Source organism: Parapedobacter luteus, from assembly GCF_900168055.1.
GTDB classification, from domain to species: domain Bacteria; phylum Bacteroidota; class Bacteroidia; order Sphingobacteriales; family Sphingobacteriaceae; genus Parapedobacter; species Parapedobacter luteus.
In genome coordinates this window covers 230,686-288,356 of the sequence record NZ_FUYS01000005.1, presented here as the reverse complement: position 1 = coordinate 288,356, position 57,671 = coordinate 230,686, and the positions used below count along the sequence as shown (strand labels likewise).

Genomic DNA, 57,671 nt, shown 5'->3' with positions numbered 1-57,671 from the left:
CTTTGCACTCCGTAAACCCATCACCATCCTGGTTATTGTAGCCGGCCTGTTTTTCTTCGGCATCAAAGCAATTAGCTCCATCAAGGTGGATATCTTTCCTAAACTTGACCTGCCGGTCATATACCTTTCCCACCCGTTTTCGGGTTATACACCGGATCAAATGGAAGCGATGTTTGGCAAGCAGTATATCAACATTATGCTGTTTGTCAATGGCATCAAGAGTATTGAGACCAAAAACATACAGGGGCTTACGCTGATGAAAATCAGCTTCTATCCCGGCACGGATATGGCTCAGGCGGCCGCCGAGCTCACCGGTTTCGCCAATCGCATTCAAGCCATCTTCCCGGCAGGCTCGAACCCGCCGTTCATCATCCGGTTTGATGCTTCCACACTCCCCGTGGGCCAGTTAGTGTTGAGCAGCGATATACGCAACAATAATGAACTGGCGAACCTGGCCAACACCTATGTGCGGGCTTCATTCACCCGTATCCCCGGCCTTGTAGCGCCGCCGCCTTTTGGCGGCAATGTGCGCACGGTGGTCATCAAAGTGGATCCCGAACGGCTCCGCTCGCATAATCTTTCACCGGACCAATTGGTTGCCGCGCTACGCTTCAACAATCAAACTTCCCCTTCGGGCAACGTACGTGTTGGAGATAAAAACTACATCACCCCGACAAACACACTCATAAAGGGGATCCGAGATTTCGAAAACATTCCCCTGTTTAAGGGCGGCGTATCTAATCTGTACCTACGCGATGTCGCCTCGGTGGAAGACGGTGCAGACATTGCCGCCGGGTATGCCTTGGTCAATGGCCGCCGTTCGGTATACCTCAATGTCTCGAAAAACGCTGATGCTTCTACCTGGGAAGTGGTACAAAACCTAAAAAAATCACTGCCCGTCATTCAAAGCCAACTTCCCGAGGATGTACAATTGCGTTATGAGTTTGACCAATCCACATATGTCATCAACTCGGTAAAAAGCTTGCTCACCGAAGGCGCTATCGGTGCCATCCTGACGGGGTTAATGGTCATCCTGTTCTTGGGTGACTTGCGGGGTGCACTCATTGTGATACTTACGATTCCTACATCGATCATTTCCGGCGTGCTGTTCCTGAGTCTTTTTGGACAAACGATTAACATCATGACGCTCAGCGGACTTGCCTTGGCGATTGGTATTCTCGTGGATGAAAGTACCGTGACCATCGAAAACATTCATCAACACCTTGACATGGGTAAGCCCAAGGCATTAGCCATCTGGGATGCATGTAAAGAAATTGCTTTCCCCAAATTGCTCATCCTGCTTTGTATATTGGCCGTATTTGCTCCAGCGTTTACAATGGGAGGTATACCGGGATCGCTATTCCTGCCACTGGCACTGGCCATCGGCTTCAGTATGATCATTTCTTACTTTCTGGCACAGACGTTTGTGCCCGTGATGGCCAACTGGATGATGAAGGTCAAGCATCGCAGGAACGAACGCGGACAAGCGATGAGCGACGCGGAAGAATTCGCCGCTTCGGGCCTGGATGCCGAAAGCGAAACGGATACGTGGAGCCAAAAGAAAGTGCTGGTAGAACGCGAAGACAGCAACCGGGACGGCAAAGTAAGCTTCTTTGAACGGATGCGCATGCGATACCTCCGCTTCATCGAGCGGATGATGCCCTATCGCAAACCGATAGTGGCCACTTACCTCGTGGTGGTATGCGGTGTTGCGGCAGTGCTCATGATGAACATCGGCAGGGATGTCCTGCCTAAGGTAAACGGCCGCCAGTTTCAGGTACGTTTACGCGCGGCGGAAGGCACCCGAATCGAGTACACGGAAAAAATTACGCTGGATGCGCTGGCAGCTATTAAAGACATTGTAGGTGCGGAAAACATCGCCATTACTTCTGCCTACGTTGGCAACCACCCGTCGCTGTTTTCCATCAGTCCGATTTTCCTTTGGATGGCCCAGCCGCATGAAGCGGTTGTCCAAGTGTCATTAGCCGAACACTACCACACCGATTTGGATGGGCTGAAGGAACGTATCCGTCAACGGTTAAGGACCGAACTGCCTGACGTAAAGCTTTCTTTTGAACCGATCGAACTTACCGAGAAAATACTCAGCCAGGGATCGCCGACCCCCATCGAAGTGCGGCTATCCGGACGGGACAAGGCACTGAGCCAGCAATATGCCCAACATGTCATCGACAAGCTCTCCGCCGTACCCTATTTGAGGGATGTACAGCTGGGCCAGTCCGTCAATTATCCAGCTATTAACATTGAGGTCGATCGTGTCCGAGCGGCTCAGTTGGGATTGGACATGACCGATATAAGCCGCTCACTTATCGCGGCGACATCGTCTTCCCGGTTTACCGAAAAAAACACGTGGGTAGACGCCGAAGCGGGCCTGAGTTATAGCGTGCAGGTGCAAGTACCCGAAAGCGAAATGGCCAGCATCAATGACATCGCGGAGATACCGCTGCTTAGCAACAGCGCGCGCCCCGTGCTCGGCGATGTGGCAACGATCACGACCGGCACCACCAACGGCGAAAACGACAACCTGGGGGCGTTGCCGATGCTGTCCGTGACGGCCAACCTCAGCGATGTGGATCTAAATACGGCGGCAAAAGACGTGAAGGCGGCAATTGCCTCGCTGGGCGAGCTGCCCCGAGGGCTTAGCATCGAACTGATTGGATTGAGCCAAACCCTGGATGACACGATGAGCAGCCTAGAAAACGGGCTCATGGTGGCCATCGTCGTAATTTTCCTGATGTTGGCTGCTAACTTCCAATCGTTTAAAGTTTCGGGCATCGTACTGGCTACCGTGCCGGCCGTGATTGTAGGTTCATTGCTGCTGCTAATGGCTACCGGCTCCACGTTGAACCTCCAATCGTATATGGGAATGATTATGTCCGTGGGTGTATCCATATCCAATGCGGTGCTGCTGATTACCAACGCCGAGCAGCTCCGCAAGCATAATGGGGATGCCCTATTGGCTGCGCGGGAGGCTGCGGCTTTACGAATGCGCCCTATTTTGATGACAGCCTTGGCAATGATTGTCGGCATGATCCCCATGGCCATTGGTCATGGGGAGGGCGGCGACCAATCTTCACCATTAGGCCGGGCAGTAATTGGCGGGTTGGCGGCCTCTACGGTTGCTGCACTTTTTATCCTACCACTTGTATTTGGCTGGGGCCAAGCGAAAGCCTCTACGCAAAGCGTATCTTTGGATCCAGAAGATGAAGAAAGCATACATTATATCCAATCGAAAACATGATGACTAGAACGATTCTGATGATAGCACTGCTTGCAAGTACTACTGCTTGGCACGCGTGCAGCCCTTCAAATGCAGAAAACGAATCCGGTGGTTCCGCGGCAATTGAAGCCGCAGCGCCAGCCATTGCCGCATTCGAACTGAAGCCTGACCGGTTATCATCAACGCTCAAGATACCGGGCGAGCTGGTCGCCTACCAACAGGTAGACCTGTATGCCAAAGTCAGCAGCTTCATAAAAACGCTGCATGCCGATGTCGGCAGCGAAGTACGCGCCGGGCAGTTGCTGGCCACGTTGGAGGCCCCCGAACTTAATTCACAGCTGCTGGGCGCTGCATCTCGGCTTAAATCACAAGAGGCCACCTACCTGGCCAGCAAAGCCACGTATGAGCGCCTGCTACAGACCAGCAAAACGCCGGGCACGGTGTCGCAGAACGATCTGGACCTCGCCTTGGCGCGTCAAAACGCGGATCTCGCCCAGCTGGAAGCTGCCAAGGCCGCTCATGCCGAGGTGACCGATATGCGCAATTACCTGGAAATACGTGCTCCGTTCAGCGGCGTGATAACTGCGCGCAATGTCAGTCCCGGAGCTTATGTGGGACCTACCGGCCGCGGTTCGGAAGCACCCATTTTTACCCTGCAAGATCATCAGCGGCTCCGGCTGGTCGTCAGCATACCTGAAGCGTACACCGGCTATCTACAAAAAAACGGCGAGGTGACCTTCACGGTCAAGTCGCTCCCCAACCAGCCATTCGAGGCCCATGTGAACCGACTGGCAGGCGCGCTCGACACCCGGCTGCGATCGCAACGTATCGAGATGGATGTGAATAATGCCGAAAAACGATTGCTGCCCGGAATGGTAGCTGAAGTAAACATCCCACTTAATGGACTTGCCAACGGTTTCGCGATCCCATCGTCAGCCGTGTTAAATAGTACACAGGGTGTATATGTCATCAAAGTGGAAGACAACAAGGCCAGCTGGGTGCCGATTACGACGGGGAATATAACACCGGACAAAACCGAGGTATTCGGCGATATTAAGGAAGGCGATAGGCTCGTCCTACGGGCGAACGAGGAAATCAGAAACAACTCAGCCGTGTCCATCACACTGTCCGCGCCCTAATCCCAACGCCTGTATCAGGCGGTCGCGCGAAGACACATTCCTTGCCTTCGGCGTTTAGGATATTTGTTTTCTAAAACAAATACGCCTAAACGCTGTATATTACTTTGTCCAGCATACCTTCAAAACAAACACATACGCAAGCCAGCTATCGGAAGATAATGATCGAACTAATTAGAAGGCTATGAAAAAACGTGTTTGCCCGCGGATGCTTTGGGGCATCAGTTGCTGTTTATTGTTCTTTATCGGCAATTTGAAAGGCTATGCCGCATCCTGCTTGATTTTTGGCCAAGAAACCATTCGCCAGGACACGATAAAAAAAGACGTCGCCCGACAGGACACCGCACAACGGGATACCGCAGCACCCGACACGGCACAACGCGTGGTAAAGGGCAAAGTCACGGACGACAAGGAGATTCCGCTCGCTGGTGTAACCATCGGGATCAAGGGGTCAGAAATAGGGACCCAGTCTGATGAGCAGGGAGGATTCGAGATTCGTTCGCCGACCGACTCGGCGGCCATCCTTACCTTTTCGATGCTCGGTTTCGAGCCGTTCGAAATGCCTCTCAGCGTCGCCGACGGACAGACTGTCGTGCTCATTCCTTCCGAAGCTGAAACGCTGGAGGAAGTGGTCGTGATCGGATACGGCACCGTGCAGCGGGAAAACCTCACGGGTGCGGTCAGCTCACTTGAGGGCCAAGCGTTCCAAAATAACGCTATCACCAACACCGAAGAGGGCATCGCCGGCAAAATCGCAGGCGTACGGGTGAGCCAAAGTACAGGCGGACCGGGGAAGGCAGCAAACATCAAGATACGGGGCATCAATTCCATCACAGCTTCCAGCAACCCCCTATACGTGATTGACGGAATCCAGCAGGATCATATGCGTAATGTAAATCCGCGGGATATCGCATCGATAGAGGTGTTGAAAGATGCGGCTTCAGCAGCGATATATGGTGCACGAGGCGGCAACGGCGTTATCGTTATCACGACCAGAGAGGGCGCCGCAGGCAAGACGAGCGTGGAGTTCAACAGTTATGCCGGCTACCAACAGGTAGACCGGTTTCTGCCCATGATGAACACGCAGGAGTATACCGCGTATATCCGTTACCTACGGGATTCACGGTTCCAGCAGGCCGGCGGCGATCTTTCACTCCCACTTACCAGCCGGCCGGCAGAATTTCAATACCCCGAGAGTTACCTCAACCCCGCATCCTTACCTGACAATAATTGGCAAGATATCGTGTATCATCATGCTCCGATGCAAAACTACGCGTTGACGGTGTCCGGGGGTGGCGAGGTAGGCACCTTTCTGCTCTCGGGGTCATACCTCCGACAGGATGGGGTGATGCGGCATACCGGATTCGAACGCTATAATTTACGGGCAAACACAAGCTTCAATATCGGCGAAAAGATCCGGCTCGGAGCGAACGTGGCCACATCTTTCAATATCATGAATGACCCCGAAACGGATGGCAAGGAGAGCAATGCCCACTATGCCTTAGCTATGCCTCCGGTGGTCGGTATCGACGAAAACACGGTTGCAACCGGCTTTTCGCCGGCGCAGACCTACGTCAATCCCCTGGCACGCCTGCGCGAAATGACCGCTCGCTCCAAAGCCAATGAGATACAACTCAACAGTTTTGCGGAGTACGAGCCCATCGAAACGCTGACCTTGCGCACCCAACTGGGCTACATCTTTACGCATGCCGCCTATAACGAATTTATTCCAGCGAATGTCAACCCTGGCGCACAGGCCGTCGGTTACGGATCGAGCACAGACAACGGCACCTTCAGCATACAGAATACCGCGACTTACCGCCCTTATCTTGGGGATGATCACATGCTGGAAATCCTGGGCGGCCAGCAGTATGAATTTATACGGCAGGATATCCTGGCGGCTTCGGCTGACGGCTATCCCAACGACCTGCTACCGACATTGAACAATGCCAACAATCCGCTGCTTGCCAGCACTACTATCGGCGAAAGCGCTACAGCTTCGTTCTTCGGACGGATACAATATCAATGGCTGGATAGGTATTTGCTCTCGGCCAGCGCCCGCTACGACGGGTCTTCCCGGTTCGGTGCAAACAACAAGTGGGGCCTTTTCCCAGCGGTATCCGCCGGATGGAAGATCAATAGCGAGCCGTTCTTGAGCGACGTAGTATGGCTTTCACTCCTGAAAATACGGGGGTCAATCGGTAAGGCCGGCAACGACCGCATCGGCAACTACGAACACATTTCGCTCCTCGGGCTTCAGGACTACAACCTCAACGGCAAACGCGTGATCGGTTTGGTGCCGAGCAACATTGCCAACGAAAACCTGAGCTGGGAAACAACCCTGTCGCGTGATATCGGCCTGGATTTCTGGCTGCTGGATAACCGTATACAGCTAACTGCCGACGCCTACTTTAATAAGACGTCCGATCTCCTGCTCAATGTGCCGACCAGCCGCATAAGCGGTTTTTCCTTCATGCGGAGTAATATCGGAGAGGTGACAAACAAAGGCATCGAGCTACAACTCACAACCGAAAACATAAAGGGCGAGACGTTCTCTTGGACAACTTCGCTCAACTTCTCCAAAAACAACAACCGTGTCCGCTCCCTTGCTCCGGGAATCGATGAGCTTATCCAGCTGAGCACGCTTAACGACTTCAATGCTTATGCGACAATCGTGGGCCAGCCTATTGGCAGCTTCTTTATGTACCAAACCGATGGGGTGCTCCTGCCGGAACATTTTGACGCCGATGGCAATGCATTGGTACCCATCGTCAATGGGCAGCTGGAGGGCAATATCCGCATCGTAGACCGCAATGGTGACGGCGTAATCAATGAGCAGGATCACACGATCGTGGGTAATGCGCAGCCGGATTTCCTTTGGGGGCTGTCAAGCCGAATGAGCTATAAGGGCTTTGACTTCAGCTTTGACATCCAGGGCCAGCAGGGAGGCGATCTTTTCTACCAGGGGCGACGGGGCTTCAACAACGGATTGGGCGAGGGCACCAACCAATACCGTGATTGGCTGCATGCCTACAAGCCTGCCAGATTTGCGGGCAATATCCCGTCAGGGATAGACATGAGCTGGGACGGTGTGACACCCAGCGTTGTGGGCGTAAACCCGGCGTATAACGACACGTGGGTCTACGATGCGACGTTTGTGCGGATACGCAATATCACATTGGGTTACAACTTCGCCAGTTCGCTGCTCAAGAAGTGGGATATCAGTGCGATACGCCTGTACATCATGGCCGATAACCTGCACACGTTTACCCGATATCCGGGCTCCAACCCCGAAGCCAATAATGCCGGGGGTGGCGGCACATCGGAAAACACCCAACCGGGTACCGACTATGGTGGATACCCGATATCCAAACGCTTTACCATGGGAGTTAATGTTTCTTTTTAAACCGCCAACGCTTAGACAGTCATGAAAACGATACGAATTGTACTATTTGCCTTTACGCTACAAGTAGTCTGGGGGTGTAACAAAGACCTGGAACTGACTCCGGAATCGGATTATAACGCGGCGGACTTTTACCGATCGGTCAATGATTTCCGCCAGGCGCTGTTCGGTGCTTATGGCGGGCTGCGCAGTGTACACGGCTTTGATTATCCGATGCTGGTGGAAAGTCTCAGTGACAATGTCAATACGCAACAGAACACCGCGAATCTCCCCGCAGCGCGGTTTGGCTTTACCGCTGGCGATGATTTGGTGTTGGGTGTATGGGGAGCCTACTGGTCGGTCATCAACCGGACCAATAACATCTTGGACCAGATCGACGAAGGGGAGTTCCCCGACGAAAATGTACGCACCATCATGCGTGGTGAGACGCGTTTCATCCGGGGCTTCTGCTACTTCCAACTCGGCTGGCTATTTGGTGGTGTACCCTTAATCAACCGTGTGATGACAGCCGAGGAGGTAACCGCGATAGCCCGTAGCTCACAGGAGGAGACCTTTGCCTTTGCCGCAGCGGATCTGGAAGCAGCCGGAGAAGTGCTTCCCGAAAGTCAGGGCGGCGATAACCTGGGGCGTGCAACACGTTACGCAGCCAAAGGCATCCTTGCACGCCTGCATCTTTACATGGGCAATCACGAGGCTGCCCGCCCGCTCCTGGAGGAAATACTGGCCTATGAAGGCTTAAGCCCTTACCCCGAGTTCGTCGATTGTTTCCTCAACACCCGGGACAACGGCTCGGAGCATGTCTTCCAAATCCAATATACCGCCGGATTGGTAAACCAAGGCAACCCGCTGGTATACTCTCTGGTACCTGAAAACCTACGGTCAGCGCAATTCCCGCAAGGTGGACGCTCCACCTGGGTGGCGGTATCGGACGACCTGTACGAAGCATATGATACCACCGATGTCCGCCGTGACGTTACTATCCAAAAGGGCTATACAACGGTCAACAATGTCGTAGACAGTATGACGCAGCTCTTTGTCAAATTTTCACATGGCACCGTGCCCATCAATAACATCGATAACGACGTCAACTTCCCCATCCTGCGGATAACCGACGTGCAGCTCATGTATGCCGAAGTATTGAACGAAATGGGATACGAGCCCGATGGCGAAGCTTTCGTCCTGCTCAATACCGTACGCAGCCGCGCCGGTTTGGACAGTTTGACAAGCGCTGACCTCCCAGATCAGCAGGTATTCCGCGATTCGCTATTCAAGGAACGCCGGCTGGAATTTGCCTGTGAAGCGCTGCGGTGGTTTGATATTGTGCGGCAAGGACCCGAACGGGCAACCGCCATCATGAATGCGTATCTGGCCCGCCCCGAAGAAGGGGGCGGCTCGCTGGTATTCGATCCCAAATACTTACTGATGCCTATTCCCGAAAGTGAGTTGCGCACCAACCCGTCATTAACACAAAACCCCGGCTATTGAGACCGGGGTTTTGCAAGGGTTTGCCTATTGGAATTTTTTCGCGTTTATTTTCCGTTCATTCTCCGTAAGGTATATCTTACGGAGCCGGATATTCTGCGGCGTCACCTCAATATACTCATCCGCCTGGATGTATTCCATCGATTCCTCAAGCGAAAACTTGATTGCCGGGGCGATGCGCACATTGTCATCACTGCCCGAAGCACGCATGTTGGTCAGCTGTTTGCCCTTTACAAGGTTGACGACCAAATCATTATCCCGGATATGCTCACCCACTATCTGCCCTTCATACACTTCTACACCGGGTTCAACAAAGAAGCGGCCGCGGTCTTGCAGTTTGTCGATGGAATAGGCTGTGGTCTGTCCTTTTTCCATGGATACCAATACCCCTGCCAAACGGCCAGGGATGGGGCCTTTCCAAGGTTCGTAAGCCTTGAAACGGTGTGCCATCACGGCTTCACCGGCCGTAGCGGTGAGCACATTGTTGCGCAGGCCGATGATACCACGTGAGGGGATGTCAAACTCAAGGTGCTGCATATCGCCCTTGGTTTCCATCACCAGAAGTTCACCCTTACGCTGCGTCACCAGTTCGATCACTTTGCCAGACACTTCTGCGGGTACGTCTACCACCAGCGTTTCAATCGGCTCGCACTTCACGCCGTCAATCTCTTTGATGATGACCTGAGGTTGGCCAACCTGCAACTCGTATCCCTCGCGGCGCATGGTCTCAATCAGTACCGACAGGTGCAGGATACCCCGCCCATAGACCAGGTACGAATCAGGAGATTCGGTAGGCACGACCTTAAGAGCGAGGTTTTTCTCCATTTCTTTATACAACCGTTCCTGGAGGTGGCGTGAAGTCACGAACTTTCCCTCTTTGCCGAAGAATGGCGAGTTGTTGATGGTGAACAGCATGTTCATCGTAGGCTCATCGATTTTGATGACCGCCAATTGCTCGGGATTTTCAAAATCGGCAATGGTATCCCCGATGTCAAACCCTTCGATACCCACTACGGCGCAAATATCACCGGCTTTGACTTCCTGCACCTTTACCCGGCCGAGGCCTTCGAACGTATGCAGTTCCTTCACGCGGGATTTAACGATTTTGCCATCGCGCTTTACCAACGATACCGGTTGGTTTTCCTTGATGGTGCCACGGGCAACACGGCCGATGGCAATACGGCCCACAAAAGAAGAATAATCCAGCGAAGTAACTTGCATTTGCAAGGTCCCGTCTACATAAGGCGCAGCCGGGATGTGCTGGAGAATGGCTTCGAGTAAATCCGTGAAATCTTCCTTCGGTGCTTTCCAGTCTGTAGACATCCACCCTTGCTTGGAGGAGCCATATAGCACCGGAAAATCCAATTGTTCTTCCGTAGCATCGAGGCTGAAAAACAAATCAAAGACAGCCTCATAGACCTCGTCAGGGCGGCAGTTTTCCTTGTCGACCTTGTTGACCACCACGATGGGCTTTAACCCCAGGCCCAACGCCTTCTGCGTCACAAATCGGGTTTGCGGCATTGGCCCTTCAAAAGCGTCTACCAGGAGGATGACGCCATCAGCCATTTTCAGCACCCGCTCCACTTCACCGCCAAAGTCGGCGTGGCCCGGCGTATCAATGATGTTTATCTTGACGTCCTTATACCGCACGGAGACGTTTTTAGAGACGATGGTAATGCCCCGCTCGCGTTCGAGGTCGTTGTTGTCCAGTATCAGTTCACCGGTTTGTTCGTTATCACGAAAGAGATTGGTGAAGTGGAGGATTTTGTCTACCAAGGTGGTCTTGCCGTGGTCTACGTGGGCGATAATCGCTATGTTTCTGATTTTTTGCATTCCAGCAACCTATTTGTCAATTTTTAAGGGCGCAAAGGTAAGGAAAATCCATGAGAATCAGGAGATTTTTTTATCTAACCGATGGTTTTCAAACATTTCGATGGCGGTCTTAAGGAGCCCCATCTCACCAATACCCAATACTAAAAGTCCGATAGAAACTTCAGCCAACGCTTCGTTGGCTGTCAAAAAAAGGCCAACGCCTCCAAAAACCATGAAGGTAAAGGCCGAAAAAAACAGGAGACCCAACGCGATTTTGCCCTTTTTGGGGCTTTCCCAAATTCGTCTCGAAAGTTTGTTCTGTGTCTTATTGGTATCTTGCAGCGCCGAAAAGCTAATGGCCACCCCCATAAAAAGCAGGATGTTGTTTATATCTTGAAACAGCAAAACCCTATCGCGAAAGGCAAAAATATCATAATACAATTTCCCGATGTAGAACAGGGCAAGCAACATCAGCGGGTATTGCAAGTAACTGATGTAGTGGAACGTATCTTTTATTGATGGTTTTTTCATTCGTTGCAGGAGCTACTGCTTTCGTTACAGCCGAAACTAAGCATACCGTACGATCACTTAATGACCCCCAAATCCTTACCTACCTTCGTAAACGCTGCGATGGCTTTGTCAAGATGCTGCTGATCGTGCGCCGCCGAGAGCTGTACGCGGATGCGGGCTTTGCCCTTGGGCACCACCGGATAATAAAAGCCAATAACATAAATCCCTTCGTCCAGCATCCTGGCGGCAAACTCCTGAGCCAATGGGGCGTCATAGAGCATGACGGGCACAATGGGGTGCTCTCCTGGTTTGATATCAAACCCCGCCGCCGTCATCTTCTCGCGAAAATATTTCGTGTTGTACTCCAGCTTGTCACGCAATTCGGTGGTTTCACTCAACATATCCAATACCGCGATGGACGCCCCTGCGATGGCGGGGGCAAGCGTATTGGAAAACAAATAAGGGCGTGACCGCTGCCGAAGCATGTCGATGATTTCCTTACGGCCGGAGGTGAAACCTCCCGATGCACCGCCCAATGCCTTGCCCAAGGTCCCGGTGATGATATCTACCCGGTCCATCACGCCATGCAATTCATGCGTACCACGGCCCGTCTTGCCGATAAACCCCGTGCAGTGTGACTCATCGATCATGACCAGCGCTTCATACTGATCGGCCAAATCACAGATTTTGTCCAGCGGTGCGACGCTTCCATCCATAGAAAAAGCCCCATCCGTCACGATGATCCGATGCCGGGCGCCCTGCGCGGCTTTGAGCTGTTCTTCTAAATCGGTCAGATCACAATTTTTATAGCGAAACCGCTGCGCCTTGCAGAGGCGTACGCCATCAATGATAGATGCATGGTTCAGCTCATCCGAAATGATGGCGTCCTCGGCACCGAATAAGGGTTCGAACACACCGCCGTTGGCGTCGAAAGCCGCCGCATAGAGGATCGTGTCTTCTGTGCCAAGAAACGCTGAAATCTTGGCTTCCAACGCTTTGTGAATATCCTGGGTGCCGCAGATGAAGCGTACGGATGACATCCCGTAACCATGCGTATCAATAGCCTGTTTGGCTGCCGCGATGACTTTGGGGTGCGAAGAAAGCCCTAAATAGTTGTTTGCACAAAAGTTGACCACTTCAGCACCGCTTTGGACTTTGATAGCTGCTCCTTGGGGACCGACGATAATGCGTTCGGTTTTGTACAATCCTGCGTCTTTGATAGCCTGCAATTCTTGTTGCAGTACGGGTTGGAGGGTTTTATACATGACTGCTGGGTTTTGGTGGCAAAAATAGGCTTTTTTAGGATAAGACGGCGGCAAATCTTATTGTATTTGGAATATCTTTCCATCGAAAGTCAAACACCCCAAGGGTGGGCCACCTAAGCGTTAGGCGGCGGATTCGAATTGTTTCTTTAAGGAACACCATTAAATGGTTACCTTTGTGCCATGGCGCGTGAAATCTATGAAACCAAACGGAAAGCACTAAAAATCAACCTTAATGAAGAAATCTACGGCACATTCGCGGAGATAGGTGCGGGACAGGAAGTCGCCCGGAATTTTTTCAATGCTGGTGCAGCTTCCGGAACCATTGCAAAAACGATGTCTGCCTACGATATGGCGTTTAGCGATGCCATCTACGGCACCGAAGAGTCTGGGCGGTATGTCAGCAGGTCACGGCTGCGGAGAATGCTGGAACACGAGTATAGGCTGCTCACCGAGCGGCTTACTGGCGAAAAATACCAAAACAAACGGCTTTTCGCCTTCGCGAATACGGTGACGGCGCTCAACTTCAGCAAAACCAACGACCCGCACGGTTGGCTTGGCATCCGATTCCAGCACGAGGCCGGTGGAGAGCCCAACGAAATTATCTTCCATGTCCGGCTGTTGGACAGTGATAACCTCCTGCAGCAAAAAGTACTGGGCATCCTTGGTGTGAACCTTGTTTTTGCGGCTTATTATTATAGGCAAGACGTACAAACGATGATCGAATCCTTGGTAGACAACCTCTCACAGGGATCGATAGAAATCGACCTGGTAAAAATCAGTGGCCCAGCCTTCAGGGATGTGAATGAGCGGCTGATTAACCTTTATCTCATTGCCAAAGGGTACTCCAAAGCCGCCATTTTCAACCCGCAAGGTTCGGCCTACCAAAGCAAGGATCTCCTATATAAAAAGGACATCATGATCCTGCGTACCAAATATCGGCAGAAGTCCAATCCCAATTTTGATTTGTTTAACCTGGCCGTAGACCAGTTTAAGCGCAACCTTGGTATCAAAGACGATAACCTGGTGGTCATGATTGAGGTGCTCATGACCAACGTCCTTGATCAGACACCGCAGTTTACCAACGAAGACCTGCAGTATTTCGCCGAACGTGCGGAATACCTTTGTAGCACCGGCAACCATATTTTGGTTTCCAACTTCACCCGAAATCATTACTTAGCTGAGTACCTGGCCCAATTCAAGCCACGCAATGTTGGCATTTCAACGAATATCTCCAATCTACGGAATATTTTCAACTCCAAGCAGTATACCAAAGGTAATTATACCGATGAGCTGCTGGCTTATGTAAGCGGGCTGTTTAGCAAGAATGTGAAGTTATATGCATACCCGTATCTCAATAAACAACACAATCAGATTGTGACGACGGCGAACATGCCGGTATCGGACGAGGCACGGCCGCTCTTTGAGTTTCTTGTGAAGAACAACTACATCATTGACATCGAAAATTACGATGAGCGCTATGTAAAAACGGTGTAAATGGCGGCTGGTAAGTGGCCAGTGACGGCCTGTGGGCCTGGCAAAAAATACGGAATGAAAACAGAAAATGTCATACTGGTTGATGAATACGACCATGAGTTGGGTGTGATGGAGAAGTTGCAGGCCCACCAGCAGGGAATGTTGCACCGCGCTATCAGCGTTTTCGTATTTGATAAGGAAGGCCGGTTGCTCCTCCAGCAGCGGGCTGCCCACAAATACCATAGCGCCAACCTGTGGACCAACACCTGCTGCAGCCACCCTAATCCCGGCGAGGCAGCATCCGCGGCGGCACATAGACGACTGCACGAAGAGATGGGCCTCAAAACTCCCTTGACGTTTGCCTTTACCTTTGTATACCGCGCCGCTTTTGACAACGGCTTGGTCGAGCATGAGTTTGATCATGTATTCATCGGACAGGCTGCTGGCCTGCACCCCACACCAAACCCCGATGAAGTAGCTACCTACCGCTGGGCAAGCGCCGCTGAGATCGAGCACGAACTGCACACGCACCCGGAGGTTTATACCGAATGGTTTAAACTGATTTACAAACGGGTGTTCGAACTAGCTAAACAAATTTAGTGTAGCCGCTTCACCAACTGCTCCTCCACAGCTTTGAAGACTTGCTGTGGCTTTTGGTTGCGCCAGCTCATGTCATTAAGTACACCGCCGAAATTAATAAAGTAATCGATGTTGTTGGATTTGAATTCGTCTACCACGTGGTCGCGGAAATTGATTCCCGCTATCCAGCCATCTTCGATATCCTGAAACCACTCCTCATAATAGCAATCGTCAGACGAATGGAAGTTCAATACATTTTCTCCGATCATGATGAATTTGCTGATACCTGCATCAATCATGATGTCAATCACCTCGCGCTTGAGCAACATGATATCATTGTAGATGGCATCGTTCCATTCGCCAATCAGCTCAATGATCGTGTAACCTCGCTGATAATCAGCAAATAAAATCTTGAGATACAACGTGCTGGAACCGAAGCTATCCCATTGGGGATGCAATAAAAAGTTATAGATCTGCTTGTCAAATTCAAACTCGCTGTATTCTGTACCGTAAAAAGGGGATAATTCATCTTCAGCAGCGACGTAATCATCTCTCCAGCGGTAATAAGGCTCAATCTCGTGCATCGCTTTTCCGTATTATATTTTTACAAACTTAGCTAAATTGCTGTTTAAATGCAATTTGTGAAACGGTATTCAGTCACGATTATTCGCGGCACAACCGATCAAATTGCGCCGGGGAATGACACATAGGCTGTCGATGGAAAATCGGGCGATTCAAACGGCGCAGCGTGTGTATAATTCATGCAATTTTTATGCGATAGCCACCAAAAATGCAGAAAACTATTTAATTTAGCGCAGGTTATCAATGATATGCGCAAGGAGACAAGAAGAAACCTGTTTATAGCAGCCACATATGGCGCTGCCTTATTTCTTGGTATATTGCTCGGGCAGAACTACGCGGACGAAAATTCGCGCACGGGCGGGGCTAGCCTATTGCCGTTAGGTATTTCTGAAAAAACGGGTAAGGTGCAACGCATCATTGATCTCATTGCCAGCAATTACGTAGACAGTGTAGATATCGACCAGTTGCAGCACCTGGCCATCGATGAAATTGTGAGCCAACTGGATCCGCATTCCGAATACTTGCGGCCCAATCAGGCGCTTAAGCAACATGAAACCCTCGAAGGCACTTTTGAAGGTATCGGCATCGAATATTACATCCTCAATGATACGCTGATGACCGTTGGGCTGATTAACGGTGGGCCCGCACAACGGGCCGGTATACGGGTGGGCGATAAACTTATCGCCATCAACGGAGATACCGTGGCCGGCGTGCGCATCACGGATAAAGCCATTGAAGGAAAGATCCGTGGGCGCAAAGGCACAGCCATTGAAATCAGCATCAACCGCAATGGGAAGGATTTGCCGCTGCCCATTAAAGTAATGCGTGACCGCGTGGAAGTGAGCAGTATTGATGCCGCGTATATCATTGACAGCGCTACAGCATACATCAAAATCAGGCGTTTCGGGGCCAGAACAGCTGACGACTTCAAGCAGGCGCTCCAAAACCTGAAGAAGCAGGGCGCACAGCGGCTGATATTGGATCTAAGGGAAAACGGCGGCGGGTATTTCAACGCAGCTACGGCGCTGGCCAGCCAATTTTTCGAAGACAAGCGGCTGATTGTATATACAGAAGGGGCACATGAGCCCCGGGTGGATTACTATTCCAGCGCCAATGGCATTTTCGGCGAGGGCGATCTGGTGGTGCTTATTGACGAGCAATCGGCTTCGGCCAGTGAGATTGTAGCCGGTGCCATACAAGATCTGGAGCGGGGCATTATCGTTGGGCGCCGATCATTCGGCAAAGCCCTCGTTCAGGAGCAGTTTGGCTTTGGCGATGGCTCAGCGCTCAACCTTACCGTGGCCCGATATTATACCCCGCTGGGCCGATCCATCCAGCGTTCGTACACCGTACATACCGGCAAGGATGTGCAGGTTACAAATTTGCCGGCCCAGGGAAAAAGTGAGGTAGATACCATCATCTATAAAACCGAATCCGGCAAGCTGGTGTACGGTGGCGGAGGCATTTCTCCCGATATATGGGTGCCTATTGATAGCAGCGGTATCAGTGCGCTATACCGCAAAATACGGCGGGCCAACCTCATTGAGACTTACGTTTACGGAAGACTTACCAAGTCCTTGCCTGCCTACGCGGTGGAAAACTACTTAAAAGGCTACTTCCTGCCCGACAAGGAATACCAAAATTTCCTGCAACACATACGCGAAAAAGGCATTGAATACACGCCGAATGAAGCAAACGCCGTGAAGCCTCTGATCCGTACCGATATCGAAGCGTTATTGGGCCGTTATTACTTTGGCAGCGAAGCCTTTTTCCGCGTGCGAAACCGTTCGGATAATGTGCTCGCTCAAGCCTTGTTAACTTTGCAAACAGAGTAGTAACCTCAATAAGCTTATTTCACGACTTGCCCATCCAGCAGCTCAACAATCCGGTTGCCGTATTCGGCATTTTTCTCCGAATGTGTCACCTGAACAATGGTAACTCCGTCTTCTTCATTGAGTTGCTTGAACAGATTCATGATGTCTTCCCCTTGTTTGGAGTTGAGGTTACCTGTGGGCTCATCTGCGAGCAACAACTTCGGTGTAGTAGCCAGCGCGCGAGCAATGCCCACCAGCTGTTGCTGGCCTCCGGAGAGCTGGGTTGGAAAGAGGTCTTTTTTGCCCACGATACCAAACCGATCGAGCAGATCACCGACAATAGCCTTGCGCTCGCCGCTTTTCAGGTTTTTATAAATAAGTGGCGTTTCGATGTTCTCGTATACGGTAAGCTCATCGATAAGGTGATAGGCCTGAAATACAAAGCCTATATGCTGCTTGTATAGCGCCGACCGCTGTTTTTCTTTCAGCCCCAGCACATTCTCGTTCATGAAAAAGTACTCCCCTTCATCAGGTTCATCCAATAACCCCAGGATATGGAGCAACGTGGATTTTCCGGACCCTGACGGCCCCATGATTGAAACGAACTCGCCCTCGGCGATGTGGAGGTTGATGTCTTTCAGTACAAACGAGCGGCTGCCGCCCACATTGTACCATTTGAATATGTTGTTTAACTGAATCATTTCTTTTGTTGTCAGCTTTTGGCTTTCCGCTACCCGGTTTTGCTTTCTGTCAAACTTAGATAAAGTTGCCTTTATATGCAATTTATAATCACGTCCGTTAAAAACGCAGTGTGTCGATCGCTCCGTGGCCGCCCAAATCACTATGCCAGCTATGCCAAAATCCTTACCAATATTTCAATAAACTCATTATAAAGCTTTTAAATAACCAACCGCATCCGTACTGTCCGGATTCGGACAGCGGCTGTTCGGATTCGAACATCGACGGCGAGCCATTAGGCTTCCTTCAGCGAATCAACGGGATTGGCTCTTGCAGCGCGCGCCGATTGGTAGGACACCGTGAATAGTGCTATCAATAATGCAAAAAAGCCCGCCACGGCAAACATCCACCAGTGTACCGTGATGCGGTAAGCAAAGCTCGACAGCCAGCGGTCGACCAAAAGGTAAGCCAAAGGCAACGCAATAAGGTTAGCCAGCATGAGTATCCTAAGGAAAGGCTTATTGAGCTGTATAAAGAGCTGGCTCACCGAGGCTCCCAGTACTTTTCGGATACTCATCTCCTTCTGCCGGATGCTGACATTGTATGCCGACATGCTGAATAGGCCCATTATGGCAATGGCAATCGACAGAACGGTAAACGCGCTGAATGCCTACTCCAATTGTACCTGCTGCGCATGCAGTGCTGCGTACTTCTGATCCACAAACTCATAGCGGAAATACTCGCCGTCCAATCTGTTAATGGACTTCCAGTCTTTTCCCAGCGTCGCCAATGTCTCCCGAGCGGTCCCCTGTCTGGTTTTCACCAGGATCTCCGTCTTGTACTGTCCGCATGGGTTCTTTATCGAATATACGGTGGGCGCTACCAGTTGCTCGAACCCTGCTATCTTGCTGTCTTTGACCACACCAGCGATCTGGAAGTCGGTATCGCATCCCCGGATGGTTTTGCCGATGGGGTTCTGTATGCCGAAGGCTTTCACCAGCGTTTCATTGACAAGAGCCCCCTTTGCCGAGTCGGCAGGAAACGCATCGGTAAACGACCGCCCCTGCAGGACTTCCATACCCATCGTTTCTACATAGTCAAAATCCACTGCAATGTGATCGGCCCGGTGTGTTTCATTTGCATACACAAACTCCTTTTTTGCCGGGCCGATTCCTCCAGGGACACTTGTAGCTACCGTCGCATATTCGATGCCGGGGTAGGCCTGCATCCGATCACGAAACGGCTTAAAATCTGCTGGGTTGTTCAGCAGCATGGCATTCTTGATATAGATTACCTGCGCGGGGTCGAACCCTTTGTCGCCATCGCGCACATAATCCAGTTGCCTGTTGATGATGAGCATTCCGGAGATGAATACCACCGCGATGACAAACTGGAATGTCAACAAAGCATGACGAAACCAAGCGGTACGGTGGCTAGTCTGGAAATTACCTTTCAAAATGCTTACCGGGCGATAACCTGATAAGATGGCGGCTGGGTAAATCCCCGATACGAGCGCCGTCATCACCGCCGCGAGCAATAGTTGCCAAGCCTGCTGTCCGCCGGAAGCAACAGGGGCTAAGTCGTAAGCCAGCCACTGCTGCAACCCATCCCGGCAGAGGACGACCAGCAACCAGGCGATCCCTGCAGCCAATACGCATTGGATCACCACCTCGCACATAAACTGCACGGCCAGCCCGATGCGACTCACGCCAAACACTTTCTTAATCCCTATTTCCCTGGCCCTCCTGTTAGCCTGGGCAATCATCAAGTTCGCGAAATTAATCCCCGCCAGCAAGAGGATGACCCCCGAAAGAACGGCCAACGCCCAAACGGTAATATATCCCGTGTTTAAGCCGTGCTTCGGCTTAAGGTGCAGGTTTTTCAGCGGATCAAGGTAGGTTGTCCCCTTCGCAAATGCCGACGTGGCCACGTGGTGCTGTTGGGAGATTTCCTGCTTATAGAGGTGCTTGATCTTTTTATCCAGCTGGTCGATATCTGTGCCCGGTTTTACCTGAATGTAAGTTTGGTAGGGGAGCGGATCTCCCTGTCTGTCCCCCGCAAGATCGGGCTTGAAAAAGATGGCATCATAGGTAAGGTTAGACAGTTTCCGGGGCTTGGTGACACCATGGATGTGATAATACATACCGCTCTGCTCATTTTGCAGGGCAATAAGCCGGGGCTCGAACGTAAGCCCCGCACTATCTGGAAATAAGGCCTGCGCCATTTCCGGTGTTATCAGATTCAACTCCGGATGATCACCCTGGTGTACAGCATTCCCAAATACTTCTATACCAAACATGCGTATAATGGACAGGTCGGCGGCCTTCCAATCGTTTACGAATGCCTGTCCGTCATCGCTGATAAACGGCAGCTCATAGGGAAAATAAGATACCCGGCCAACCTCCGTCACTTCCGGCAATGTTGCTTTAATCGCGGTGGCCAATGCCGGTGGGGTAAGATCAGTATTATTTCCTTGATAACTCAGCCCTACCAAGTAGATCTGGTTGTAATTCGCATTCCACCGGTCATAACTGGTTTCCCGGTTGATATAAAGATAGGCCAGAATGAATCCGGCGAAACCCATCGCAAGACCAAGAATATTCAACGCGGTGAACAGTTTGGTCTTAAGTGCATTGCGCCAGGCAATTTTTAAGTTATTCAAATTCATGGAGTACTTGTTTATAATATGATGAGCGATCGGAAAAATCCCATTACCTTAATATCATTGATCTATCAATTTCACGACCAAACGGTTAACCAACTGTTAGTCAGTGAGCGACTTTGGCCCTTCGGCATGCCCATGTCCGAAAACGGACAACAGGTGTCCGTTTTCGGACAGTATCCAATAACTATTCACCAATTTATGCGTTTCGCAATTAAAAAGGATTTTGCACCTTTACAACATGGATTCAACATGGTTTCCGGTATTGCAGCACTGGACATATCTAAACACCGCAAGTTCAGGGATTTTGGCGCAGCCCGTATTGGCCTGGCGCAGGCAGCATGACGAAGCGTTTGCCGACGAGGGCAGCCAATTCAGGATAGCACACGAACCCTTGCTCCAGACTACCAGACAAGCAGTCGCCGACTTCTTCAACGGCTCCACAGATCGAACGGTTTTACTGCCCAATTTCTCTTATGGGTTTAATACACTCCTTTCTTACTTTCCCAAAAACTATCGTTATCTTCTTTTAGCGGACGATTATCCGTCAATCAATTACAACATAGAGCGGCTGGGGCTGCCCCGAAATTATGTGCCAACCGATGAACACCTGGAAACGCATGTGGCCGCTGGCGTGCAAGAGCATCAACCGGATGTGTTTGCGTTTAGCTTAGTGCAGTATATCAGTGGCATCCGAATAAATTTTGATTTTCTGAAAGACTTAAAACGGCAATACCCAAAGCTGCTTGTTATCGCAGACGGCACACAATATTGTGGTACGGAGCCGTTTGATTTCAGCGCATCAGGAATAGATATACTGCTGGTGAGCGGTTATAAATGGATGCTCGCCGGCTATGGCAACGGATTTATGATGGTCAAGGAAGACATTCCCGAACTGCTCCGCCCAGCAGGCAAGGATGCGCCCAAGCCCCGGCTCCACCATTTACTCGGCAAAAACGACCTGTCGTTTGCGTTCGAGCCCGGGCATCAGGACACATTGGCCGTCGGCACACTGCTGCAGGCCATCAACCTTTTCCAAACGATTGCCTTCCCTGCCGAAGCCTCGCGGCTCCGCACACTGGTTACTACCGCCCATGAGGCCTTTGCTGAACGGAAGCTGCTCGATGAGCCTGTTGTCAAACGGGCATCATTCTCACACGGTACATTCTTTAATTTAAAGGGCGACCAGCGCCTCTTCGACAAATTGATTGAAGCCAAGATAAGCTGCGCTATGCGTGGACCGGGTATCCGCGTGGGCTTCCACCTGTTCAACACGCCAACCGATTTGCAGCGATTACTCGACGTTTTGGATGGTTGAAGAGCTCTCCTGGGCTAAAAAACTTCGCCCAAAGACAAGCGGAATCCGGAATAGCTCCTGCTGAACCCATAGTCAAGCGCGATATTCGTTCCGGAGTTTTTGTTGAATTTTATCCGGAGGCCGGCACCACCACCGGGATTCCACGTCCAAAAGAAGGTGCTTCTTGGGCCGTTTACGGTATTGGCGTTGGCAAACACCACAAAGCCGAACAGGCCGTTGGCGGTGAGGTCCCTCCGGTATTCGGTTTCGATGTAATAAAGGTATTTCCCCCGATAACGGCTTTGCTCAAATCCACGGCCAGAGCCATTATACGTATCCCAACCGATTGTAGGCAAGTCAAGGTATGGCGCATTTGAATTAAAAACAGTCCAAAAATAACTCCACACGGCGATCATATGCTGGCGGTTGGGATTGGCCGTCAACCGGTGATACCGTTTGACATCGATGTACAGCGATTCCCAGGACTCTCCGCTGCCCATGAACTTAGGATTTACCCGAAACTGGAGGTTGACATAGTTCCCGTCGATAGGGTTGATGGAGTTTGCCCGCGTATCGAACAGCAGGTTCAGGCTCAAGCCCGAAGATATCGTCCGTTCAGCCGGCGCGGTACCATAGGGATAGCCGGTATAATCACGAAGCCGGGTATCTTCAGCCTCGGCATGTATACCCATACGGATATCCAAATTATATCCTCCACCAATAAAGAACCCCTTTCCTATCCGCTTCAGCAAGTGTTGGTAGAAACGGAAATACGAATAGTCTACCAGTAGCTTTTCGTCTTCGCTATACTGCCTCCCCAGGCCCCATGTATGCTGCGGATATTTAAGGATACGGGTGTCGCCGCTAATAACCCATTTATTTTTATTGAGCCAGATATACGACCGTATCGGAAATCCATACCGCCTTTTGAAGTTCCAATAAGGCGTAAATGTAGCCCGCGACATGTATGTATCCTTGCGATCACCGAGATAAAATCCAGCCGTGGTACTTGTAATCAGGGCATGACCGCCGCCGGGCACGGAAGTAGAAAAGGGAAGTGCCGAAAAATAAAACTTTTTGCCGGTGCTGTCCGGCCCGCGGGGCGGCTCCATTTTTATCACGCGCTTCGCGATGTCTATCAGGTCGCGCTGTAGGCTGGTGTCTGCCTTGACTTCGGTTATTTCCACTTCATTCGACGGGCGCTGGGCATATAACGCCGTGCAAAGAAACCATAAAGCCACCGTTGTCCAGTAGCAGTTGCCGACTTTGACGGTATGCATATTGCGGTCCAAATCTGCCTATATCATTTCCAACTTTGCCAGGCCATAAAAAAGCGCAGCGGTATGCAACGCCTGTCCAAACCGATTGTCGAGCAGCAACTGCTTTAGCTCATCAGGAGGTACCAGCACGACATCGATCGCCTCCTGTTCGTCAAGCTGCTGCTCCTGCACCTTGACGCCACCTGTAAGGAGATAGGAATAAGTCCTGTTATTACTTGTGGCCGGATTCGGAAACAGCGTAGCTATCGGTTCGATATGATCAAACCGATAGCCTGTTTCTTCCAACATTTCGCGTGTAGCCGCAGCGATTGCATCTTCGCCGGGGTCTATCACACCGCCCGGAATTTCGAGCACATCCTGTTTTACGCCATGGCGATATTGTTTGACCAAAATAAATTGGTTGTCTGCCGTTAATGCCACCATGTTTACCCAGTCGGGGTACTCAAGCACATAATAAGCCGGCACGATATGACCATTCGGCATGCGGCAAACATCCCTGCGCAGTACCGCCCAAGGTGCTTGTACAAGGTATTCCGAAGATAAGGTTTCCCAATGCAGCATATTAAGCGATATCTTGCATAATGCGTTCCACCCGTTCGTCCAGCTCCCGGCTTACCCGCTCGAAGTCCTGCGGACCGGAAAGCGGTTGCCTGACGCTGCAATAAAACTTAATTTTCGGCTCTGTACCCGATGGCCGAGCAGAAACGACATCCCCATCTACCGTAATAAATTGCAAAACGTCTGACTTAGGCAGGTTGATGATTTCGCGCTCACCCGTTTTCAGGTTGTATGATTCGCTGGTTTGGTAATCTTTGATCGCTTCGACATCAATGCCGCCGATGACCTGTGGCGGTGCGCTCCGCAGACGTTCCATCATGGCCTGGATTTCTTCTGCCCCGGCTTTTCCCTTCTTGGTTAATGAAATGAGCTTTTCTTTATAAAAGCCATGCTCGACGTATAAGTCAATGAGTGCGTCAAAGAGCGTCTTGCCCTGATCCTTATAGTACGCTGCCATTTCAGCGATAAACACTGCCGAAACCACGGCGTCTTTATCGCGTACCAGCTCACCCACAAGGTAGCCATAGCTCTCTTCGCCGCCGACAAGGAATCGTCCGTTGCCGTTTTTAAGCGTAATCAGCTCGCCGATGTATTTGAAGCCGGTGAGTGTATCGTAGTAGGTGACGCCATATTGCTTGGCAATGTCTGCGATGAGGTTGGTGGTTACGATGGTCTTTACCACATAATCATCCGGCAGGAGATCCCCTTGGTCCCGTTTTGCCGAAAGCACATAGTTGACCAGCAAGCTTCCGATTTGGTTGCCGTTAAGCAGCTGATAGTCACCCTTGGCATTTCTTACTGCCGCCCCTACACGGTCGGCGTCCGGGTCGGTAGCAAAGATGACATCCGCTCCGATGCGCTTACCTTCGGCCACAGCAAGCGACATGGCCTCTTCCTCCTCCGGATTGGGATATATCACGGTGGGAAAATTGCCATCAGGCGTCGCTTGCTCAGCCACAACATTCACGTTGGTAAAACCCCAACGGTCCAACGCTGGCGGCACCAGGGTAACCCCTGTGCCATGTATCGGCGAAAAGACAATTTTTAAATCGTTCTGCCGTGCAACCGCCTCGGGACGGATGGTTAACTTGGCAATGGCATCAAGGTAAGCATCATCAAGCTCTTTGCCCAATAAAACAATGTTTTCCGCTATCGGGCTAAACTTGATTTCATTCAAGTCTTCGATGGCGTATACTTCCTTAATTACGTTTTTATCATGAGGCGGCACCAGCTGTCCCCCGTCGTTCCAATAGGCTTTATAGCCATTGTATTCCTTCGGGTTGTGCGAGGCGGTAAGCATAACGCCTCCGTGGCACTGCAAGTGGCGCACCGCAAAAGAGAGGTGGGGAGTGGGCCGAAGTTCGGCAAACAAGTACACCCGGATACCATTTGCCGAAAACACGTCTGCCACCAACCGTGCGAACCGCTTCGAGTTATTCCGGCTATCGTAGGATATAGCAACTTTCACCTCCTCGGATGGATAGACCTTAAGCAAGTAGTTCGCCAATCCCTGGGTAGCCCGACCAATAGTATATTTGTTCATCCGGTTGGTACCGACACCCATGATACCGCGAAGGCCGCCCGTGCCGAATTCCAGATCTTTGTAAAAACTATCCGTCAAGTCGGTGTACTGACCGGTGTCAAAAAGCTGCCTTACAGCACCGATGGTTTCCTCATCATATGGCGCAAGCAGCCAAGCTTCTGCGCGTGCTTGTGTTGCTGGGTCTAAATTCGTTGTCATCATGGGTTTTCTATTTGTTTATTGCTCTCAATTGTTGCTCTCAAACTTAGATAAATTGCCTTTGATATACAAATTATGGAGTGGCCTTGGCTACGCAATTAGTCGGGCGATGGCCTCGCTCAGCCCTTGGCTTGTCGTATGCGCTGTGCCAGCGTATCCCACACATCATCCGGGACGATTCGAAGGCCATTGAACTGCCCGGCTCCTTGAAGCCATTCGCCGCCGTCGATGGTGATCACCTCTCCATTTATATACGATCCAAAATCGGACAGCAGGAACGCAGCGAGATTGGCCAGTTCCTGGTGCTCGCCCACGCGACCAAGCGGTATCCGGTTTTTGAGATCAAGCTGTGTCGCCAGATCGCCAGGCAGCAACCGATCCCAGGCCCCCTGTGTAGGGAACGGCCCCGGCGCAATGGCGTTGCAACGAATCAGGTGCCGGCCCCATTCTACCGCCAACGAGCGTGTGAGGGCAAGTACACCGCCTTTGGCGGCCGCCGAGGGCACAACGTATGCCGACCCGGTGAACGCATAGGTAGTGACAATATTGAGGATGCTTGCCGGCTGCGCCTGCGCAATCCAATGCTTACCGAAAGCCAGTGTGCAATTGACCGTGCCTTTCAGCACAATGTCTATAACGGATGAAAAAGCATTAGCAGATAAGCGTTCAGTGGGCGAGATGAAATTGCCCGCCGCATTGTTGACCAACGCGTCGACCCTGCCGAATCGGGCTAATGAACGCGTCAACAGATCATCCACCTGTCCGGCGTCCCGCACGTCGCAAGCGACAGGAAGAACTTTCCCGCCAGTGTGGGCTTCCATTTCGTCCGCAGCCTTTTGCAATACATCTATCCTCCGGCTGGCGATGATTACATGGGCACCCAGCTGCAAAAAATAAGTAGCCATGGCCCTTCCCAATCCGGTGCCGCCACCGGTGACAACGATGGTTTTGCCGGCTAATGCACCTTCACGCAGCGCACCTTGCACTTTATTTGTTTGATTATCCATCCGTTTATGTATTACCCTTGGTCCATAGCACTCCCATACCCGCACATACCGACCGGTTATAAGCTCGCCATCACCGCTTCAGATTATCGATAATGGATTTAATAATGGAGCGGGTGGCAGGCGACCACCATTGTTGTAATATCGCCTCAATGGTATCCTCCTGATCGGCTTCAAAGGCATCAATCACCGATTGCCTCATGTTGCGCTTGCTCCGCCGCCATGTATTCCGCTCGTATTGCGTATATTTTGCCAGTTGCCGCCCGGCAGCCGTACGGATACTTCGCGCGTCTACCACTTCGTCTACCAATCCCGCTTGGAGGGCCTCTTGAGGTTTAAATAGCTTCCCTTCCAATAAATAACGATAAGCCGCTGCTTCCCCCAACCAAAAGCCATACAGTTGAAAGATGCTGGCTGGCACGATGATGCCCACGGGCACTTCGTTGAGGCCGATAATGTAATCGCCATCAGCCATCACCCGGTAGTCGCAGCAAATAGCCAGCACACACCCACCGGCCGGGCTATGGCCACTGATGGCTGCTACCGCCGGCTTATCAAAGGCGACAAACGTCCGGACGAAGTCCATAAACGTGTGCCAAAACCGGCGGACCTCCTCCTCGTTATAGGCGTATAAAGCTATCAGGTCGAGCCCGGCACTGAAAAAACCGGATTTGCCATGCAAAATAAGGCCTTCGATAGCAGGATCCACCTGGGCAGTGACTATCGTTTCCTTCAGCTCCTCCAGCATTTGCTGGTTAATGGCGTTTGATTTTCCACTATCCAAATAAACATGGGAAACTCGTTCGTCTACGGTATTCTTGATAAAATCCATTATTGCTTAGTCTACTTTAATGTAATGCACCGCACGCCCCAGGCGTCCATCTACATCCAACCCTTCTACCAGAATGCGGTAAGTACCCGGGTTACCAGCCGTATAAAATTGAAATGACGCATGGCCTTCCGGATCGGTCACGATATGAGGTGTCCAGTGGATGGTGGTACGGAGATCTTTCATTCCGGCCAGCGAATCCACAGGTGCGTCATAGTCAGGCGCATAGAATTCCCTTACTTCGTAATAGCCCTGTGGGCTATGCGTGACAATGCCGGGCGTGTACAGGTCGCGGTTGTATCCGCCGCTGTCGCCGCGTTTGGTCGTAATGATGAGTACGCCACCGCCACCCCGGCTGCCGTAAATCGCCGTGTTGCCGACCCCCCTAAGCACCTCGATGGTCTCCACGTCAAACGGATTGATAATGGAAAGCGCGCTGGGTTCCATGAACATCCCATCCAGCACGATTTGCATGGGCTGGTTGAACGACCGGGTTGAATAAGGGATACCGTTACGAAAAATAACCCCTAATAACCTACCTTGCAGGCAGATGTCCAGCGTAGGGCAGCCCATCATAAGCTCGTCGGCCGTGATGACCTGATCGGCATTGCCAGGACCATTCAGGTTGCTCGAATGCCGCACCTTTTTCTCTTCGGCTTCCCGCGTTACTTTGACTTCCTGCAACAGGATGGTCTTCTCTTTAAGTCCATACCGCTCCATCTCGACAAACTGCTCCTGCGTATTTTTGAGGTAAGTACTGATGGACTGGTTGACGTCGACAGTTGCATCGGGCGTATTTTTATTGCGGGTCACTTGCTGCCGGGACACCTCATCCAGGTGGACGTCCACGTTCCTTCGGCCGCGCTCATCGCGCGCCTGCACGACAAACTTTGTATTGTCATAAAAAAGCAGCCGGTCAAAGCTAAACCGCCCATCGGACCCCGTAACGGTATCGATCACGGCCGTAACGTTGCTGGTAGACAAGATGGTCACCGTCGCGTTGGGCACAGGCGTCTTCCCGTCGCGCTTGGTCACGATGCCACTGATGCGCAGATCCTGCTCGGGATGGTAGGTGATGGCCGGTGTTTTTCCTGCCATCAATTCCGGCCAATTGATTCGGCTCCACCCCTGGGTAAGCATGACATTATCAAGCTGCCTCCGCTTGGCGATGTCCATTTCTTCGAAGTAATATTCCGGTGTCTCGATGTAGCCCTTGATATCGGCGCTGAGCAGGAGGCTGGCATAAATACTCCCTTCGCGCATACCGCTGTCAACGGGCACTTTAGCCACATCTATCACAGCAGCGGACAGTGTAGCGATGCGACTGGTATCCGATTCGCGCCCCACGTTCACCGTTACCGAGACCTTTTGCTTCTGCCCATAACGGTCTTTGTCTGTAGATACGGAGACCGGCAGCACGGATTCTTCGTTCATATTGAAAATGGTCCGTTCCGCCAGGGGCTTCATCTCCGCGTCAAACAAGGTTATTTGCACCACTCCCGAAGGGATGTGTTCGCGCGGTACAGAAAAGACGACCTCCTGTTTTGATAACTTACTCTTTGAGGCATAGAAAATCATCCCGTTTCGTTGCAGCAGCAAGTTGATTTCTTGGCCTTTGACCACGTCTTTCGTGCCTGTCGCCTGCACAAAAATCTGCTTATCCAGCTCATTGTTTACGGCCAGCGCATAGCCGGAAGCAGCCACCTCCCGAAGCGCCTGCTCCCCTTGACTCCCGTCTGCATAGGTTACTTTCGCTATGTACCTGCTCCCCGATTGCGGGATAAAGCTAAAATTACCCATTCCGGCGTAGGTCGACTCAAATTCGGCAATGCGTACGCCGGTCTCATCTTCCACATGCCCGCGCACGCCGACGCCCAAGCCTTCAGGAGCCAAAGCCTTGAACGCCACCTTGGTCAGATTCCCCGCGAGCAAATGGCCGCTCTCCGGAAAAAACTGAATGCCATTGGCCTCGGAAGTGGTCTTCAGCGGTATGGTTTTCGTGACCCGCCTGTTTTCCGGCGTAGACAATGCCAGCGCTATCTTTCCCGTTTTCAGGTTGAATGGTTGTTTGTTTACAAACGCAAACGCTATCCGTCCTTCCTCGTCTGTCTTTGCTCGGCCCCGGTCGATATTCCGCCCCTCCATATCCACTTCGTAGGAAACGTCCATGTCGGCCAGCGGCCCCCCTCTGATGTCCGTAAATGCGATGGCTGCGTTTACGGTGTGCGTAGGTGAATTTTCATAAGAGAACGAGCTGGATGTGACAATACTATCCGTGCGGGCATTTCCTATGGGCAACACCCGATCATAAAAAATATCATGATCAAAATTCCGCATCCAATTGGTGTACGCACGGATGCGGTAATTGCCCTCCGTGAGCGAGTCAGCAAGCCGGAAGTCGCCCATGGTCACTCCGGCAATAAGCGGCAGCCGGATGGACTGGACAACTTTGTCGCCAGGGCTGATGAGATCAACGTACAGGATTTTGCTGAGACCGGAAAGGTTATTATACGCACCGATAGTGACATAGCCCTTAAACCAAATATCATCACCTACCGTATAGTAGGGTTTATCCAAATGCAGGTATACCTTTTCCTGAGGATACGCTTCAGCGTAGTTACTAAGCGTTTCCAGCACCTCGTTAAGCACAGTATCCTGTGGATACAATGCCTGTACAGAAAACCAGAAAACGACCAATATAGATATCGTGCGGTGCATACGTAAATAATCTTACACAAGATAATGGCTCAAGTGATAAACAAGCATGATGTACATTGGTTTTATACCTATAGTGGTAAATATAGTCAAAAAAAATATCTTTGCAAGATGAACATCCTAATTATCGGCTCAGGCGGCCGGGAAAGCGCCTTTGCTTGGAAAATCGCCCAAAGTCCGCAACTTACCCAATTATACATTGCCCCCGGTAATGCAGGCACAGGCCGCTATGGCCAAAATGTACCGCTCAAGGTTACCGATTTTGACGGAATAGCAGACTTTGTGTTGCAGCATAGCATAGACATGGTGTTGGTGGGTCCGGAAGAACCGTTGGTAAAGGGTATTCACGATTATTTTCTCGATCGCACCGATCTGAGGGACATCCCGGTCATCGGGCCCCAAAGAGCAGGGGCACAGCTGGAAGGCAGCAAGGATTTTGCCAAGCAATTCATGGTGCGTCATGGGGTTCCCACAGCTGCTTCGCGCTCCTTTGACAAAGCTACGCTTGCAGACGGATTGGCTTATCTTGAAACGCAAAAATTACCCATCGTGCTCAAAGCAGATGGGCTGGCGGCAGGAAAGGGAGTGCTTATTTGCACAACGTTGGACGAAGCCAAAAAGGAGCTGCAAGCAATGCTTGCAGACGCCAAATTCGGTGAAGCAAGCAGCAAGGTGGTCATCGAAGAATATTTGACCGGCATTGAACTATCTGTTTTCGTGCTCACGGATGGCGACAGTTATAAAATATTGCCTGCCGCAAAAGACTACAAGCGCATCGGAGAAGGCGATACGGGGCTCAACACCGGCGGTATGGGTTCGGTATCGCCCGTACCTTTTGCTGACAATGAGTTTTTAGATAAGGTGGAGGAACGTATTATCGTGCCAACCATCAATGGGCTGAAAAAGGATGGCATTCCTTACAAAGGTTTTATTTTTATCGGCCTGATGAATGTCGGCGGAGATCCCTATGTCATTGAATATAACGTGCGGATGGGCGATCCCGAAACCGAAAGCGTACTTCCGCGGATTGACAGCGACCTACTTGACTTGCTGCAAGGCGTGGCGAAAGGGGATTTATTCGAACGTTCGTTTACCCTCTCGCCGAAAACAGCAGCTACCGTAGTACTTGTTTCGGGCGGATACCCGGGCAACTTCGAATCAGGCAAGGCCATAAGCAATGTTGAAAACGTGAAAGACTCCATTGTCTTTCATGCCGGCACGAAAGAAGAAAACGGCGTAGTACAAACAGCGGGAGGTCGCGTATTGGCCGTCACGGCCTTGGAAGACACCCTTTTTGATGCATTGCAACAAGCCACGGCCGATGCGGGGCGCATCTACTTTGAAGGGAAATATTTCCGTAAGGACATCGGATTTGATTTGTTGTAACGTATCCTATTTGTAAGATATTCGAATAACTGTATATTTGCAGTCCCTTCCGGAGGCCCATTCGTCTATCGGTTAGGACGCCAGATTTTCATTCTGGAAAGAGGGGTTCGATTCCCCTATGGGCTACTACTCAAGGAGGCACAGCTTATCAGTTGTCTCCTTTTTTTATGTCCATAAAAACTTACGAGCACGGCATAAACCAGGCGACGTTTTACAACCCTCCCCAAAGGGGCATTGAAAGCCTGTTCTTTGGGCTATGGCTCATTCCAATGGGGCGTATCGTAATCCGTTAGCCACGGATGCCGGTCTGGCGGTCTGGCTTGGCCGAACGTCGGTTATTGGCGGCATCGGTTACCGTTACCTGCTAAGCACGTTTATCGATTACACTGGGATTGAAATCCTTACCTGGAGGCTCTGTTTATTCCGGCAACCATCGGGGATTTCTGGATGATTGGCTATCTATTGGTTTATGGGATACGGCCCCTGAATGGGTAGTCAAAATAACGGCTGCGGAATACGGCTCGATTTATTGACGTTATTCATTAACGAATATCCTGTAGCACCCCCTTCGGATCCTTGAAAAAAACGCCGGATGTCGTTGTCAGAAACACATATCCTTCAAACTCGTTGATTGAAGTTATCGTGTGGTTTTGCTGGTGCTGGTTATCCAGCTCCCGGGCGGACATCCCGCTCTGGCTGAGCGAAACCTCCCATAACCGCTCATTGCGGTATCCGATCGTCTTCCCGTCGACCCGGGTTAACGTTGACCGGTAAAGGTCGGAAGGAACCTCATACAATTCCGTCCAAGTAACGCCCTTGTCGGTCGAGGCGAACATCGTTCCTTCCCCCATTCCATAAATAACAGATTCAAGACCCAGCACGCTATATATCGGCTTTGGCAACACCTGCGACACAGCGCCGGCTTTGTCAATCTTATAAAAGTTTTTGGCGGTCGACACAAAAAAGTCTTCCTCGACAGACTGAATGCGTTCCAAATTGATCCCTGCGTCGTCATCAAGGGATATTATGCGAGTTTGCAGGGTATCGATTGCGCTTTGTGAATCCATTTTCGTTACCTGAACGTCAATCAGTGCCAGCCTCAACACAGACTTTCCCTCAGCAGTTGCCAGGAAAGGAACCAGCACTTGGTTGGCATTGTTGATTGCCATCGATTCTCCATTGATGGGATCAATAAATGCAAACTCCGAAAAATCCGGATCCAGCCGCTTCATGCTGAAATAGACTTTTCCGTACGGCAATAAGGGGCTTAGGTTAGACGTAAAGGCGATGGTATGGGATGCTTTGTGATAACCGATAAAAAAATCCGGAGACAACGGGAGCCTGGCCTTTTCGGGCTGGTCAAAATCCTTTGCATACCGCACAATATGCGCATCAAAAGGTTCAAGTCCATTTTCTTCGGCGACGGGCTCCATGGCCACCAGACCGTTGGAACCGATGAAAAACAGTTTGTCCGAAGTGGGCATACTGTTCATCTGATTCACGTTGTCGCCAAGAAAGAAACCATGCGCTTTCCATTCCGATTGAACGGGATTATCATCAGCCTCCCTTTCGCCTCCTAGTTCGTTGCTCTTTTTGCAACCGGTCAGCACAAGGAATACAATAAATGTAACGGGTAACCATCTCATTTTTTTGCAATAAACTGTCTTTGGTAATAGGCACAAAAATATCAATAAGTTCCTGTGGCAAACAGGTTGCTATATTATATATTTGTTAATTTTCAGCCGGTAAGTACAACGTTGGGGCCATCAATTGAAGGAAATCGGTATAAAAGTGATAGCGGTATATCGCTGCTCCGTCAGATCAAGTTACTTGCAAGCGAATTTGGCGAGAAGGAGTTCCACGTTAATGGGAGCAGCTAAATCCATCCCGCTCCCAATGCAAGGGAAACGGCAATCAGCATCACAGCAACCAGTACCTGGATGGATTTTAGGGTTATTTTCTTCAGCAGCCGGTTGCCCACGTAGGCACCCAGGATGCCCGCGCCGGTGGCACAACCGACCAGCATCAGGTTGTCATGAAGGTCCGATGCGACAAAACGCGTGGTGTAGACCGATAACCGCGTGAGGTCTACAACGGTAGATACCACCACAGCCGTACCCACAAACGCTTCCTTGGAAAGCCCGGCCTTGATCAGGAAGGCGCTGCGCATAGCTCCCTGATTGCCCGACAGACCGCCAAAAAAGCCACTTAACGCACCCCCCAGAATTAGCTTATCGCGGCTGAATGCCAAGCGATTGAAATACGGGGACAGCTCCATTAAGGCAAATACGATGAGCAGGATGGCAACGGTGAATTTAACGGGATAAACCTCGAATACATTGCCGCCCAGGCTATATGAGAACAACAAAGGCAGATTGCTCATGCTGAGCATCAGCCATGCGCCGAAAAAAGCGGCGATGACCGCCGGAACACCGAAACGTATGGCGATCGATCGGTCAGCATTTCTGCCTACCAGGGCCAGTTTGAACAGGTTGTTGAAGAAATGAACCACGCCGGTGAGCGCAATGGCGAGGTCTACCGGGAAGAAAACCATGAACACTGGCGTGAGGATGGTGCCGAGACCGAATCCCGAAAAAAAGGTGAGCACAGCTACCACGAAGGAAGCCAATGACAGGATCAGGATTTCCATCGGCTATTGATTTTACGATCAATGGACCAGCGACCGCCACCACGAATAAGCAGAAAAAGGCTGCCCAACAACATGGCCCAATCGGTACGGCTGGCATGCATCATGGCCCAGAAACCCTCGCCGACAAGGATATTAGCCTTGGTGGTAGCCATGGCCACCAGCATGATGCAAAGCAGCGGGATGGCTGCAAACCGCGTAAGCAAGCCCAACAGCACCAATGCACCGCAGATCATCTCACAGCTTCCTACAAAAGGCCCCAGGAACTCCGGACCGGGCAGGCCTATTTTGGCAAACCGCCCAACACCGAGTTGTTCGGCAAACATGAATTTCTGTACGCCTTCTGACAGGAATACGATCCCGACCATCAACCGGATAATGATGGTTGTCGACGACTTATCTGTTTTCAATACATATTTCATCGGGGTGTCTGTTAGTTATAACAAAATTAACACACTGGGCCGGCATCAAATGGTCTATTTGAAAATATGATGGCATAGCGGGTATGTGGCGTCCGACACAATTTGCCGGAACGTGGAGAATACGTCTCGGAAATCCCGCACTACGCTTAAACTGACCGTTACCAGCAAGGCTAACCAACCGCACTGTCCAACAATTAAAAAATACAACCGTTCAGACTTTCAGGTAACAGCACCGACAACGCTTTTTACCAAATGTTAATTTATCGCCGAAACTATTTTGTCTAACTTTACGACAATGAACGAATTTGTGGCCTATATTTTACAGTTTGGGAATTTGAACCAACAACAAATTGACCTTATTTCAAGTAAAGCGACAGAAACAACGCTCAGCAAGGACGAATATTTCTGGGAAGCGGGGAAAATGGTCAAACAAGTCGGGTTTCTTCTAAACGGTGTTGTCCGGGTATGCTACTATAATAACAAAGGAGACGAAATTACCCGGTATTTCTTTGAGGAACGGTGTTTGCTTTTGGAAATAAACAGTTTTGAAAACAATACAGAACCTTCTGAATATGTACAAGCTGTTACCGATTGTAACTTATTGCTGTTTTCGATATCCGATTGGCAGGAAATGTCACATACCATCCTTGGTTGGGACAGCATTATCCAAAAAATCTTTCAGAAGCATCTCATTCAAAAATTAGAGAGAAGAAGCCCGTTAGTCGAACAAGATGCCACCACACGTTACCTTACGTTTATGGAAAAATTTCCCCTGCTTGCCAATCGCATTCCGCTATCTTACCTTGCTTCGTATTTGGGCATTACCCAACAATCATTGAGCAGGATACGGAAAAATATCCGCTGAATGTTTTTTACCAAATGTTAAACGGTTTCATTTTTTAACGGAGCAACTTTGTACAGTTAAACTTAAAACGGAAAAAAATGAATTCGAAGAATCAGGAGCACCAAGGAAACCATCTTAAAAATGCGGGTAAATCGGCATTAATTACAGGCGCGAATAAAAGCATCGGCCTTGAGGTGGCACGGCAACTTGCGCAGAAGGGGTTTTACGTCTATATCGGAAGCCGCAATTTACAGAACGGTCTACAGGCCGTGGAAAAACTAAAAGCCGATGGTCTGGAAAATGTAGTAGCGGTACAGTTAGATGTAACCGAAGCCGAATCGGTAAAGGCTGCCCGAGCTGAAGTCGGAAAAAAAGCAAACAGGCTGGACGTTTTGATAAACAATGCCGGAATTAACGGCGGTGGTGGATTACCACAACGAACGTTGGATTCAGACATTGAATCATTCAAAAAGGTATATGAAACCAATCTATTCGGTGTGGTAAGGGTTACGCAAGCGTTTTTTGACTTGCTGAAAAACTCACCGGCACCACGGATTGTAAATGTAACTTCGAGTTCGGCGTCACTAACGCTTCAGAGCGACCCCACCTGGGCGTATTATGAACATAAAGCTGCTGTTTACAGTCCTTCAAAAACAGCACTCAATATGCTCACTGTACATCTGGCCTACGAATTGCGCGATACCCCCTTCAAGGTCAATGCGGTTTGCCCGGGTTTTACCAAAACGGATTTTAACAATCACCACGGAACAGGGCGTGTTGAAGAGGCCGGAAAACGAATTGTAAAGTACGCTTTAATCGACAAAAACGGACCGACTGGTAAGTTTTTCAGCGAGGATTATAACCCCGAAACAGGTGAAATTCCTTGGTAAAAACGAATTGACAGGAGCCCGTGGCGGTAATGGTAATGACCTCCTCCCGAATTCCGAGTCATCCCAAAGTAGCGGAGTCGGCTTTCTTGGCCTGACTTACACCGACAACCATCACCCAAAATCACCATAAAATTTAGGCATCGTCAACGATAAACCTGCCGCATAAACAAAATCCTGTCCCGCGGTTGCGGGACAGGATTTTGGCAATTAACGTATACGGCGGTTTACTTTTTTAGCAGTTCGAGGTAATAGGCTTTGATCGCATATGGCAGGTTGACCACCTCGTCGATGGACGCTTCCATGGGAATACGTGTTCCATCCTCCAGGATCACCGCTTTTTCCGCCGGATCAAACACGGCTGCCTGCACCCTGCCCGAGCCGTTGTAGTCGCCCGGTATGGGCAGGTCTCCCCGTTTTCCAAGCGTAGCCAGGGGGGCCTCCTGTCCATAGACCAGCCATTCGCCGGTCGCGGGGCGCCAGACGGCCATATCGGCTTTACCGTCGCCGTCGTAATCCGCCGGTACCGGTACGTCGCCCTTTTCGCCGAACGGCACATTACCCACCGTTGCAATGTACCACGTGTTGTTGCTGAATCGCCAGACCGCCCGTTCGGCAGCACCGTCTCCATCGTAGTCGGCCGGCACAGGCACCGACTCCGCCCACCCGTGCTTTACCGGTTCACTTCCGGCTACCAACCACTCTGCGGTACGCGGATTCCATACGGCCACATCGGCGACGCCATCGCCGTCGTAGTCTGCCGGCACCGGCACGTCGCCCACCTCGCCCAGTGGGGTCGCCTCCCAGTCATTCAGGTAAAATGCCGCCTCTGCCCGGCGGTACACCGCGGGGCTGGTTTTGCCGAAGTGGCGGTAATACGAGGGCACGGGAATATCGTCTTTCTGGCCCAGCGATGCTTTGATCCCTTCGGCGTCATACCAGTTGCCGCCCACGAATCGAAAAATATCCGCTTTGCCATCGAAGTTAAAATCGAACTGCCGACTGGCAGCAGCTTCGCGGAAGAGCGGCACGGTAAACCGGCTGTCGTCGTCCGTTTCTTCCAACCCGTGGTACGGCGACAGCGTACGCACATGCAGCACGTCTTTTTCCAGGTCGAACGTCAGCAGCCGCATGAGGCCGTTCCCTCCCATCGGCCGGCTCTGGTAGTCCGACAGCATCGTCTTGACGGTATGCCCCGCATAGGTATCCTGCCGGTAGCCTTCGCCATTGGCGCCCACGTGACCGCACAACATCAGGAACACGTTGGGTTGCGTCTTGATCCGGTCGTACAGCCGCTGGCCCTGTTTACCGAAGGCCGCCGGTCCGGCGACATTACTACCGGCTACCGGATTGAAACCCAGTATGTAATGACTCACGATGATCGCCTTTCGATCGCTGTAGCGCTGCAGCAATTCCACCGCCCAGTCGTTCATGGCATCCTGCTGTTCGTCAAAAGCGTCGTATTCAATGTAGATGATAATCAAGTCCAACCCACCAGCAGAGACAAGGTCGTAGTGGCTGTCGTTATCGTCGCCGAAATGCCCGCCATAGTAGTCGCGCCCCTTAAAATGGTCCACCCCGAAATACTTATTGTAGTTTTCCGTTTTGCCGGTTACCGCAAACTGGCTGGGATGCTGGTCGTGGTTACCGATCGCCAAGCCATACGGGAGGCCGTGCGGCAGGCCGGGAAGCGGTTCCTCGAGTGGATACAGAGCCTTCGCCGCATTAACCCATTGCTCTGGCTGGCGATCACCCTTGTCGGTAATGTCGCCCACATGCGCCAAGTATACGATATTTTCTTTCTCGCGGTTGTCCAGCACCCACTGGATCATGCTTTCAAACAGCGCATTATTACCCCCTTGGCTTTCCTCCGTGTTGTACTGGGTGTCGGGGATAACGGCAATGGAAAACGTCTTCGTCTGTCCGGCGTGTTCAGCAGGTTGCGCATAGACAGCCCCGGGCGCTATCAGTACCGCGGCATAGAGCAGGTTTATCAATTTTTTTATCATCATATTCATCGATTACAGGTTATCTGGATCGTTTGCCAATTCAGGATTTACCCCCACTTCCGCAAATGGCAGCGGGTACAGCAGCTTACGCTCATCGACTTGATACGAAGCCGGCAGCAAGTAGGAATGTTGCTGTTTCATCGCTTCGCCATAGGCATTCATGACCTCCACGGCCTTGTCAGCACGGATCAGGTCGAACCAGCGCTTGTTTTCAAAGGCCAGCTCCACGCGGCGTTCATGGAGAATTAGCTCGCGCAGCACTTCCTTTGAACCCGTCGCCAGTGGCGTCGCGTCGGGCATCGCCCGGTTGCGAACCTTGTTTAGGTGCACCAGCGCTTCGGCGATCTTTCCCTGTTCGTTCTGAACCTCAGCGAGCAACAGCAGCGCATCCGCATAGCGATACACCGGCCAGTTGTCGTCGGTATTGTTGGGGTTGCTGTGCGGATTGAGGTACTTCTTGATGTACGGCACGCCCACCTTACCCACGGGTGCTTCGTAGCCTGTCACAGGTTTGTCCGCTTCCAGGGTAAAGTAATAGCTACCGTCATAAGTACCTTCGGCGATACCGATGGATGTCTCCAGGCGCGGATCGCCCGGCTCGTAGGCATTAATCAGGTCCTGCGTCGGGGTATTCCATCCTCCCCCGCCATCCGTGGCGGTATTGCGTGTGGGCACACCGAAGGTGATCAGGGACGTGTTATAACATTTCGGAAGGAATATGTAGATAAAGTTGCTTTGCATACCCGTTTCCAGCCCCTCCATGAACTGCACTTCAAAAATCGATTCCCGGCTGTTTTTATTTGCCGTCGAAAACACGTCCGCATAGTTATTAAGCAAGTCATACCCCATCGTACCCAGATCGAGCAGCAATTTTTCGGTTTCGCCGTATTGCCCCAACGTGGCATACACATCGGCCAGCAGCATGGTGGCCGATCCTTTCGTTGCATAACCCGACTGGGGGAAGCCGGACGGGACGTTCAACAGATCGATGGCTTGCCGGGCATCAGCAACGATCTGGTTGTAGACCTCCGCCCTTGGCGACCGCGGAAGAAAGGCTTCCTCCTCGTTGGTCACTTGCTGCAGGTAGAGTGGCACGCCACCGAAATAACGCACCAGCTTAAAATAGTAAAACGCGCGCAGAAATAGCGCCTCCCCCTTGAAGCGGTCCTTTGCCTCCTGGCTCAATGCCGATTGGTCGATCTGTCCGAGGATGATATTGGCCCGGGAGATCCCCCTATAGCTTTCATAGTACATTTGGTTGGAGTAGTTATTGCTGGCGTCATTGGTAAAATTAGCGATGTCCGAGCGCATGGTCACTGCTGTCCCCTGGATGGCCGGGTTATGTTCGTAGTGCGTATTGTCGGACCGCATTTCACTGACGTAATAATCCGGCCCAACAACCCGCAGGGGATGGTAAGCCGCATTCAGTGCCTGCGTAAAGTCGGCCTCCGTTTTGAAGAAATTGCCGCCCGAAACCTGGTCTTCAGGTATCAGATCCAGCGCGTGTTCACACGACACGAACAGCAATGCCGTGGCGATCAGAGAAATATAAATATATCTAAACATGAGTACAGTCCATTAATCGGTTATTGAAAAAGTAGGTTTAAGCCAAAGGAAAATGTGCGGGGCACGGGATAGGCGTTTTCATCAATCCCGATGCTGGTGCCGTCCAGGCCGTTAAGGCTGATCTCCGGATTCATCCCCGAGTAGTTGGTGAGGATAAACACATTCTGGACGGAGGTATACAGGCGAACCTGCTTGATGGGACCCGCATTTTTAATCGGATGCCGGTAACCCAGGGTAATGTTTTTGACGCTCAAGTATGAGCCATCCTCCACCCATTGCGAGTTGACCTGCCTGCCAATGCCGGTAGTACCGGTCTTCGTGCGTGGAAACTTGCCCGACCCGGGATTTTCCTCCGACCGCCAGCGGTCCGCCGCTTCCGCCAAGAGGTTACGCGCGCCGTCCATGTTCGTCAGATACGCCCATTTAGCAGGAAGGATGATATCCCCGCCGGTGGCGCCGGCCATGGAAATTCCCAGGTCGAGTCTGCCATAGGTAAAATTGTTGGTCAAGCCAAAAAGCATGTTCGGGTTGGGGTCGCCGATAAACGTGCGGTCATTTTCGTCGATGATGTTATCGCCGTTGATGTCGCGCATTTTGATGGTACCCACGTCCGAATTGGCTTCCTTAGGCGAGTTTGCCAGATCGTCAGCATCCTGGTACAGGCCTTCGAACACATATCCGAAAAACATGCCAAGCGGGTACCCTTCCTGGTTGCGGAAATAATCCGAGCTGGTCGTATTGTTCCGGCGGAAGTACCCCGGACTCACGAGCGAGACAATGTGGTTGCGGTTGAACGAAACATTGAATGCCGTATTCCAGTGAAGTTTACCGAAGTCGAATCGGCCACCGGCGCTAAACTCATGCCCCCAAAAGCGGATTTCGCCGACGTTCGACGTGATGCTCGAATAGCCCGAACCCTGTGGAATCGGCCGGTTTTGGATAAGCCCATCCGACAGCTTTCGGTAGTAGTCATACGTAAAAAACAGCTTATCGTTGAGAAACGCCACGTCGAGGCCCACGTCGAGCTGCTTACTCCGTTCCCAGGCCAGGTTGGTATTACCTAGCGCGGTAATGGTCGTACCCGGAGCCAGCGCCCCGTTGGCCACATAATCGGAGCCACCAAGCCGGGCGACATGGGTGTAGTTCCCAATGTTGTTGTTTCCGGTTATACCATAGCTGCCCCGTACCTTGAGCATGCTCAGCGTGCCGCTCCAAGCATCCATAAACGCCTCGTCGCTGATGATCCATCCCGCAGAAACGGAAGGAAACGACCCATATTTCTGGTTTTCGCCAAAACGGCTGGACCCATCGCGACGCATGGAAACGCTAAGTAAATAACGGCGCTTGAAGCTGTAGTCTATCCGGCCAAGGTACGAAAGAAGGCTGTAGGCCGCCGCATTGCTCGACCCGCCGGTAATGTTAGCAGCTACATTTAGGTATGGCACGTCGTCGCTCGAAAAGTTTCTTCCGGTTACGGAATTATTCTTTTGCCTAAACGACTGGAAGGAATACCCAGCCAACACATCGATATCGTGCGACTTCCAGGTCTTATGATAGTTCAGGTTGGCCTCCGCGGTATAGCTATAGTTATCCACCGAGCTGCTCGTGCCGGTGGAAATATCATCTCCGTTGATCAGCGCCGGCGAAAAAAATTGTCGCGTTTCGGCGCCTTTATCCACGCCGAACAGGCCTTTCACATGCAGGCCGTCCCAAATGCGGTAGTTCAGGCGGGCATTTCCCAAGATGCGTGTAGTGATGTAGTCGTCAATCACTTCGGTATACCGCGCCAAGGGGTTAATGTAGCCGACCATGCCCGGCGAATTCGCATGTTTTACAAGGTTGCCGTTTTCATCATACGGATCGATCAATGGACTGGCTTCCGAGGTCTTCTGCACAATGCCCTGAATACAATCCGCCAGCCGGTTGTTGTGGTCCAGCCGGTAGCTCGGCGCTAAGTTGAAGCCGATCTGCAGCCGATCGTCAGCTATGCGGTAGTTCTGGTTGATGCGCAGCGAGTACAGCCTGGTACCGGAATTGACAACCACGCCCTGCTGGTCTTGGTAACCCGCTACCACCGAGGAGGTGGAATGCTCGCCTGCACTGGTAAAGGTAAGGTCGTAATTTTGGATGGGCGCCGTGCGCGTCAGCAACGAAAACCAATCGGTACCCTTGCCATACCGTTCCGGGTTTTGGTATACTTCCGGAATTTCGCCGGTGTACCCTTCATACCGGATCATATCCTGGTAGCGCTCGTTCATGAAGGTCGCATATTCCCGGGCGTTCATCATCACGGGCACGCCGCGGCTTGGAATGTGCTGGATCCCCACATTGGTGTTGAGTTCGATTTTGGTCGCATCGCCGGGCCGGGCCTGTTTCGTAGTGATCAAAATCACCCCGTTGGAAGCCCTGGAACCATATAGCGCCGTTGCCGCGGCATCTTTCAGCACGGTATACGACTCGATCTCCGCCGGGTTGATGTTGTTTATGCTTCCCGTTATCGGCATGCCGTCGATCACAAAAAGCGGGGAATTTCCCGAAGAGAGGGAGGCTGCATTGCGGATCCGCCACGACATTCCCCTTCCCGGCTGCCCTGAGGTCTGGTAAATCTGTGCACCGGCAATCCTGCCCTGCAGCTGCTGGGCGAACTGCCCGACCGGCATGTCCTGCAAATTGGCGGCACTAATTTCTTCAACCGCTCCAGAGATCTCGCGGCGGCGCTGTGTACCGTAGCTGACCACCACTTCAGCCAGTTGGCCCGTTCCGCGCAGAATCGCATTGACCGGCGTATCTTCATTTTCTGCAACGGCTACCCGCTGCTCATAGGCGTCATAGCCGATATAGCTCACCCGCAGCGTGTAGGTGCCCGGCCGTATACGCAGTGCAAAGCTACCATCTTCCCCGCTCATGGTCGCAGCATTTGCCCCGACGAGGCTGACGCTCGCCCCCGTCAGCGGCCTGCCCTCCGCATCGACGACCCTGCCGGTCACGCGCCCCGGCTGCTGCCTGCGGTTGATGTAAACGTTTTGTCCTTTGATCTCATGGACAATGGGTGCATTGGCCGTTAAATAGTGGAGGAGGGCCTCCAGGTTGGTTTCTGCTGCCGGTATTTCGACAACGCGATCTCCATCAATCTGCGTGGGACTGTAGATCAGGTTGAAACCCGACTGTTCCTGCACGGTTTCCAGCACCTGAATGAGCGACAGCCGCTTCGATGAAAACTGTATCATGGTGTTTGCCGCCTCCTGCGCGTCGCTCCGGTGAGCCAGTAACGTGCCGGCAGTCGCGGCAATTACACAGAGAGTCACTACTGATGATTTCATAAATAAACCTATATACGTATGCAGTTTTGGTATTTTTCGCATATCTTTACTTGTTGTTTTTGATTTGTTTGTAGAAAAGCAATTGAAAACGTTCTCGGCCGGAATTGTTGTCAGCAGTTCTGGCCTTTTTTCGGGTAGTGTGGTTAATCAGTAATGCGGACCTCCTTCCTGTTAATGGTATAATGGAATTTGTTAATCTTCTGCAGGGCGTTTAGCACCGCTGCCAGCGATGGATCTTCGAATCGTGCCGTAAATGTTTCCTGCGCACCCCGGCGTAGCTGCAACTGCACGTCCACACCGTACCAAGCACTTAGCCGCGCAGCAACCTCCGGCCATGGAGCATGGTGGAACACGAGCACCTTCCGCGTCCAGGCGCTGTAATCTGCCGGATCGACGGTGCGCACCTCATGGCTGCCGGCCTTACGGTTGTAAACCAGCTGCTGCCCCGCCTCCAACACCGTGGCGGGCACGTGCAATTCTTCCGCGGTGCCTGCGCTTACCTTTCCGGTTGCTACGGTAAGCTGGTATTCGTTGCGGTGGTTCGCCACCTCCACGTTAAACGACGTACCCAGTACCCGGGTGTCCACTTCGCCGGCATGCACCACAAAAGGCCGGGTGGGGTCGTGCTGCACCTCAAAGAAGGCCTCCCCACTGTCCAGAAAAACTTCCCGTATCGCGCCGTCAAACACCTTATCGTAGCGGATGGCCGAGCGGCCATTCAGCCAAATAACGCTACTGTCCGGCAGGGTGAGCCGGGCACGCTGACCGGGTTCGGTGTGTAATGTAAAAACCGAGCGAACAGGTAGTTGCTCCTGCGCAGGCGTGCTGTCCCGCTGACTTACCAACAGGTAGCCTGCGCCCGCCAGCAGGACAATGGCGGCAGCCACCCCCCGCCACCATGCCTTCCGGCCTACCCGCATGCCAGTCCGGCGTTCAGCCGCTACTGTCCGTTCATTGATGGCCGCGAGGATTTCCTCGGCCAGCCGGTCGGCATCGGACTCCGTCAACGCCGTCGTGACCGGTTCCTGCTGGTCGAACCATTGGTCAATCCACTCCCGCTCCTCCCGACTGCACCGGCCGGCTAGGTAGCGCTCCAGCAAATCGCTTATTGCTTGCTTTGTCATCTCCGCGTTTATTTACCCACATGAGTAAAAAATGCGAGGGGAGTACCTATGGGTAATGATGATGAAATTGTTAAGAAATGATGTCAGAATTGTGATCGCAGCAACTTAAAGCAAAATGGACGATAAGATTCCGGCCTTGATCCCGCTACGCACCTTGCGCCGTGCGTGTACCAGCTGATTTTTTACGGTTTGCTCGGCGATGTTAAGCTCGTCGGCGATCTCCCGTGTGGTATAGTTTTTTTCGCTGTGCAGCCGCAATATGCGCTGTTGCCGTTCCGGAAGCGCCTCGATTTCACTTTTCAGGCGCTGCTTCAGCTCGTCGGCAAAGATCGCCTGGTAGCTTGGTGCCACCATGGAGTCGATCAGCTGCTGGTAATCGTAGTGATGCTGCTTGGCTTTTAAGAACTGCCGCATACGGCGAATAATTTCGTATTTGGCCATGCTATAGAGGTACGCCGCTACCGATCCTTGCAGCTCGATGGTGTCGATCTTCTGCCAAAGCACGATGTAGATATCCTGAACAATATCTTTTGCTTCGTCTTCGTCCTTCGTCTTACGGTAAGCGAGTTCGTACAGCGGCTGCCAGGTACGACGATACAGGGCTGTGAAAGCCGCATTATCCCCTGTTTTGGCCAGATGAAAAAGTTCTTCGGTCGTATGATTCTGCATAAGCGCCGCCATGCTTCGGCGGTAAAGATAGCAGCACGTTGTTAACCTAAGGTTAACAATCCATTAAACGAGGCGCAGCAGGTTATGGCTTCCCGCCGCGCCGTTGCGCTACTGCGCCTCTAAGGTTTGCAGTTCGAATTATTCAGTCTTTTACCTGATACACAAGCCGTGGATTACGAAGAAGAACAAAGAAAGGGGGCTGTGAAAGCATTTGCCGTTGCTTAAAGCACTTTGCATAATAAATCCTTTCGCCCCCAATCCTCCATAAAACGAAAAGCAATAACATACAGCCAAGTTTTTTATTAATTTTTGCGAAGACTGAATTTTCAAAAAAGAAGAAAATCTTGCGCAAGCAAATACTTGCTTTTATATTTACAAGCAAACGCTTGCGTATTATGGAGGCGCGAAGAGATGTTCTTCAGGCTATTGCAGACCCGAAGAGCCATTATCGGTATGATGCAAAAGCACCTGTCAATGTCAATACTATTGCTGAACAGTTTGATATAAGCCGACAAGCTATATCGCTACATTTAAAAATATTGGTAGAATGTGGTGTGCTGACGATGAAGCAACAAGGACGCGAGCGAATCTGCGAAGCAAAATTGGAAAAGCTGAACGAAGTAAATGAATGGATAACAGAGTACGGACAATTTTGGGAAACCAAATTGGACGCGTTGGGCAAATTTCTTGACAACAATAAAAAATCAAAATAATGGAAACTAAAAAATTGCCAACGGTAGAATGTCAAATGATGATAAGGAAACCAGTAGCAGAAGTTTTCGAAGCATTTATCGACCCTACCATTACCACCAGATTTTGGTTTACCAAATCAAGTGGAAAACTTGAAGAGGGAAAGGCGATAAAGTGGCAATGGGAAATGTACAATGTTTCGAGCGATGTGTTTGTAAAGGAAATCATACCCGACAAGAAAATATCCATTGAATGGGATGACCCGGCTACAACCGTCGATTTCGAGTTTACGGCTTTGACCGGCAATACCACTTATGTTATTATCAAAAATTATGGCTTCCTTCAAGCCGGTGATGACCTTATCCAAGCTATCAAAGACAATACAGGTGGATTTACAACGGTACTGGATGGGCTAAAAGCCTGGTTGGAGTTCGGCATTGAACTTAATCTTGTAAGAGATAAGTTCCCACAAACCAAGCAAAAATGATGAAGTGAACACCCTGATTTAAACAACATAAGCAATGAACAGGAAAATATTAGTCATCGAACGCACTTACGAAGCCCCGATGTTTCTTCTAATGTGTTGCTAATATGACACCAAAAGAAACATTACATAAATGGATTGATGCCTTTAATAAGGCGGACGTGGAAGCTATCTCCGACCTGTATGCTGACCATGCAATCAATCATCAAGTCGCCAATGAGCCGGTTGTTGGAAAAGCGGCGATCAAACAAATGTTCGCAGACGAATTTGCAACAGCCGAAATGACTTGTATTCCCGAAAACATTTTTGCAGACGGAGACTGGGCAATTTTAGAATGGAAAGACCCCAACGGTTTGCGTGGTTGTGGTTTCTTTCAAATACAACATGACAAAATTACTTTTCAGCGTGGTTATTGGGATAAATTATCCTTCCTCAAACTTCATAATCTCCCTATTCCACAATGACAGTTGGCATGGCGCGGCTTAGACAAACTGCTAATGCTATTTAATGGACCGTTGTCATAAATCCATCGCTTCCTGATTAGCTATACGCCGTTATCTCGATCAAAGAACCTGAGTTGTCCTGCTTATCTAATTTGCCGCCCCCAGCCCGGTTCGGCCGGTCGGAATTTTGGCATTAAAACCATTAAATTTGTAATCCGGATTGATATATGCATTGCACTCATAAAGAGTCTGGTTGCGGGTTAGGCTGGGCGATGAGGTCCCTGAATAACCCGAAGTAAGCGAAGACGTAATGGACTATAAAAACATTGCCAAGAGAATCATTGACCTACGCGATGCCGATTTGGCACTCAGGCAAAGGCTTGTGCAAAACGGACTACTGGGAGAAGGGTATAATGAGGAAATGGAGGAACTGCATAACCGGAATGCAACGTTGTTAAATGATATCATAGACAAAATTGGCTACCCGACTATTGACAAAGTAGGTGAAGAAGCGAGTGAAGCGGCCTGGCTGGTCATTCAGCATGCAATCGGACAGCCCAACTTTATGAAAAGATGCAGGGAACTATTGAAGACTGCCGTTAGTGAGCATCGTGCTGACCCCAGAAGCTTAGCTTACTTAACTGATCGAATAGCCGTATTTGAAGGGAAACCACAGCTTTACGGAACTCAATTTGATTGGGACGAAAACGGGGAGCTCAGCCCCGCTCGATACGACCGGATCGACAGGGTGAACAAACGAAGACGAGCTATCGGACTTAACACGCTCGAAGAACAGACCATTTTAATAAGACAACGGGCAAAACACGAGCGTGAAACGCCACCGAAAGACATGGACAAAAGAAAACACCAAGCTGACGCCTGGAAAAGAAAAGTCGGCTGGGCCAGATAAAACAGCAGAGACCGCGCATGGCCCAAATGGCAAATTTCGTGTGTCGTTGTGTACCGATCCGTTGTTGTCAAAACAAATGATTAGATTTGCGTAGTCCGGCTACATTGGTTTGCCGCTAAACACATGAACGCTAAATGATGGAAAAAAGCTGTAATATACGTTTCTGTTTCTTGCTATGGATAGCCTTATTTGCCGCCCCCTTTTCCTCGTTCGGCCAGCAGCCCGTTGTTTGGTCGGTTTCCATTGGCTCCGGCATCACGGATATGCGAAATCTGGGATATACGATGGACGATTTCGTATACAGTTTGCCCGGGAACGAAGAAGAGGCGATGCCTTTTCGGTATGTCAATAAACCCATAGCATTGGGTATGGCAGGAGTCGCGGTGAACGGTAACTTTAGGCGCTCAAACCTTTTCGGCTGGGAAACCGGCTTAGCTATCCGTACGGGCGGATTCAGAATATGGAATGACAACATCAGACAGCTGGTTCCCGAAAATCCAAACGATCCCTTGCTCCCGAGGCTCGGTGCCACCAAAACGTTCCGGTATTGGGCGCTGCACCTGCCTCTTTCGCTGACATATAAACCGTTTGATGTGGTAGGATTTAAAGTCGGTATGGATGTTTATTACCAATTATCCGGCGACTTTGATGCTGGCGATAACGGCCAGGCTCCACTTGAAAGGCATATGGGAAGCCACCTGACGACTTCCTATAGACACCCGTTTAATCTGGGGGGGCACCTGGGCGCTTATTTCCCGATAGGGGAGCACTTCCGTATCGACGGCGGCTTTTTTGCGGATGTTTCCCCACGCGTAACGTTCCAGCCACCAAGCAACACCAACAGCTCGGGCTATGACAAATTCCGCGAAATGGGATTTTTCCTCAGCTTCCGGTACAATTTTGATTTTTAGGGTTTTTATACCCTACCATTAACTTTTCGGCAAACCGAAGTAAGCTTTAGCGTTGTAATAGCAGATATCTTGTATAATCTTGCCCGTCCAACCAATATCTCTTGGCAACAGTCCCCGTTCGATGTCTTCGGCAAATAGGTTGCAAAGCAGGCGCCTGAAATATTCGTGCCGCGAGTATGACAGGAAGCTGCGTGAATCCGTCAACATCCCAACGAAACAACTGATCAATCCGATGTTGGAAAGCGTGTTCATCTGCTGGGTCATGCCGTCCAACTGATCAAGAAACCACCAGCCCGAACCGAATTGCATCTTGCCCTTTATTCCTTCGCTTTGGAAATTGCCCATCATGGCTGCAAATACAGCGTTGTCTGACGGGTTAAGGTTGTAGACGATGGTTTTAGCTAAGCAGCCTTGTTCCTCCAGATCGTTGAAAAATTGCTGCATGTTTTCCGCTTGCGGAAAGTCACCGATGGAATCATATCCCGTGTCCGCGCCCAATTCGCGAAGCTTACGGCTATTGGTATTGCGCAGCGGCCCGAGGTGAAACTGCTGCACCCAGCCTTTATCGTGATAGAATTTACACAGCTCGAACAGGATCGTGTATGTAAATGTCTCTTCATATTCGGCGGCAAGCCGATCATCTCCATTAAGCACCTGCTTAAAAACCTCATCCAACGAGACGGCGGAGCTGCTTCTCCGGGGTAGACAACTCAATCCGTGATCGGCAATCCGGCACCCTTGGCTGTGGAAATAATACGCCCTATTCCAAAGCGCATCCAGCAACGTGTCCATATCGACAATGGCTACACCGCTGCTCGCCTGCAACCGTTCGATATAGTGGCGGTAATCATCGCCCCTACTCAATTGGAAGGCTTTATCGGGTCTGAAGGTGGGCAGCACCTTGGTGCCAAAACCAGACTCGGCAATGGCCTGGTGATGCCGGAGATCATCCGCTGGATCGTCTGTCGTACCCACCATGTCCACGGCAAAGTGCCGTAGCAAACCACGGGGAGAAAACTCCGGCGCCCGCAATTGTGCCTGTGTACTGTCAAAGATGGCATCCGCATTATCGGGGCTGAGCAGCTCGTGGATGCCAAACGGGTTTTTCAGTTCCATATGGGTCCAGTGGTACAACGGATTGCGCAATGTATAGGGTACGGCTTCGGCCCATTTCCTGAACTTCTCCCGGTCGTCTGCATCGCCTGTGATGTATTTTTCAGAAACGCCCAATACCCGCTGTGCACGCCATTTATAATGGTCGCCGGCAAGCCAGATGTGGGTGATATTGCGGAAGTTCGCGTCAGTAGCAATCGCATCAGGCGGAAGATGCGAGTGGTAATCTATGATGGGTAGCCCCTTCGCATAATCATGATAAAGCACTTCGGCCGTATCCGACTGCAACAAAAAATTATCATGGAGAAAATAAGCCATGGCTATTCTATTTGGTAGCGATTAATGTCCAAGAATTCCCAACTCCAGCCCCCGAAGCTCGGCGAGCCCCCGCAGACGGCCGATGGCCGAATAACCGGGAGCCGTGGTCTTTTGCAGATCATCCAGCATTTGGTGTCCGTGGTCCGGCCGAAAAGGTATGGCGCGGTTCCGCAGTTGGTTTTCGGCCGTCAGGGCTTTCATCACCGCATACATGTTCACATCGCCGTCCAGGTGATCAGCCTCAAAGAAATTGCCCTGCTCGTCCTTTTTTACGTTACGGAGATGCACAAAATAAACCCGTTCTTTTACCGCCTCGAAAATGGCCGGAATGTCATTCGATGCGCCGGCTCCCAATGAACCCGTGCAGAAACAGATGCCGTTAAAGGGTTTATCGAGCTCGCGTATGATATAAAGCAGATCTTCCTTATTGCTGGCGATGCGCGGCAAGCCCAGAATAGGATAGGGCGGATCATCAGGATGGATGGTCATCTGAATACCATTTTCTTCGCAGACATCGGCAATGGACGATAAAAACCAAATCAGGTTTTTCCGCAGTCCGTCAAAGCCGATGGCGGCATATTCGCGGATGCTCTCCCGCAGCTCTTCCAGTTCAATGCTCCGCTCACCGGGAATGCCCATGAGCACGTTGGCGCTCAATGCATCGAGCTGTGCGGGCGTATACTGCTCAAACCGACGCTTCGCCTCGTCCTTGATGGCACCCGGATAGTCCTGCTCCGCTCCTTCCCGCTTCAATATAAAAAGGTCGAAAGCCGCCAGGTCATTCCAGTCAAAATACAGCGCTTTCGACCCGTCCCGCATTTCCAGATCAAGCTGGGTACGCGTCCAGTCTAATACGGGCATAAAGTTATAGCAGATGGTTTTAATGCCCTCGGCCGCCAGATTCCGCAGGCTTTGCCGGTAATTTTCGATGTAAGGCCCGGCATCCGACCGCCGCGTTTTTATCGCTTCATGCACCGGTACACTTTCTACCACACTCCACGTCAATCCCACGGCCTCGATGATGGCTTTCCGTTCACGGATGTCTTCCAGCGGCCACTCCGCACCGTGGGGAATATGGTGCAGTGCCGTTACCACGCCGGTCGCTCCGGCTTGTTTAATATCTTGCAGTGATACCGTATCGGCGGGTCCATACCACCGCCAAGTTTGTTCAAGTTTTTTTGCCATATTTTATCTTTTTTCTACAACCCTACGTATCAAACTCCACTCCATGCATTAAAGCCGCCATCCACCAAAATGGTTTCGCCGGAGATGAAGCCCGAGGCGTCACTCAATAAGAAAATCAACGCGCCGGTCAGTTCCTCAGGGCTCCCCATCCGGCCATAGGCCGTGTTATTTACAAAGCGTTGTGCACGATCCGTATAGGTGCCGTCCGGATTAGTCAGCAATGTCCGGTTTTGCTCCGTCAGGAAAACGCCCGGTGCAATAGCATTGACGCGCACTTTATCGCCATAGCGCTGGGCCAATTCGACGGCCATCCACTTGGTATAGCCCTCCACGGCACACTTCGCCAGGTTATAGCCCATCACGCGGGTGATGGCTTGCTGCGCGGCCAATGAAGAGATATTCACGATGGACCCTTTTCCCTTCTCGGCGATTACCCGCCCAAAGATATGCGTGGGTATCACGGTCCCGAATAAATTGAGCTCTACCGCTTTTTGTGTGTCGGCGATCTTGGCGTCGAAGAGATTCTGATCCGGACCGATAGTGGCCCCGGGAATGTTGCCGCCGGCAGCGTTCACCAAGCCATCTATCGTACCCCACGTAGCAAGTATACGGTCTTTGGCGTCACGCACGGCATGTTCATCCAACACGTCAGTGATGACGGCAATCGCCTCTCCGCCCTTGGCCCTAATGGCTTCTACACGTGCCTCCGCCCGCTCCTGATTACGCCCTAATACAGCCACTTTGGCTCCTGCCGCCGCGGTGGCAAGCGCAAATGATTCGCCTAAAACTCCCGTTGCCCCCGTGATCACGACCACCTTGCCTGCCAACGAAAACTGTTGTATTCCATCCATAGTTATCGAAATAAGGTCTATAAGTATTCAAACCCCAATATTAGTTAAAAAATAAGCTCATCCTATGCACTTTTTAATAAATTATCTACGAAAACGTTGTAGCGCTATTTAGCGAAAAAATGGGAAAACAGTTCATTTACAAAATTTTAACAATTTTATTTTAAGATCTCGTTTTAAAGCGATACTTTTGCATCCCCAACATCGAAAGGGCTTACGTGTTGAAAAATAATTAATTACAAAAAATATAGATATGACTAAAGCAGAAATTATCGCAGAAATCTCTAACAAGACCGGATTAGAGAAAGTAGATGTTCAGGAAACCGTCGAAGCTTTTTTCAAAGTCGTTAAAAATGCAATGATAGGGGGCGAGAACGTTTATGTAAGAGGTTTCGGTAGTTTTGTAGTGAAAAAAAGAGCCGAAAAAACCGCACGCAATATTTCTAAGAATACCGCCATCATCATTCCTGCTCACTACGTGCCCACATTCAAACCGGCAAAAACATTTGTAGAGAAGGTAAAAACCGGCAACAAATAATTTCTGCCTTTAAGGTAACGCATCCATCATGCAGCAACGGACCAAACAGATAGTCGCCATTACATCCATCCTGATACTGATGGGGTTTCTGCTGGCGCAACCTATCAAAGGGCTGGTCAACGAAGATAAAGGTACCGCCGTTTCAAATACCGATGCTGCGTCAAATATATCGCTCGAATGGGTATCCCAGCAGGCTAAGCAAGGGCTCAATGCCAGCATCATCAAAGAAATCTCAGATATAGAGGCGCAACTGCCAAGCGCCTCGGGTCCGGAAAAGATTGATTTATTGCAGCAGCTTGCAACCAAGTGGGACGACGTAAATCGGCCAGCGCCACTTGGATTCGTCTATGAAGAGCTCGCTACGCTCGACAATCAATTGACTTACTGGCTGAAAGCGGGCGACGCATACCGTGCCGCCTATACCAACTTACAAGACACCGCAACGGTTGCTGTCCTCAACGGACGCGCGATACAGGCTTACGAAAAGGCGCTCGAACTGGATGCAGCCAATCTGGATGCAAAAACCGGTTTAGGCAGCGCGTATGTAAGTGGTACGGCGAATCCCATGGCAGGTATCGCACTGCTGCAGGAGGTGGTCAAATCCGACCCCGATCACCTGGAGGCTAATAAAAGTTTGGGGCTGTTTTCGATGCAATCGAGGCAGTTTGACCGCGCAATCGATCGGTTCAAAACTGTCGTGTCCATACAACCGGATGCCGAATCTTATTTTTACCTCGCAACAAGTTATGAAAACATTGGGTTGAAACGCGAAGCGATAGCAGCTTTTGAAAAAAGCCGAGATTTCGCCGCGGATCCAACCCTCACTCAGTTTATCAATCGTAAAATCGATGAATTGAGTAAATAATCATTCATTTATTCATTATTAAAAAAATTAAGCTATGCCAAGCGGAAAAAAAAGAAAAAGACACAAAATGGCTACCCACAAACGTAAAAAGCGTTTAAGAAAAAACCGGCATAAGAAAAAATAACTTTGCCTGACGCAGACCCACTTCCGGGCTGGGGTATATAAATGAGCGTGATTTCACACAATTGAACTCTGCCTCACATGAACTGCCGGAAGATGGGCGTGTTGATTAAACGTATTTTATTGTTTCATTCAAAGCAGGCATTCATTGCGCAATCGCAATATGGATAGCTGAATATGCTATTTCCAATATTGCCTGCTTTGCAAAAAAAATAGCTGTTGGTAAAGGAGTTAATCATCGATTCGGCTCCCGAAAAGGGGGTCACTATCGCTTTACTTCAGGACAAACAGCTTGTAGAGCTCAGCAAGGAACAGGCGAATAACAACTACGCGGTAGGTGATATTTATTTAGGCAGGATTAAAAAGATCATGCCTGGTCTTAATGCTGCATTCGTAGATGTCGGATACTCGAAAGACGCATTCCTTCATTACCTGGACTTGGGCCCACAAGTACAGTCGCTCATCAAGCTTACCAAATTAGTAAAGAACGGCAGTTACAAAGAGAAGCTGCTTGATAGTTTAAAACTGGAAAAAGACATCAACAAAGCCGGCAAGATATCTGAGGTATTGACCCGCAATATGTTGTTGCCCGTCCAGATAGCCAAAGAGCCCATTTCCACAAAAGGGCCACGGTTAAGTTCGGATTTATCCATCGCTGGGAGATATGTGGTATTAGTACCGTTTTCAAGTGCGGTATCCATTTCCAAGCGCATAAAGGGAAATACCGAACGCAATCGACTTAAAAAGATTGTAGAAAGCATCAAACCCGCCAATTTTGGCGTTATTATCCGTACCGTATCAGAAGGCAAGGGGGTAGCCGAGCTACAGAAAGACTTATTGGATCTCATTGCGAAGTGGGAGGTTTTGACCAGCCGCCTGCGCATGGCCGAACCTACACACAAGGTCCTCGGCGAGATGGATAGAACATCGACAATTCTTCGTGATATCCTCACAGATGAGTTTACGCACATTTATGTGAATGATCCTGTGATTTACGAGGAAACACGTTCGTATGTGCAGGAAATCTCTCCTGATTTGGAGAAGATCGTTAAACTGTACAAGCACCGGGAACCGATTTTTGAGCATTTCGGCGTGGAGCGGCAAATCAAGGCTGCATTCGGAAAGACGGTAAATCTCCATGGCGGCGCATACCTGGTCATCGAACACACTGAAGCATTGCATGTGATCGACGTAAATAGTGGCAACCGCACGGCCAATAAGGAAAACCAGGAAGAAAATGCATTGCAGGTCAATATGGAGGCCGCGAAGGAAATTGCGCGCCAGCTGCGTCTGCGGGATATGGGAGGCATTGTCGTCATCGACTTTATCGACATGCATAAGCCCGCCAACCGCAAGGAATTGCATGCTTACCTGAAGCAGTGCATGGCGGCCGACCGCGCGCGGCACACCATATTACCGCCAAGTAAATTCGGATTGGTACAGATCACCAGGCAACGCGTACGTCCCGAAATGTCCATTGTCACGAACGAAAAGTGCCCTGCATGCGATGGCACAGGGGAAATCCGATCGAGTATTGTACTGATGGACGATATCGAAAATAACCTCAGTTTCATTCTTCATGAACAGAACGAAAAGGATATCACGCTGTGTGTACACCCGTACATTTATGCGTACATTAAGTCTGGCTTGATTTCCCGCAGAATGAAATGGTACTTTAAATTCGGACGCTGGATCAAGGTAAAGCCCATTTCGTCTTATTACCTGACCGAGTTTCATTTTTTTAATGCCAAGGATGTCGAAATAAAACTTTGAAAAAGGGGGCCTCAGCCCCTTTTTTTATGCGGGCTTTCCGCGCAACATCGTCAAAACTTCGTCGGCCATCTCGTTGACGGTTCCTTGGTTCAGCCACTGGATGCGCAGTCCATCCTTTTCCATCTTGCGGAAATAAGTCATCTGCCGCTTAGCAAACCGGTGTATCTCCGTGTTCAGTCTTGAGAAAAACGTGCTTTCATCCATCTCGCCCGAAAGGTATTGGGTAGCGTATTTGTATTCCAACCCATAGTAGGTTAGCCGTTCCTTCGCAACGCCACTTTGCAATAACGCCTTCACTTCGTCCAACAGCCCCTTGTCAAGCCGTAGCCGAAGCCGGGCTGTAATACGTTGCCTGCGGGTTTCGACAGGCGGATTGATGCCGAAGATTGCTGCGTCCGGCGCTGGCCGGGGACGCGCCGGCAGCAAATGAGCCTGGCACCACTCGGCTATTTCAATAGCACGGATGAGCCGCTTTTTGGTGCTAGTGTCGGGCTTAAAGCCCGGCGGCATCGGCAGGTGCACTAATCTTGCTGTTAACGTTTCTATGGAATGTGGCTCCAGCGCATCGCGCAATGCTGCATTAACCGGAACACCGTCGTATTCAAATCCCTGGACGACTGATTGGATATATAAGCCCGTACCTCCACAAAGTATAGGCTGTTTGCCCCGCTCTTGGATAGCATCCAACGCCTCGTAAACATCTTCCCGATACCGGCTGACATGATACGTCTCTCCGGCGTCTACAACGTCTATTAAGTAATAAGGAATGTCGCCATAAATCTCAAGATCCTTGCCGGTGCCCAGATCCATCCCTCGATATACCTGCCTCGAATCTGCACTGATTATTGCGCCATTTATACGTTTGGCTACTTCGACAGCCAATTGGGTTTTACCGGATGCCGTCGGGCCGAGGATGACCACCAGTTTCACGTCACGCGTGTTTATATGCTTTCACCAACTTGATACTACCACTGTTATAAACAGGTACAAACCCCCGATTTCTGCGTTCTTCCGCGGGCTTCTGCTGAATTTCAACCGGTAGCGCCTGCTCGTAGTATCGCTGCATCGTCCGTGTATCTACCCAGAAGACTTGAGGAGACGTTTCCCCCGCGATCGCGAAGCCTGTCTTGCGATAGCTGCTGCCATCCGTCCAATCCTTGTCGGCATAGGTCATGATATCCCCCGGATCAAACGCCTGCTGAAAGGCGTCGATAAGCTTGCTGAACCCACCCACGACCTGCATTCCCTGTTTATGGCAAAACCGGAGCAGCTCATACGAGCGGTAATCCGCTGCCTTGTTGTCCATCTTCCTTCCTCCACTGAATACGGCCACAGCCACCAGCTCACCTTCCCGGAACAACCCGAAACGGTATTTACCCGGCAGCGCCACCTGGAGATGATGGTCTTCCTGAAAGGCCATAGCCATCTGTTTATCAATACGGGCAACCACCGTATCCCGAGCATGGATACGCTGGGCAAGGCCTGCCAGTGCAGCAATCCTGTTAAGCAGTAGATCCGGCTGTTTAATACCGCGGTCTTCGTCAATGTGAATGCAACGGGCCGTGCTGTCAACGGCAATACGTTCCCCGGCGCCGCATAAGTAATAAACAATATCCGGCATTCCGTCCGCATGCAGGAGACAGGCGCTTGGCGATAGTGCCTCAAGATTAAACTCCGCATGCAGCTTAGCTTGCAAAGCCATCAGAAACTTATAAAAAGAACTGTTGACATTAAACATTGGAAACAGGCAAATGAATTACAAATGTGGCAAATTTTTCAAGACCTACCTATTTTTTGTGCAAATTAGCGATATTCGTCTACGATGAAGAAACTTTATACGGTATATTTATTGGTGGCTTTCCTTGGCGTAGCGCACGAGGCATATACCCGGCAGCACGCGCCACGGGTAAATCACACCGTCCTATTGAATAACCAGACCAGGATTGTTCCGCTGCGCGATCTTCAACGCCGGAATATTGCTTATATCATGTATAACAATGAACCGGCGCTCTCCGTTTTCGGCGAGATCTTGAAGCGCTATGCTCCGGCAGATGCGCTCCCGATACCTGCTCAGGCCGATGCCTATCGTCAACTCGATGGAGCGCTCAAGTTTTACAACACCCTTGTTTTTGTGCTAAACACGGCCGACTTAGCGAACAAGCGCCTGTTGCAGCTCATCAATGCACAGGCTGTCGGCAAAGAAGTGATATTGGCCGTGTTCGGCGATGGCACCAAACTGGCCGAATTGGATTTCGTCCATTTCCCAATAGCGTGGAATCCCGAAATTACCGAAACGGCCGTCAAAAATTCGGCGATGTCCATTTTTGGGGGAACGGCCTGCACGGCACGCTTGCCACAGTCTTTTTCTGCAAGATACGCGTCTGGTGCTGGCTTTACCACCGAACAGACGCGCCTGGAATATGCCGGCGTTGATGCATTGGGCATTGACCATGCCCGCTTGGAAGCCAAAATCGACGCTATTTTGGCGGAGGCCATCCGCGAGCGGGCTACGCCAGGGGCTGTCGTCATGGCCATCAAAAG

General features: G+C 50.9%; 47 protein-coding genes and 1 tRNA gene (2 of these 48 only partly in view). 22 read left to right on the top strand and 26 right to left on the bottom strand.

All coding sequences use genetic code 11. The annotated features are described in order from the left end of the window. From B5X72_RS12325 to B5X72_RS12310, 4 genes are all read left to right on the top strand, one after another. Positions 1-3,259: the 3' portion of an efflux RND transporter permease subunit gene (locus tag B5X72_RS12325; protein WP_079717199.1), read on the top strand. Its footprint begins 14 nt before the window's first position; only the last 3,259 of its 3,273 coding nucleotides appear in the window; its start codon lies off the left edge, out of view; it ends in the stop codon at positions 3,257-3,259. Beyond that, entirely contained in the window at positions 3,256-4,377 is a 1,122-nt protein-coding gene (locus B5X72_RS12320) for an efflux RND transporter periplasmic adaptor subunit (RefSeq protein ID WP_079717198.1), read from the top strand. Before B5X72_RS12325 ends, B5X72_RS12320 begins: the two co-directional genes overlap by 4 nt. A 181-nt stretch (positions 4,378-4,558) precedes the next feature. Continuing rightward, on the top strand, positions 4,559-7,780 hold the full coding sequence (locus tag B5X72_RS12315) for a SusC/RagA family TonB-linked outer membrane protein (RefSeq protein WP_079717197.1): 3,222 nt from the start codon (positions 4,559-4,561) through the stop codon (positions 7,778-7,780). Positions 7,781-7,801: 21 nt separating this feature from the next. Continuing rightward, positions 7,802-9,262, top strand: coding sequence for a RagB/SusD family nutrient uptake outer membrane protein (locus B5X72_RS12310; protein WP_079717196.1), 1,461 nt, complete (start codon positions 7,802-7,804; stop codon positions 9,260-9,262). A 24-nt stretch (positions 9,263-9,286) separates the two neighbouring features. On the opposite strand, the gene typA is transcribed toward B5X72_RS12310, so the two are convergent. From typA to kbl, 3 genes are read right to left on the bottom strand one after another with little or no spacing between them, the layout of a single operon-like run. After that, positions 9,287-11,092, bottom strand: coding sequence for a translational GTPase TypA (typA, locus tag B5X72_RS12305; protein ID WP_079717195.1), 1,806 nt, complete (start codon positions 11,090-11,092; stop codon positions 9,287-9,289). A gap of 57 nt (positions 11,093-11,149) precedes the next feature. Further along, a complete protein-coding gene (locus B5X72_RS12300; protein ID WP_079717194.1) occupies positions 11,150-11,602 on the bottom strand; it encodes a hypothetical protein in 453 nt (150 codons plus the stop codon). A 53-nt stretch (positions 11,603-11,655) separates the two neighbouring features. Next, positions 11,656-12,846: a glycine C-acetyltransferase gene (gene kbl / locus B5X72_RS12295; protein ID WP_079717193.1), complete on the bottom strand. Its 1,191-nt coding sequence runs from the start codon at positions 12,844-12,846 to the stop codon at positions 11,656-11,658. Between the two features lie 180 nt (positions 12,847-13,026). Between kbl and B5X72_RS12290 the strand changes: the two genes are divergently transcribed. Both B5X72_RS12290 and idi read left to right on the top strand, forming a co-directional pair. After that, complete coding sequence (locus B5X72_RS12290; protein ID WP_079717192.1) at positions 13,027-14,340, top strand: nicotinamide mononucleotide adenylyltransferase; 1,314 nt, start codon at positions 13,027-13,029, stop codon at positions 14,338-14,340. 54 nt (positions 14,341-14,394) lie between these two features. Next, positions 14,395-14,919, top strand: a complete 525-nt coding sequence (idi, locus tag B5X72_RS12285) for an isopentenyl-diphosphate Delta-isomerase (protein ID WP_079717270.1) — start codon at positions 14,395-14,397, stop codon at positions 14,917-14,919. Here idi and B5X72_RS12280 read toward each other — a convergent pair. Beyond that, the gene (locus B5X72_RS12280; RefSeq protein ID WP_079717191.1) at positions 14,916-15,482 is read right to left on the bottom strand and encodes a hypothetical protein; all 567 of its coding nucleotides are present in this window, start codon (positions 15,480-15,482) and stop codon (positions 14,916-14,918) included. The genes idi and B5X72_RS12280 overlap by 4 nt on opposite strands. A 246-nt stretch (positions 15,483-15,728) precedes the next feature. Between B5X72_RS12280 and B5X72_RS12275 the strand changes: the two genes are divergently transcribed. Then, positions 15,729-17,315 (top strand): S41 family peptidase, encoded by a 1,587-nt coding sequence (locus B5X72_RS12275; protein ID WP_079717190.1) that lies wholly within the window; start codon positions 15,729-15,731, stop codon positions 17,313-17,315. A 14-nt stretch (positions 17,316-17,329) separates the two neighbouring features. Here B5X72_RS12275 and B5X72_RS12270 read toward each other — a convergent pair whose 3' ends face one another. The 3 genes from B5X72_RS12270 to B5X72_RS12260 all read right to left on the bottom strand — a co-directional run bounded on the left by B5X72_RS12270 (position 17,330) and on the right by B5X72_RS12260 (position 20,640). Further along, a complete protein-coding gene (locus tag B5X72_RS12270) occupies positions 17,330-17,995 on the bottom strand; it encodes an ABC transporter ATP-binding protein (RefSeq protein WP_079717269.1) in 666 nt (221 codons plus the stop codon). A gap of 272 nt (positions 17,996-18,267) precedes the next feature. Then, complete coding sequence (locus tag B5X72_RS12265; RefSeq protein ID WP_317043115.1) at positions 18,268-18,621, bottom strand: ABC transporter permease; 354 nt, start codon at positions 18,619-18,621, stop codon at positions 18,268-18,270. Between the two features lie 21 nt (positions 18,622-18,642). Beyond that, positions 18,643-20,640: an ABC transporter permease gene (locus B5X72_RS12260; protein ID WP_079717188.1), complete on the bottom strand. Its 1,998-nt coding sequence runs from the start codon at positions 20,638-20,640 to the stop codon at positions 18,643-18,645. Positions 20,641-20,875: 235 nt separating this feature from the next. On the opposite strand from B5X72_RS12260, the gene B5X72_RS12255 reads away from it, so the two are divergent. Further along, positions 20,876-21,952, top strand: coding sequence for an aminotransferase class V-fold PLP-dependent enzyme (locus B5X72_RS12255; protein WP_079717187.1), 1,077 nt, complete (start codon positions 20,876-20,878; stop codon positions 21,950-21,952). A 14-nt stretch (positions 21,953-21,966) separates the two neighbouring features. Here B5X72_RS12255 and B5X72_RS12250 read toward each other — a convergent pair whose 3' ends face one another. The 6 genes from B5X72_RS12250 to B5X72_RS12225 form a co-directional block, all read right to left on the bottom strand. Further along, positions 21,967-23,211, bottom strand: coding sequence for a BamA/TamA family outer membrane protein (locus B5X72_RS12250; RefSeq protein ID WP_079717268.1), 1,245 nt, complete (start codon positions 23,209-23,211; stop codon positions 21,967-21,969). Positions 23,212-23,229: 18 nt separating this feature from the next. Continuing rightward, positions 23,230-23,772, bottom strand: a complete 543-nt coding sequence (locus B5X72_RS12245) for an NUDIX hydrolase (RefSeq protein WP_079717186.1) — start codon at positions 23,770-23,772, stop codon at positions 23,230-23,232. Between the two features lies 1 nt (position 23,773). After that, on the bottom strand, positions 23,774-25,513 hold the full coding sequence (locus B5X72_RS12240) for a phospho-sugar mutase (RefSeq protein ID WP_079717185.1): 1,740 nt from the start codon (positions 25,511-25,513) through the stop codon (positions 23,774-23,776). Between the two features lie 116 nt (positions 25,514-25,629). After that, entirely contained in the window at positions 25,630-26,517 is an 888-nt protein-coding gene (locus B5X72_RS12235) for an SDR family oxidoreductase (protein WP_079717184.1), read from the bottom strand. A 70-nt stretch (positions 26,518-26,587) separates the two neighbouring features. Beyond that, positions 26,588-27,346 (bottom strand): enoyl-CoA hydratase/isomerase family protein, encoded by a 759-nt coding sequence (locus B5X72_RS12230; RefSeq protein ID WP_079717183.1) that lies wholly within the window; start codon positions 27,344-27,346, stop codon positions 26,588-26,590. Between the two features lie 6 nt (positions 27,347-27,352). Then, positions 27,353-30,061, bottom strand: coding sequence for a TonB-dependent receptor plug domain-containing protein (locus B5X72_RS12225; protein WP_079717182.1), 2,709 nt, complete (start codon positions 30,059-30,061; stop codon positions 27,353-27,355). Positions 30,062-30,169: 108 nt separating this feature from the next. On the opposite strand from B5X72_RS12225, the gene purD reads away from it, so the two are divergent. From purD to B5X72_RS12210, 3 genes are all read left to right on the top strand, one after another. Continuing rightward, positions 30,170-31,444: a phosphoribosylamine--glycine ligase gene (gene purD / locus B5X72_RS12220; protein WP_079717181.1), complete on the top strand. Its 1,275-nt coding sequence runs from the start codon at positions 30,170-30,172 to the stop codon at positions 31,442-31,444. Between the two features lie 54 nt (positions 31,445-31,498). Then, a tRNA-Glu gene (locus B5X72_RS12215) sits at positions 31,499-31,570 on the top strand. Between the two features lie 130 nt (positions 31,571-31,700). After that, positions 31,701-31,895: a hypothetical protein gene (locus tag B5X72_RS12210; RefSeq protein ID WP_079717180.1), complete on the top strand. Its 195-nt coding sequence runs from the start codon at positions 31,701-31,703 to the stop codon at positions 31,893-31,895. Positions 31,896-31,986: 91 nt separating this feature from the next. Here B5X72_RS12210 and B5X72_RS12205 read toward each other — a convergent pair whose 3' ends face one another. The 3 genes from B5X72_RS12205 to B5X72_RS12190 all read right to left on the bottom strand — a co-directional run bounded on the left by B5X72_RS12205 (position 31,987) and on the right by B5X72_RS12190 (position 34,513). Continuing rightward, positions 31,987-33,090, bottom strand: coding sequence for a hypothetical protein (locus B5X72_RS12205; protein WP_079717179.1), 1,104 nt, complete (start codon positions 33,088-33,090; stop codon positions 31,987-31,989). 230 nt (positions 33,091-33,320) lie between these two features. After that, positions 33,321-34,094 carry a sulfite exporter TauE/SafE family protein gene (locus tag B5X72_RS12195; protein ID WP_079717177.1) on the bottom strand — a complete coding sequence of 258 codons (774 nt, stop codon included), beginning with the start codon at positions 34,092-34,094 and terminating at the stop codon, positions 33,321-33,323. Continuing rightward, complete coding sequence (locus B5X72_RS12190; RefSeq protein ID WP_217698136.1) at positions 34,082-34,513, bottom strand: DoxX family protein; 432 nt, start codon at positions 34,511-34,513, stop codon at positions 34,082-34,084. Before B5X72_RS12190 ends, B5X72_RS12195 begins: the two co-directional genes overlap by 13 nt. 295 nt (positions 34,514-34,808) lie before the next feature. Here B5X72_RS12190 and B5X72_RS12185 point away from each other — a divergent pair, with 295 nt between their 5' ends. Continuing rightward, a complete protein-coding gene (locus tag B5X72_RS12185; RefSeq protein ID WP_079717176.1) occupies positions 34,809-35,378 on the top strand; it encodes a Crp/Fnr family transcriptional regulator in 570 nt (189 codons plus the stop codon). A 77-nt stretch (positions 35,379-35,455) separates the two neighbouring features. After that, the gene (locus B5X72_RS12180) at positions 35,456-36,247 is read left to right on the top strand and encodes an SDR family oxidoreductase (protein WP_079717175.1); all 792 of its coding nucleotides are present in this window, start codon (positions 35,456-35,458) and stop codon (positions 36,245-36,247) included. Between the two features lie 224 nt (positions 36,248-36,471). Here the strand turns inward: B5X72_RS12180 and B5X72_RS12175 are convergent, their stop codons facing one another. The 5 genes from B5X72_RS12175 to B5X72_RS12155 form a co-directional block, all read right to left on the bottom strand. Beyond that, positions 36,472-38,256 carry a metallophosphoesterase gene (locus B5X72_RS12175; protein WP_176146189.1) on the bottom strand — a complete coding sequence of 595 codons (1,785 nt, stop codon included), beginning with the start codon at positions 38,254-38,256 and terminating at the stop codon, positions 36,472-36,474. Positions 38,257-38,265: 9 nt separating this feature from the next. Further along, positions 38,266-39,819 (bottom strand): RagB/SusD family nutrient uptake outer membrane protein, encoded by a 1,554-nt coding sequence (locus B5X72_RS12170; protein ID WP_079717173.1) that lies wholly within the window; start codon positions 39,817-39,819, stop codon positions 38,266-38,268. Positions 39,820-39,839: 20 nt separating this feature from the next. Further along, entirely contained in the window at positions 39,840-43,139 is a 3,300-nt protein-coding gene (locus B5X72_RS12165; protein ID WP_245826933.1) for a SusC/RagA family TonB-linked outer membrane protein, read from the bottom strand. A gap of 143 nt (positions 43,140-43,282) precedes the next feature. After that, positions 43,283-44,263 (bottom strand): FecR family protein, encoded by a 981-nt coding sequence (locus B5X72_RS12160; RefSeq protein ID WP_079717171.1) that lies wholly within the window; start codon positions 44,261-44,263, stop codon positions 43,283-43,285. 105 nt (positions 44,264-44,368) lie between these two features. Next, entirely contained in the window at positions 44,369-44,932 is a 564-nt protein-coding gene (locus B5X72_RS12155; RefSeq protein WP_176146188.1) for an RNA polymerase sigma factor, read from the bottom strand. A gap of 344 nt (positions 44,933-45,276) precedes the next feature. Between B5X72_RS12155 and B5X72_RS12150 the strand changes: the two genes are divergently transcribed. From B5X72_RS12150 to B5X72_RS12130, 5 genes are all read left to right on the top strand, one after another. Continuing rightward, positions 45,277-45,645: an ArsR/SmtB family transcription factor gene (locus B5X72_RS12150; RefSeq protein WP_245826932.1), complete on the top strand. Its 369-nt coding sequence runs from the start codon at positions 45,277-45,279 to the stop codon at positions 45,643-45,645. Further along, positions 45,645-46,109 carry an SRPBCC family protein gene (locus B5X72_RS12145; protein WP_176146187.1) on the top strand — a complete coding sequence of 155 codons (465 nt, stop codon included), beginning with the start codon at positions 45,645-45,647 and terminating at the stop codon, positions 46,107-46,109. The genes B5X72_RS12150 and B5X72_RS12145 overlap by 1 nt, the downstream gene beginning before the upstream one ends. A 104-nt stretch (positions 46,110-46,213) precedes the next feature. Further along, on the top strand, positions 46,214-46,570 hold the full coding sequence (locus B5X72_RS12140) for a nuclear transport factor 2 family protein (protein ID WP_079717168.1): 357 nt from the start codon (positions 46,214-46,216) through the stop codon (positions 46,568-46,570). Positions 46,571-46,859: 289 nt separating this feature from the next. Beyond that, positions 46,860-47,459: a DUF6624 domain-containing protein gene (locus tag B5X72_RS12135; protein ID WP_079717167.1), complete on the top strand. Its 600-nt coding sequence runs from the start codon at positions 46,860-46,862 to the stop codon at positions 47,457-47,459. 134 nt (positions 47,460-47,593) lie between these two features. Then, positions 47,594-48,370 carry a hypothetical protein gene (locus B5X72_RS12130; protein WP_079717166.1) on the top strand — a complete coding sequence of 259 codons (777 nt, stop codon included), beginning with the start codon at positions 47,594-47,596 and terminating at the stop codon, positions 48,368-48,370. An 18-nt stretch (positions 48,371-48,388) separates the two neighbouring features. Here the strand turns inward: B5X72_RS12130 and uxaC are convergent, their stop codons facing one another. Genes uxaC through B5X72_RS12115 form a run of 3 tightly spaced genes read right to left on the bottom strand, consistent with a single transcriptional unit; the run spans position 48,389 to position 51,837 of the window. Then, complete coding sequence (uxaC, locus tag B5X72_RS12125; protein WP_079717165.1) at positions 48,389-49,801, bottom strand: glucuronate isomerase; 1,413 nt, start codon at positions 49,799-49,801, stop codon at positions 48,389-48,391. A 21-nt stretch (positions 49,802-49,822) separates the two neighbouring features. Continuing rightward, entirely contained in the window at positions 49,823-50,986 is a 1,164-nt protein-coding gene (gene uxuA / locus B5X72_RS12120; RefSeq protein ID WP_079717164.1) for a mannonate dehydratase, read from the bottom strand. 29 nt (positions 50,987-51,015) lie between these two features. Then, positions 51,016-51,837 (bottom strand): SDR family oxidoreductase, encoded by an 822-nt coding sequence (locus B5X72_RS12115; RefSeq protein WP_079717163.1) that lies wholly within the window; start codon positions 51,835-51,837, stop codon positions 51,016-51,018. Positions 51,838-52,087: 250 nt separating this feature from the next. Here B5X72_RS12115 and B5X72_RS12110 point away from each other — a divergent pair, with 250 nt between their 5' ends. From B5X72_RS12110 to B5X72_RS12100, 3 genes are all read left to right on the top strand, one after another. Further along, positions 52,088-52,372 (top strand): HU family DNA-binding protein, encoded by a 285-nt coding sequence (locus B5X72_RS12110; protein WP_079717162.1) that lies wholly within the window; start codon positions 52,088-52,090, stop codon positions 52,370-52,372. Between the two features lie 28 nt (positions 52,373-52,400). Then, positions 52,401-53,237, top strand: coding sequence for a tetratricopeptide repeat protein (locus B5X72_RS12105; protein ID WP_079717161.1), 837 nt, complete (start codon positions 52,401-52,403; stop codon positions 53,235-53,237). 339 nt (positions 53,238-53,576) lie between these two features. After that, positions 53,577-55,130, top strand: a complete 1,554-nt coding sequence (locus B5X72_RS12100) for an Rne/Rng family ribonuclease (RefSeq protein ID WP_079717160.1) — start codon at positions 53,577-53,579, stop codon at positions 55,128-55,130. 24 nt (positions 55,131-55,154) lie between these two features. Here the strand turns inward: B5X72_RS12100 and miaA are convergent, their stop codons facing one another. Together miaA and B5X72_RS12090 are read right to left on the bottom strand one after the other, a co-directional pair. Next, entirely contained in the window at positions 55,155-56,060 is a 906-nt protein-coding gene (gene miaA, locus B5X72_RS12095) for a tRNA (adenosine(37)-N6)-dimethylallyltransferase MiaA (RefSeq protein WP_139378671.1), read from the bottom strand. 1 nt (position 56,061) lies between these two features. Then, positions 56,062-56,832 (bottom strand): hypothetical protein, encoded by a 771-nt coding sequence (locus B5X72_RS12090; RefSeq protein ID WP_139378670.1) that lies wholly within the window; start codon positions 56,830-56,832, stop codon positions 56,062-56,064. 120 nt (positions 56,833-56,952) lie between these two features. On the opposite strand from B5X72_RS12090, the gene B5X72_RS12085 reads away from it, so the two are divergent. Then, positions 56,953-57,671 carry the start of a serine hydrolase domain-containing protein gene (locus B5X72_RS12085; protein WP_079717157.1) on the top strand. 1,063 nt of this gene lie beyond the right edge of the window, so the window shows 719 of its 1,782 coding nt (coding positions 1-719); it begins with the start codon at positions 56,953-56,955; the stop codon falls past the right edge of the window.

Excerpts from the sequence above, each read along its gene's own strand:
- B5X72_RS12320 (WP_079717198.1), top strand. The coding sequence starts at position 3,256 with ATGATGACTAGAACGATTCTGATGATAGCACTGCTTGCAAGTACTACT.
- B5X72_RS12315 (WP_079717197.1), top strand. The coding sequence starts at position 4,559 with ATGAAAAAACGTGTTTGCCCGCGGATGCTTTGGGGCATCAGTTGCTGT.
- B5X72_RS12310 (WP_079717196.1), top strand. The coding sequence starts at position 7,802 with ATGAAAACGATACGAATTGTACTATTTGCCTTTACGCTACAAGTAGTC.
- typA (WP_079717195.1), bottom strand. The coding sequence starts at position 11,092 with ATGCAAAAAATCAGAAACATAGCGATTATCGCCCACGTAGACCACGGC.
- B5X72_RS12300 (WP_079717194.1), bottom strand. The coding sequence starts at position 11,602 with ATGAAAAAACCATCAATAAAAGATACGTTCCACTACATCAGTTACTTG.
- kbl (WP_079717193.1), bottom strand. The coding sequence starts at position 12,846 with ATGTATAAAACCCTCCAACCCGTACTGCAACAAGAATTGCAGGCTATC.
- B5X72_RS12290 (WP_079717192.1), top strand. The coding sequence starts at position 13,027 with ATGGCGCGTGAAATCTATGAAACCAAACGGAAAGCACTAAAAATCAAC.
- idi (WP_079717270.1), top strand. The coding sequence starts at position 14,395 with ATGAAAACAGAAAATGTCATACTGGTTGATGAATACGACCATGAGTTG.
- B5X72_RS12280 (WP_079717191.1), bottom strand. The coding sequence starts at position 15,482 with ATGCACGAGATTGAGCCTTATTACCGCTGGAGAGATGATTACGTCGCT.
- B5X72_RS12275 (WP_079717190.1), top strand. The coding sequence starts at position 15,729 with ATGCGCAAGGAGACAAGAAGAAACCTGTTTATAGCAGCCACATATGGC.
- B5X72_RS12270 (WP_079717269.1), bottom strand. The coding sequence starts at position 17,995 with ATGATTCAGTTAAACAACATATTCAAATGGTACAATGTGGGCGGCAGC.
- B5X72_RS12260 (WP_079717188.1), bottom strand. The coding sequence starts at position 20,640 with ATGAATTTGAATAACTTAAAAATTGCCTGGCGCAATGCACTTAAGACC.
- B5X72_RS12255 (WP_079717187.1), top strand. The coding sequence starts at position 20,876 with ATGGATTCAACATGGTTTCCGGTATTGCAGCACTGGACATATCTAAAC.
- B5X72_RS12250 (WP_079717268.1), bottom strand. The coding sequence starts at position 23,211 with ATGCATACCGTCAAAGTCGGCAACTGCTACTGGACAACGGTGGCTTTA.
- B5X72_RS12245 (WP_079717186.1), bottom strand. The coding sequence starts at position 23,772 with ATGCTGCATTGGGAAACCTTATCTTCGGAATACCTTGTACAAGCACCT.
- B5X72_RS12240 (WP_079717185.1), bottom strand. The coding sequence starts at position 25,513 with ATGATGACAACGAATTTAGACCCAGCAACACAAGCACGCGCAGAAGCT.
- B5X72_RS12235 (WP_079717184.1), bottom strand. The coding sequence starts at position 26,517 with ATGGATAATCAAACAAATAAAGTGCAAGGTGCGCTGCGTGAAGGTGCA.
- B5X72_RS12230 (WP_079717183.1), bottom strand. The coding sequence starts at position 27,346 with ATGGATTTTATCAAGAATACCGTAGACGAACGAGTTTCCCATGTTTAT.
- B5X72_RS12225 (WP_079717182.1), bottom strand. The coding sequence starts at position 30,061 with ATGCACCGCACGATATCTATATTGGTCGTTTTCTGGTTTTCTGTACAG.
- purD (WP_079717181.1), top strand. The coding sequence starts at position 30,170 with ATGAACATCCTAATTATCGGCTCAGGCGGCCGGGAAAGCGCCTTTGCT.
- B5X72_RS12210 (WP_079717180.1), top strand. The coding sequence starts at position 31,701 with ATGGCTCATTCCAATGGGGCGTATCGTAATCCGTTAGCCACGGATGCC.
- B5X72_RS12205 (WP_079717179.1), bottom strand. The coding sequence starts at position 33,090 with ATGAGATGGTTACCCGTTACATTTATTGTATTCCTTGTGCTGACCGGT.
- B5X72_RS12195 (WP_079717177.1), bottom strand. The coding sequence starts at position 34,094 with ATGGAAATCCTGATCCTGTCATTGGCTTCCTTCGTGGTAGCTGTGCTC.
- B5X72_RS12190 (WP_217698136.1), bottom strand. The coding sequence starts at position 34,513 with ATGAAATATGTATTGAAAACAGATAAGTCGTCGACAACCATCATTATC.
- B5X72_RS12185 (WP_079717176.1), top strand. The coding sequence starts at position 34,809 with ATGAACGAATTTGTGGCCTATATTTTACAGTTTGGGAATTTGAACCAA.
- B5X72_RS12180 (WP_079717175.1), top strand. The coding sequence starts at position 35,456 with ATGAATTCGAAGAATCAGGAGCACCAAGGAAACCATCTTAAAAATGCG.
- B5X72_RS12175 (WP_176146189.1), bottom strand. The coding sequence starts at position 38,256 with ATGATGATAAAAAAATTGATAAACCTGCTCTATGCCGCGGTACTGATA.
- B5X72_RS12170 (WP_079717173.1), bottom strand. The coding sequence starts at position 39,819 with ATGTTTAGATATATTTATATTTCTCTGATCGCCACGGCATTGCTGTTC.
- B5X72_RS12165 (WP_245826933.1), bottom strand. The coding sequence starts at position 43,139 with ATGAAATCATCAGTAGTGACTCTCTGTGTAATTGCCGCGACTGCCGGC.
- B5X72_RS12160 (WP_079717171.1), bottom strand. The coding sequence starts at position 44,263 with ATGACAAAGCAAGCAATAAGCGATTTGCTGGAGCGCTACCTAGCCGGC.
- B5X72_RS12155 (WP_176146188.1), bottom strand. The coding sequence starts at position 44,932 with ATGCAGAATCATACGACCGAAGAACTTTTTCATCTGGCCAAAACAGGG.
- B5X72_RS12145 (WP_176146187.1), top strand. The coding sequence starts at position 45,645 with ATGGAAACTAAAAAATTGCCAACGGTAGAATGTCAAATGATGATAAGG.
- B5X72_RS12140 (WP_079717168.1), top strand. The coding sequence starts at position 46,214 with ATGACACCAAAAGAAACATTACATAAATGGATTGATGCCTTTAATAAG.
- B5X72_RS12135 (WP_079717167.1), top strand. The coding sequence starts at position 46,860 with ATGGACTATAAAAACATTGCCAAGAGAATCATTGACCTACGCGATGCC.
- B5X72_RS12130 (WP_079717166.1), top strand. The coding sequence starts at position 47,594 with ATGATGGAAAAAAGCTGTAATATACGTTTCTGTTTCTTGCTATGGATA.
- uxaC (WP_079717165.1), bottom strand. The coding sequence starts at position 49,801 with ATGGCTTATTTTCTCCATGATAATTTTTTGTTGCAGTCGGATACGGCC.
- uxuA (WP_079717164.1), bottom strand. The coding sequence starts at position 50,986 with ATGGCAAAAAAACTTGAACAAACTTGGCGGTGGTATGGACCCGCCGAT.
- B5X72_RS12115 (WP_079717163.1), bottom strand. The coding sequence starts at position 51,837 with ATGGATGGAATACAACAGTTTTCGTTGGCAGGCAAGGTGGTCGTGATC.
- B5X72_RS12110 (WP_079717162.1), top strand. The coding sequence starts at position 52,088 with ATGACTAAAGCAGAAATTATCGCAGAAATCTCTAACAAGACCGGATTA.
- B5X72_RS12105 (WP_079717161.1), top strand. The coding sequence starts at position 52,401 with ATGCAGCAACGGACCAAACAGATAGTCGCCATTACATCCATCCTGATA.
- B5X72_RS12090 (WP_139378670.1), bottom strand. The coding sequence starts at position 56,832 with ATGGCTTTGCAAGCTAAGCTGCATGCGGAGTTTAATCTTGAGGCACTA.